Below are 56,444 nucleotides of genomic sequence, written 5' to 3' on the forward strand. Positions count from 1 at the left end.
GAGATGGCGCAGACGGGTCGCGCCAGCAAGAAGGTCGAACAGTTCACCGGTTTCGAACAGGTTTTGCAGTTCACCTTCGGTATGGACTGCATGTCCCTGCTTCGGTGCGTTTTTGCGTATCGCCTGCCAGATATTGCCAGAGTCGGGACGCGTCAGAACAAAAGCGCCGCCGGCGATCGCTTCGTGTGTTGTGAAGGAAAAGGTCTCGAAGCAGAGCGACCAGTTGACGACGATATCGATCTCCTCGACGACGACCGCCTCCACCATCGCCGCCTGCCTGCCGGGGCCAACCTCGACCAATACGTGACGAACGGGGGCTGTTATAGGCAGCCCCTCATCGGCCCCCAACTGCAGAAACTCGTAGCGCCCATCTTCTATGAAACGGTCTGCAAGATCTGCGAAGACCTGCCAGCCCTTATGAAAGGTTCGTGTCCCTAGATGCGCGATACGAAGCCTCTTGCGCGTCGGTCGAGTTATTGGTGGCGCCGGCAATGGAACGATTGATGCCGGTGCAATGACCGCGGAAAACTCCACGTTCGCCTTCATACGGCGTTTCCAGAAATCAAGAGCGACCTCGGATGGAGCAATTACGGTCGGCGACACAGATCCGAAGAATTTTTCGAGACGCGCCAAGTGCAGAGGTCTGTTTTCGCCGTGTGCGCAAATCATGCATGAGGCAGAGGCTACCTCGGGACCTCCGCAGAAAGCTATATCGTTACGCAGGAGAGCGGAACTATCGCATAGGCTTCCAAAGTCGTGAAGCCAGAACAGGAGCTGCGGGGATTTCGAGGCTTCGTGAATGGCTTGAACGTACTCTGGAGCCAAGCCAGAGAAATGATGAACAATGATCGTTAGAAACGCGTTCTGCTGGCCGAGGATCTTGGAGACTTCGAAAATCACGTCAATCGACGCTAATCCGAGAAACACTCCGTCGAGCCGTACTGCCAAAGTCGTCAGCGACCGATACTCTGCCAACAGAGACATTGGGTTCGCAGGTGAGAGATGCAGATATCCGATCCCATGCTCTGCAAAAGCGAGTTGTTCTGCATGGATTACATTCTGTACCCCGCCACAATTTGACGCGTAATCATCATGACTGAAGCTGAGAACGAGTGGACTTCGGGCAATTCGGTTCAATACGGCATCAGCCGTGACAGTCGATTCCTCCATTGAATGTAGAGCGGACTCGTTCGTCCGTGCCCAAGCAGATGCCAAAGTATAACGCCACGGTGGTGGGGCGATTTCCCGTTCCGCAGGTTTCTCGCTGGCCGGCGTCCGGGCAAGTAGGATGGACGCTTTCCCACTCTTTGGCCGCGGCACACGAAGCGGCCTCTCGTAGGCAGCGAGATGCTCCTCGATAACTTGGATCGAGGTTGGCGATCCATGTGGGATGAGTGCACGCCAATTTACCGCTTGGGGAATACGCTGGGGGTTGAGCAGAACCAGCTCTCTTTTAACAAACGGAAAGCCACTGCGCTGGACCAAAATGCCCGCGAAATAGTGCGTTGGATTGAGCGGAAGGTCGAGCAATTGTCGACGTAAGGCTAACTGCCAGCCTATGCCCGTAGGCGGAGCTCTGTTGCCCGGCAAGGCAGCAAACAAAGCGGCGACATCCTCTTCGGACTCAAGCAGCTTATTCTCTATTTCTTCATAACCCCATAGCGCCGCCACTCTGTGGCCCAGCGCCCGCATATGCACGCTCAGTGCAATTTCGAAGCGCTTAATCACATGCCACTTCGTGATACTGAGCGGCGTGGTCCGCAGAAACGATACAGTGTCGGCCACAGCTGCACGGCCGCGCGCCAAAAGAAAATACGACTGAAGATGCGGCTCGTATTCGATGCTGTCGGTCATGCCGAACAGCCCTTCTCCGCCCGCACGCATTTTTGCTAACGTCTGGTCGAGGGGGCAAAGCGGGCCGAGAACGGAATCATTTACGAGCAATAACTCAGTGGCCTGATCGGCGATCTCGGGGACGAGGCTCAGCGCATCGACCCAACTGCCAAAATCGAGGCCGAAATTGCGCCGATGAATGGCAGTCTCCACAATGTCTTCAATAACTTCGAAATCGGTATCGTCAAACGTCGGCGAAGCAGACACGAAGACGATTCTAAATCCTAGCCGGCGATACTCACGCAGCTGGCCTACGACCATTTCGCTAATCCCCGAATAGCGGGAGAAGTGAGCATAGAGGGCCACCGAACCGCCGTCGCAGTGAGTTGCCCCGTGGAAGACGCGCCGGCATCTGCCTCTTGCCCCGGAACGTCGTTCATTGACGTCGATCAATGCCAGCTTCCAGGCCTCCACCTTGCGCGAGAACCGCAACGCAGCCTTTTCAAACGAAGAGAACAGTCGTCTCAGGCGTTTTTTCCGCCCTTGAGGACGCCTGAGACGAAACGGCCGATCACCTACGTCAGTTAGGGTAAGGGGCCATTCCGCCGCGTTTTCGTTCTCATTCTGGGGGTTGCCGATTTCGTTCATCAATCTCGACCAAGATGCTTTGTGACACCAACGCCTATGCGTCTGGCACGGATTTCAGTCCGCCAACAAAATTCCAGTACAGGTATGACGGGTTTGGAGGCAACCACTACGAGCAGCTAAATCTCGCTGCGGGCAAAGCCGTGATAGGCAATGGGGAGGTACTCCGTCGGGGACTCGAGTTGGTGAGCATCGCAGACCGACAGAGACTACATTGAAAAGGCACCCACGCGTTGTGCGACTATTGTCCATCGAAAATTGTCAAACAGCATTGGAACAGGACCCCGATAGGGCGCTATAGATCCTGTTTTCTAAGCGTCAGTGTTGATTTCCATTTAGATGTGACCGTTTAGGCGTGGCTTATTCCATCGGGAATTGACCCATGTTTTTCACTGTCTCTCGCCATGTGCGTGGGGACCTGAAGTGATCGACATGTGGCCTGCTGCCGGTTCTGTGGACGGTCAGGCAAGCTAATCCCACCTTCCGCTCGAATTCGGCCGGGCTAACGTGGCCTATGGTCGAGTGCCTGCGCATGGTGTGGTAGAACCTCTCGATTGCGCCCGATGGCTGCACCGCAAGCGTACATACCGTCACGATCGCTTATCTGTATAATTTCTTCTGGGACTTCAGCGCCTTAATGGCTGTGTCAGCAAGCATGAGGGCCTCCAAACCGTCTCGAAAACCGGGGGAGGCTCTGATTATACGTCAGGCGAAAACAGGCGATGCTGGAAGCACGATTTCCGGAATCAGCCTGTTAACATCGATAAATATACCGTCATCAGCTCTCTAATTCTTGACGGTATAGAGAATTTCGCAATGATAGATGGTGATAGATGACGCGCAAGTTATCCCGTCAATTCAATGCCTTATGTCATACTTTAGCGTAGAAACGGATACTGCCGAGGGCCAAAATCATTCCCACTCGATCGTGCCAGGGGGCTTCGAGGTGACGTCGTAGACAACGCGGTTGATGCCGCGGACCTCGTTTATGATGCGCGTGGCGGCGGCGCCCAGGAAGGCCATGTCGTAGTGATAGAAATCGGCCGTCATGCCATCGACCGACGTGACGGCGCGTAGCGCGCAGACGAACTCATAGGTGCGTCCGTCGCCCATCACGCCGACGGTCTGTACCGGCAACAGCACGGCGAAAGCCTGCCAGATGGCGTCGTACAGCCCCGCCTTGCGGATCTCGTCGAGATAGATGGCGTCCGCCTCGCGCAGGATGTCGAGCTTTTCGCGGGTGATGCCGCCGGGGCAGCGTATGGCAAGGCCAGGGCCTGGAAACGGATGGCGGCCGATGAAGCTTTCGGGCAGGCCGAGTTCCTTGCCGAGCGCCCTCACCTCGTCCTTGAACAGTTCGCGCAGCGGCTCGACCAGTTGCATGTTCATGCGCTCCGGCAGGCCGCCGACATTGTGGTGCGACTTGATGGTCACCGACGGGCCGCCGGTGAAGGAGACGCTCTCGATGACATCGGGATAGAGCGTGCCCTGCGCCAGGAATTCGGCGCCGCCAAGTTTCCTGGCCTCCTCCTCGAACACTTCGATGAACAGCCGGCCGATGGTCTTGCGCTTTTTCTCGGGGTCGGATTCACCCTCGAGGGCGCCGATGAAACGGTCCGACGCGTTGACCAGGATGAGAGGCAGATTGTAGTGCTCGCGGAACATCGCCACGACACCCGCGGCCTCGTCCTTACGCATCAGGCCGTGGTCGACAAGGATGCAGGTGAGCTGGTCACCGACCGCTTCATGGATCAACAGCGCGGCGACCGACGAGTCCACCCCGCCCGACAGCGCGCAGATGACCTTGCCCTTGCCGACCTGCTTGCGGATGGCCTCGACCGCGTGCTCGCGGTAGGCGCGCATCGTCCAGTCGCCCTCGATGCCGGCGATGTTGTGGACGAAATTCCGCAGCAGCCTGGCGCCATCCGGCGTATGCACCACCTCGGGATGGAACATGATGCCGTACATCCGGCGTTCCACATTGCCGAAAATGGCGAAAGGGGAGCTTTCTGACTTGCCGAAGACCTCGAAGCCCGGCGGCAAGGCGATCACGCGATCGCCATGGCTCATCCACACCTGATGCCGCTGGCCGGTCGCCCAAAGGCCATCGAACAGCGGGTTGTCCTTTTCGATCTCGACGAAGGCGCGGCCGAATTCGCGATGGTTGGAGCTTTCGGCAATGCCCCCCATCTGCACGCACATGGCCATCTGTCCGTAGCAGATGCCGAGCACCGGGACGCCCGCGTCGAAAACGACCTGAGGTGCGCGCGGGCTGCCTATGTCGGACGTCGAGGCCGGCCCGCCGGACAGGATCACTGCTTTCGGATTGATGCGTTTGAACGCCGCTTCGGCCGACTGGAACGGCACGATCTCGGAAAACACACCCGCCTCGCGAATGCGCCGGGCGATAAGCTGCGTGAACTGACTGCCGAAATCGACGATGAGGACGGTATCGGGATGATTGGCTGATTTCATGGCGAGCGTTTAGAGAAAGAAATGAGTCTGTGCAATGGGTTAGGGCTCAGGCCGGCGTCGGTTCTTTTTGGGCCGAATCCGACCGAAGCAGCCCCGACGCAATCGCCTGTTCGAGGTGCACGACGGCATCCGCCAGCTTCTCGTCGATGACATGCAGATATTCCGTCCAGTCGCCGACGTGCCTGAGATCCGCGGCGCCATCCGAAATGCCGCGCAGCCCTATCAGGGGAATGTCGAACAATTGGCACGCGCGCAGGCAGGCGAAGGTCTCCATGTCGACCATGTCGGCGGCGATAGCGTCATAGGCGGCACCCGTTATGATCCCTCCGCCGCTCGACAGTGTCGCTTCCCTCAAAACGGGTATCCTGAGCGGAAGGGGCACCGTCACCGGCAGGTCGAGAAAGGGCGTCGCGCCTTTCTCGAAGCCCAGCGGCGAAGCGTCGATGTCGCGGTAGCTCACCGAGACGGCCTGGTAGATTTCCGTCTGCTCCAATGTGCGGCTCCCGGCCGAGCCCAGTGAGACGACAAGGTCGGGCAAAGCCTTCTCGGTTTTCAGCCAGGACAGCTCGGCGCCCAGCCGGACACCGGCTTCGACCGGACCGACGCCCGTCATCAAGGGCGTGAACAGACGCTGCAGATGCGGGCCGTATTCGGCCTGCGCCGCCATGACGAAGAGGACGTCCTTGCCGCCTATTCGTGACACTTTCCCGGTCATGACTAGCTCTTCCCCGCTTACACTAGATTGTTGATACCGGCACGGTGATACCGCCCCGCCGGGGGCCCGCTGCCTGCGGCAGCTGCCGGCCCTTCGCTATGGCTCCGGGCGTTCGTCGCTCGAAAAGCCCATTTTCGTCCGCTGCGCGGACCGCTCCTCACCCCTCGATCCCATCGCGGCCTGTTATGGTCATCATCGTCCCGGTCATCGTGGCTATGAGCTTGGCCTCGCCGTCGGCGGCGAAGGCATAGGCCTGTCCGTCGGCGACGATAATCGTACGGCCGGGCTTGGTCACCGAACCCCGGAACAGGAATCGCTCGCCCCGGCCCGGCGCCAGGAGATTGACCTTGAACTCGATGGTCAGCACGCCGGAATTTTCCGGCATCAGCGAGAAGGCGGCGTAACCGCAGGCCGAGTCGAGAGCCATCGAAATGACGCCGGCATGCAGGAAGCCATGCTGCTGGGTCAGGGCCGCGGAATAGGGCATCTCGATCTCGATGATGCCGGGGGTCACCAGAGTCAGTTCGGCGCTGATCGTGGCCATCGCCTGCTGGCGCGCGAAGGAGGACCTGACGCGGTCTTCATAGTCCCGGGCGGGAACGATCTTCGCTGCTGCCATGGCCATTGCTTCCCTTAACGCGCACAAACTTATCGCAGAGCCACCGTCGCCAGGCAATGCTTTTGCTGCACTGCAACAAGACGATGTCGCTAACGCTAGTTCAACAACAAAAGCGAGGCATTGAGCAGCGTGGCGAAGGCAACCCAGGCCGCATAGGGCACGAACAGCCAGCCGGAAAGCCGGTCGCGGTTCCACACATGGACGATGAACATAACGATGCTGGCGAGAAGCAGCACGACGACAACCAGCGCGGGTCCGATCATTCTCGCGCCGAAGAAGGTCGGCGACCAGAGGAAATTCAAGACAAGCTGGACGCCCCAGATCTTCATCGATGTGCCTGTCGGTTCCCGCAGCCACGTCCGCCAGCCGGCCACTGCGACCAGCACATAAAGCAATGTCCAGGCGGGCCCGAAAACCCAGTTTGGCGGATTGAAGGACGGCTTGGCCAGCGATGCATACCAAGCGCCTGGCAGCGTCGCGTAACCGATCAGCAGGCCTCCGCCCAGGACGAGGAGGAAAAACAGCAGAAGCGACGGATACCTATGCAAAATGTTCCCCGTGATTGGCGACCGGGCGCCGCCCATTCGAAACTGGGGCGCTCGAGCCGCAGGTCAACGGCGGCGTCACGCTTCACGCCGCATGGCGCAGATATAAAAACCGTCGGTGCCGCTCAACGCCGGCGACAGCGAGACATCCCCCGCCGCGCCGATGCGCACCGCGGCCTCCTGGCCTGGAAAACGGCTGTCCCACAGCTGGCGGTGATCGAGGGGCGTATAAACTCCATGACGGTCCCGAAACGCCGCGATCTGTTGGCCATTCTCCTCAGGGAATACCGAGCAGGTGATGTAGACCAGCAGGCCGCCGGGTTTGACGTAGGTCCTGGCCGCATCGAGGATCGCCGACTGCTCGGCCTTGCGGGTGTCGACCTGGCGTTGCGTCAGCCGCCATTTTGCATCGGGCCGGCGCCGCCAGGTGCCGCTGCCGGTGCAAGGTGCATCGACAAGCACGATGTCCATATGGTTGGCCAGGGGGGAAAGTTCGGCCGGGCGGGCGACGATCTGGACATTGCGGTTCTCGGAGCGGCGGAGACGGTCGAAGATCGGCGCCAGCCGCGCCTTTTCAGCATCGTGAGCAAAGACCTGGCCGGTATTTCCCATCGCGGCCGACAACGCCAGCGTCTTGCCGCCGGCACCAGCACAGAAGTCCAGCACCTGCATGCCGGCTTCGGCCCCGGCCAGCGCCGCCGCGATCTGCGAGCCCTCGTCCTGGACCTCGAACCAGCCCTTCTGGAACGCCGGCTCGGCCTGCACGTTCGGATGCCTGCCATCGCCGTCGATCGGCGGGATGCGGATGCCGGTGGGCGCAATGGCAGCGGCTTTCGCGCCGGTCCCAGACAGTTCCGCCAGCACCTTGTCGCGATTGGCCTGCAGCGTGTTGACCCTGAGGTCGAGCGGCGGGCGTGTCGCCAGCGCGGCGCCTTCGGCGACCCAGGCTACGCCGAAGGCTTGTTCGAGAAGCGGCGCGCACCAGTCGGGCACATCTGCCCGGACCGCGTCCGGCGCGTCGGCAAGCCGGCGCCCGGCGATCGCCTGGAGTTCGCTCTCGGTCAATAGCGGCGGCGCGAACTTATCGCCGTCGAGCGCGGCATTGAGGGATTGGGCCGTCTGGCCCCATTCGAGCAGCAGCGCGCCGAAGCCGATGGCGCGCGGCGTGTCCTCGCCGAGCAGCCAGCCGGCGGACCGCTTGTGGCGCAACGCGTCATAGACGATGTTGCCGATCGCCGCGCGGTCGCCGCCGCCGGCGAAGCGATGCGCCAGGCCCCAGTCCTTCAGTGCATCGGCGACCGGCCGGTGGCGCCGGCCGATGTCCTCCAGCACCTCGATGGCCGCAGCCAGTCTTCCGCCCAGTCTCATGGTCTTGATCCGTAACGTAGAAAACTATTCCGGCCCTGCTCTAGAGCGCGCAACCGGCGCGCACAAGCGCGCCGGCCGGGACAAGCGCTCCGCTTTGCAACTTTTGCGGTTGCGAATACTGTTTCGGCGATGATTCGCGGCACGAAAACAAGAGCCCGGATCGATACGAGGAGAGGGCAAAAAGGTAATGAAGACTTATCTGGCGGAAGTTCTAGGCACATTCCTGTTGGTGTTCATCGGGACGGCGTCGGTGGTGACCGGCGGCTTCGGCGGCGCGCTGCCGCTCGGCCAGGAAGGCATTGGCCTGGCGTTCGGCATCGGCCTGATCGCGGCTGCTTATGCGATTGGCCCCATCTCGGGCGCGCATCTCAACCCAGCCGTCACGCTGGGCGTCTTCCTCGCGGGCAGGCTGAAGGCCAAGGATGTCGTCCCCTACTGGATCGCGCAGATCATCGGCGCCATCCTCGCCTCGCTGGCGCTGTGGATCATCGTCTCCGGCAAGGCCAGCGACCCCATCACCAACTTCGGCGCCAATGGCTGGGACGTGACGAAATGGGGCCTGGGCTCGGCGTTCCTGTGGGAGCTGATCGGCACCTTCACCTTCGTCACGGTGATCCTCGGCGTCACCGCTGAGAAGCACTCGACGGCGTTCGCCGGCCTGGTGATCGGCCTCACACTGGCAGGATTGCATTTCGCCATGATCCCGGTGACCGGAACCTCGCTCAATCCGGCGCGCTCGATTGGCCCTGCGCTGTTTTCCGGAAGTGCTGCGATCAGCCAACTCTGGCTCTTCATCGTCGCGCCACTGATCGGCGGCGCCATTGCCGGCGTGGTGGCCAAGGCGCGGGTGTTCGAGAAGGATTGAGGTTTCGAAGACCGGCTAGGAAAGGCGCGGGCTGTGGTCCGCGCCTTTTTCGTTGGCCATTGCGGTAGGAGAAAGGCTCAAGCCGTGCTCTGCGCCACCAGTCCAAGTTCCTCAACCATCGCCTCGCGCATCAGGAACTTCTGCGGCTTGCCGGTAACCGTCATTGGCAGTTCGGTGCGGAAGCGGATGTGGCGAGGTATCTTGTAGTGGGCGATCTGGCCGGCGCAGAAGGCCTTGATCTCCTGCTCGGTTGCGATCTGGCCAGGCTTGAGCACGATCCAGGCGCATAGTTCCTCGCCATATTTGGCATCGGGAATGCCGAACACCTGCACCTCCCTGACCTTGGGATGGCGGTAGAGGAACTCCTCGACCTCGCGCGGATAGACGTTCTCGCCGCCACGGATGACCATGTCCTTGACGCGGCCGACGATGTTGCAATAACCCTCGGCGTCGATGATTGCGAGGTCGCCGGTGTGCATCCAGTCGTCCGTGTCGATCGCCTCGCGGGTTTTTTCCAAATCGTCCCAGTAGCCCTTCATCACGGAATAGCCGCGCGTGCAGAGCTCGCCCGGAACGCCGACCGCGACCGTGGCGCCATCGACATCGACCGCTTTGACCTCGACATGGGGGTGGACGCGCCCGACGGTCGAGACGCGCTTTTCCAACGGATCATCGACGCCACTTTGAAAGGAGACCGGACTGGTCTCGGTCATGCCATAGGCGATGGTCACGTCCGACATGTGCATCAGCGATACCACCTTCTTCATCACCTCGATCGGGCATGGCGAGCCGGCCATGATGCCGGTGCGCAGGCTTGACAGATCGAAGGACTGGAAGTCCGGGTGGTCGAGCATGCCGACGAACATGGTCGGCACCCCATAGAGGCAAGTGCAACGCTCCTGAGCGACAGCGTTAAGCGTGGCGCCGGGGTCGAATCCCTCTCCCGGGAAAACCATTGTGGCTCCTTTCGAGACGCAGCCCATCGTGCCCATCGACATGCCGAAGCAGTGATAGAGCGGCACCGGAATGCAGAGCCGGTCGTCGACGCCCAGCTTGATCGCCGAGGTGACGAAATTGCCATTGTTGACGATGTTGGAATGGGTCAGCGTCGCCCCCTTGGGCGCGCCGGTGGTGCCGGAGGTGAACTGGATGTTGATCGCATCGCCCGGCTTCAGCGCTTCGGAGATACGGTCCAGGCTGTCATGTTCGTCGCGGCCGGCCATGGCCAGAACGTCGCCAAAATTGAACATGCCGGGCGAGCTCTCCTCGCCCATGCGGATGACGATCCTGAGCGCGGGCAATCGCTTGGCCTTCAGCTTGCCCGGCATCGCCGTGGCGATCTCCGGCGCCAGCGTCGCGATCATGCCGAGATAGTCGGAAGTCTTGAAGCTGGCTGCGGTGACCAAGGCCTTGCAGCCGACCTTGTTCATGGCATAGTCGAGCTCGGTCAGCCGATAGGCCGGGTTGATGTTGACCAGGATCAGGCCGATGCGGGCGGTGGCGAACTGCGTCACCAGCCATTCCCAGCGGTTGGGCGACCAGATGCCGACGCGGTCGCCCTTCTCCAGGCCGAGTGCCAGGAAGCCGGCGGCCAGCGCATCCACAGTGTCCGACAGTTCGCTCCAGGTGAAGCGCTTGCCTTGGCCGATGAAAACGGCAGCGTCCTGCGTGGCGTATTTGCTGGCGGTTTCGGAGAACAGCTCGGGGATCGTCTTGTCGAGCAGCGGTACGGCGCGCTCCCCGGAGACATGCGCCTTGCCGTCGACCGGGGCGACGAAAACGCCGCCGGCGCGCACGCCACGTCCGCGCAGATTGCTGGCGTTCTTCAACTCGTCGAGATTGACCGGCATCGTTCTGTGCTCCCGGGACGGATATGGACTCTATCAGCCCGGCGCAGCAGTGGAAATCCTGACGGCGACGGCCGGAGGCGAGGGTGACAGGTCCTGAAGGCTGCCTATCCGGCCACTGCGGCCATCTTGCTGGCAATGTCGCGCAACAGAGCCTCATCAGCGGCAGCACGCGCCTTCTTCGATGCCACCAGGCAAGCCTGCGATTTCAGCACGACGCCGTCGCCCAGCACTTTGAGATGATTGGCGCGCAATGTCGCGCCCGAACTGGTGATGTCGACGATGACATCGGCCAGCCCCGCCGCCGGCGCGCCTTCGGTGGCGCCCAGGCTCTCGACGATGCGATAGACCTGGATGCCATGCTTCTGCGAGAAGAACTGCTGCGTCAGCCGCCAGTATTTTGTGGCGATGCGCAGCCGTCTGCCATGGCGCTGGCGGAAATCGGCCGCGACGTCGTCGAGATCGGCCATGGTGTCGACATCGAGCCAGATGTCGGGCACCGCCACCACGACGTCAGCATGGCCGAAACCGAGGCGGGCAAGGATTTCAGCGCGGCTCTCCCAATCGGCGCGGCTTTCGCGCAACAGGTCCTCGCCGGTGATGCCAAGGTCGACAGTGCCCTGGCCGATCTCGCCGGCAATCTCGGACGCCGACAGGAACGCCACCTCGACAGTCTCCAGGCCCTCGACACGGGCCTGGTATCTTCGCTCGTTACCGGGCAGGCTGACGGCGAGGCCGGCCTTGGCCAGCACCTCCAGCGCCTGCTCCTTCAGACGGCCTTTCGATGGAATGGCGAGGGTAATCATGACGCGGTCTCCCGCAACGTCTCGATGCGGTCGAGCCAGACGGAAAAACCGACGCCGGGTATCGGCGCCTTGGCGCCGAGCAGGGTCAATAGCCGATCATAGCGGCCGCCGCCCGCCAAGGGCCGGTCGCCACCCTGCACCGCGATCTCGAAGACGAGACCCGTGTAATAATCGAGCGGTCGGCCGAAGGCGGCATCGTAGCGGATTTTCTCCGCCGGCAAGCCATGCCTCTCGATCGCTTCAGCGCGGGCGGCGAACCTCTCCAGCGCAGCATCAAGCGAAAGACCGGCACCGTCGGCGAATATTTCCAGCGCCTGGGGCGCGCCGCCAAGCGGCACGTCGATCGCTAGAAAGCCCTTCAATGCCGCGAAGGCCTCGTTCGACAGCCGCACGCTGCGCAGTTCGGCCTTCTCGATCAGCCGCCGCGCAATGTCGGACGGCGCACGCCCAGTCGACCCCGAAAGACCGGCCTCCTCCATGCCGCCGGCTATGTGCGCGGTCAGGCGTTCCAGATCGCCATCGAGGACAAGGGCTGCGACCGGACCGGAGAGTTGGCCGTTGCGCGGCGGGTTGGCGAGATCGGCGAGTGCCGCCTCCAGCATCGGCGCGGAACCGAAGGCCCGCGCAAGACGCATGCGCCATCCGCGCGGCAGACCGAGTGCCGCCAGCACCGCCTCGAAAATGGTCTGGTCGCCGAGTGTAACCGCCAGGTCCTGCCCGGGCAGCACCAACGAGAGCAATGCGTGCGCGTCTGCCACCGAGCGGGCATCGGCCTGCGCGGTGTCGCGGTCGCCGAGATCCTCGATGCCGGCCTGGAAGAACTCGTTGCCGCCGTCGCGGCGCTGGCGGAAGACCTCGCCCAAATAGGAATAGCGGCGCGGCGTGCCGGCCTGCGAGCTGATGTGGTCGAGACAGACGGGGATGGTGAATTCCGGACGCAGGCACAGCGTCTGCCCCGTCTCGCTTTCGGTGAGGAAGATGCGGCGACGCAAATCCTCGCCGGCCATGTCGAGGAACGGGTCGGCCGGCTGCAGGATGGCAACCTCGACTGCATGCGTGTCGCGGGCGGCGAAGAGCTTGGTGATGTCGGCTGCGATGGCGGGAAATCGGATGGTCATGGATAGGTTGGGCGCGAGGCACCCCCCTCTGTCCTGCCGGACATCACCCCCGCAAGGGGGGAGATTGGATGCCGGGAATGCTTTCGCCAACCTGCCACGTCGCAGAAAGAGCACCACGCCTGAAGCTGCTGATCTCCCCCCTTGCGGGGGAGATGGCCGGCAGGCCAGAGGGGGGTGTTCAAGCGCTATCCTTCGCGCGATCGGACGCCTGCGCCGCCAATATCTTACTCACCGTCGCCACCAGTTCACTCTCCGCCACCGTCACCTGTGCCGGCCGCGCGGCGCGCCATTCGGCATTGTCTGATATTTCGGCCGACATGCGCGCGCCTTCGATCAGGTCCTTGATCTGCAACTCGCCCCTGGCGCGTTCGTCGCCGCCCTGGATGATAGCGATCGGGCAGCCGCGGCGGTCAGCATATTTCAACTGCGCCTTCATGCCGGCGCCGCCGAGATACATTTCGGAGCGAATGCCGGCGGCGCGCAGCTCCGCCACCATCTTCTGATAGCGGCCCAGGCTGTCGGTGTCCTTGTCCATCACCAGCAAAACAACGGGCGCGATCACATCGGCGCTGCCGAGCTTCCCAAGGTTCTTCAGCGCGGTCATCAGCCTCGATACGCCAATAGAAAACCCTGTCGCGGGCACGGGTTCGCCGCGAAAGCGCGAGACGAGACCGTCATAACGGCCGCCGCCACCGACCGAGCCGAAACGCACGATCTGGCCGTCCTCATTGGGGATTTCGGCCAGCAACTCGGCCTCGAAGACGGGGCCTGTGTAGTATTCGAGGCCGCGCACCACCGATCGGTCCATCGCGATGCGGTCGTCGCCATAGCCAGCCGCCCTCACCAGGGCTTCGATCGTCGCCAGTTCGCCGACGCCCTCCTGATAGGTCACGTTCGAACTGACCATGGCATCCTGACCAGCCTGTATCGTTCTTGCCGTCGCGAGCAGAACCGCCTCGGCTTGCCCGTTGTTCAATCCGGCGCCCTTGGCGAAGTCCCCCTCGCCTTCCTTGCCGCCATCCCATCGGCCCGGCCCCAGCAAGAGCTTGACGCCTTCCGGCCCGAGCTTGTCCAGCTTGTCGATCGCCCGCAGTACTGTGAGCCTGCGCCCGGCATTCTCGTCCCCGCCGAGGCCGATGGCTTCCAGCACACCGTCCAGCACCTTGCGGTTGTTGACGCGGATGACGTAGTCGCCTCGCTTGATGCCAAGCGCCTCCATCACATCAGCCATCATCATTGCCATCTCCGCATCGGCCGCGACGCCCGGCGTACCGATCGTATCGGCATCGAACTGCATGAACTGGCGGAAGCGGCCCGGGCCCGGCTTTTCGTTGCGGAACACCCAGCCGGAGCGATAACTGCGATAAGGCTTCGGCAGCCGCTCGTAATTCTCGGCGACGAAACGCGCCGTCGGCGCGGTCAGATCATAGCGCAGCGAAAGCCACTGGTCGTCGTCATCCTGGAAGGAGAACACGCCTTCGTTGGGTCGGTCCTGGTCGGGGAGGAACTTGCCCAGCGCGTCGGTGTATTCGATCAGCGGCTGGTCGGCGGGTTCGAAACCATAGAGCTCATAGACCGAGCGGATCGTCGCCATCATCTTCTCGACGGCGCGGATGTCCTCGGCGCTTCGGTCGGCAAAACCGCGCGGCAGCCGCGCTTTCGTCTTTTCCGATTTTTCGGCCATGGGCTCGGTCTTTTTGCTGGATAAACAGGACTGGTCTCGGGTGCGCGTGTCCTAACCGATGCGGCTTGGTGCGGCAAGGCCGGCAAGGCCCGCGGTGCGTGAAGGCTCCGGAAACAAAACACACCCAGCATGAAACAATCCGGCCTTATACGCGGCATTATGCCGACACAATCCAGATCGATAAGCGCGGGCAACTGAAGGGGTTCGGGATATGACCAACGCTGTACGATTCCGTGTCATCGACGGCGGCGCCGGCGATGGCTCCGCGCATCTGCTGCCGGCCAACCACCATGCCCGCAAAATGGCTGGCCAGGCGACGGCCGGTCAGGTCGCGGGTCCGTTCGACATGCCAGCCGATGACGGCAAGGGAGCTTCGCTGCGCGATGCGTTGATGACCGGCCTGCTTGTTATCTACCCCGCCATGGCCACGGTGGCCGCGATCGTCGCAGGGCTATTCCTGGCCAGCGCCAACGGGACCTGAGCTATTTCGGCCGCTTGAATGCCTTGCGGTCCTTCTCGACCTGCTTGCGGCAGACACAGCCCTCGAGATGGTCGTTGACCAGACCCATAGCCTGCATGAAGGCATAGACAGTGGTCGGGCCGACGAAGCTCCAGCCCCGCTTCTTCAGATCCTTTGAGATGCGCACCGAGACCGCCGTGGTCGGATTGGCGCGCAGATGAGCGAGATCGACGATCCTCGGCCGCTCGTCCCTGGACGGTTCGAACTTCCAGAACCAGGCGGCCAGTGAACCGAATTCGTCGGCCATTTCGCGGGCGCGCTTTGCATTGTTGATGGTCGAGACGATCTTGCCGCGATGGCGGATGATTCCGGCATTGCCGAGCAGGCGTTCGACATCCTTGTCGGTGAAGGCGGAAACCTTGTCGAAGTCGAAGCCGGCGAAGGCCTCACGAAAGTTCTCGCGCTTGCGCAGGATTGTCAGCCAGGACAGGCCTGACTGAAAGCCCTCGAGGCAGATCTTTTCGAACAGCCTGCGGTCGTCGGCGACAGGCCTGCCCCATTCATGGTCATGATAATGCAGATAGTCGGGCAGGTTGCCGTGCCAAAAGCAGCGCACGACGCCATCAGGACCGGCAAGCAGGCCGGTGTTTTCTTTACTCATCCCTAAAATTTCCATCCGTTAAACACACTCAGGCACGGCCTTTACCCCTGCTTTACCAGATTCCTGAACCCGGCGGTAACCACACCAAAAGCTTTCCTGACAGCATAGCATTTTACGCATTTCGATTCATGTTTCGGTTGCCGCTTCGCGCCAATGATCGCGAAAACCGGGAGCGGTTCCACCCGGTTGTTGCAGACGATCAAGGTGCGTTCCGATGAAGTCAGTTCTCTATTCCTTGCTCGGCGCCGTGGCGATGCTCGCCGCCGGCGTCACGTCCTCTGAAGCCGGCGACCGCTATGGCGACAGGCCACCGGTGATGGTAAGCCCCGATCTTTCCGCGCCCTGGGTGCTGCAGCTTGGCCGCGCCCCCGGCCTCGTGAGGCAAAACCGCCAAGTAGTCCGGCAGCGCCTGCCCTATGCGCAGCCCGATGGCGTGCAGACCGCGGCCGTGCAGGCGCCGTCCAGGCGTATGGTCATGCGCGCCAAGATCAATCCCGTCTACCTGCCGCAGGAAGTCGCCTATGACGGCCCGCAGAAGCCGGGCACGATCGTTATCGATACGACGCAGAATTTCCTCTTCCTGGTCGAGAAGAACGGTAAGGCGCGGCGCTATGGCGTCGGCACCGGCAAACCGGGCTTTGAATGGTCGGGCACGCACAAGATCACGAACAAGCGGGTCTGGCCGGACTGGCGCCCGCCAGCCGCGATGATCAAGCGGGAAGCCGCCAAGGGTCGCTATTTGCCCACCTACCTGGCCGGCGGCATGGAAAACCCCCTCGGCGCCCGCGCGCTCTATCTCGGCACGACCGAATACCGCATCCATGGCACCAACCAGCCCTGGACGATCGGTGGCGCGGTGTCCTCAGGCTGTATCCGCATGCGCAACGAGGACGTGGTCGACCTCTATGAGCGGGTCGATGTCGGGACCACCGTGGAGGTGATATAGAATCTGCGAACCAGCCGGCGAGGAAGCGCAAGACTTCTCAGAATCGGAAGGGACAACGGGCGGCGGGCCGTATGGGGATGCGGTCGGTCCAGGAGGGCAGCGTGGGAAACCGCGCTGCCCTTTCTGTTTTGACAGGTACCGACGGGTTTGACCGAACTGCGGCCGCGGGGCGCCAGACTGCCCGGTCGGCACGTCGCGCAAGAGGCATGATGGTTCGCTTTCGCGCTGCCCTTCCCGGCATTATTTTGCTATGTCCGCCGCATAACCATAAAAGAGTTTGTCCATGTCCCTGTCCGAAGACAGCCGCTATCTCAAGGGCGGGCCGGTTGCCCAGCGCATCATCACTGCCGTGCGCGAGGATGCCGCGATTGCCAAGGCCGAGGGCTTTGCCCCCAAGCTCGTCTCCATCACGGTCGGCGACACTGATGCGGTCGATGTCTATGTGCGCAACCAGCGCGCCAAGGCGCAACTGGCCGGCATCGACTTCGAGGAACGGCGCTTTCCCGCCACCATCACATCGGGTGAACTGGAAGCGGCGATCCATGGCCTGAACGCCGATCCGCGCGTCACCGGCATCATCATCCAGCGGCCGGTTCCACCGCATATTCCAGTCAGGATGCTGCAGGCCGCGGTCCATCCGCTCAAGGATGTCGAAGGCATGCACCCGGCCTCGATCGGCAACATCGTCTACAACCAGCTCGACCTCGCGCCCTGCACGGCCGCCGCCTCGGTCGAACTTCTGAAGGAAACCGGCCTCGACCTCAAGGGACTGGAAGTAGTCATCGTCGGCCATTCGGAAATCGTCGGCAAGCCGATCGCGTTCCTGCTGATGAGCGAGGGCGCGACGGTCACGGTCTGCCACCACATGACGCGCTCGGTCGCCGCACATGCGCGGCGCGCCGACGCGTTGTTCGTCGCCGTGGGCAAGCCCCGGCTGATCAAGGCCGACATGGTGAAGCCCGGTGCCGCCGTCATCGATATCGGCATCAATTCGGAAATCGGCCCGGATGGGACGAGCCGTATCGTCGGCGACGTCGACACCGAAAGCGTGCGCGAGGTAGCTTCCTGGATCACGCCGGTGCCGGGCGGCGTCGGCCCGATCACGGTGGCGATCCTGCTGCGCAACACGATGGTGGCGCTCAGTCGCCAGCGGGCGCTTTATGAGGCGACTTACGGCACGGCGGATCGGCTGGCTGCGGAGTAGCCGCCGCCAAGTTCACTCTGCCGCCACCAGCCCCTGCTCCGAAACGCCTTGCGGCTTTGGCCCGCCATAAGCCCAGTCAAGCAGCTTTATCGTGTGCACCACCGGCAGTTTGGCGGCGGAGGCAATCTGGGTAATGCAGCCGATGTTGCCGGTGGCGACGACCGAGGCGCCCGTGGCCTCGATGTTTTTCACCTTGCGGTCGCGCAGCCTGGCGGAAATCTCCGGCTGCAGAATGTTGTAGGTGCCGGCTGACCCACAGCAGAGATGCCCCTCGCGCGGCTCGCGCACGATGAAGCCGGCTCTGGCCAACAATTCCTTCGGCTGGCGGGTGATCTTCTGGCCGTGTTGCATGGAGCAGGCCGCGTGATAGGCGACGATCGTGCCCGGCCTGCGCACCGGCTCGGGTAGCTCGAAGGCGGCCAGATATTCGGTGATGTCCTTGGCCAGCGCCGAGACGCGCGCGGCCTTGTCGGCATAGGCGGGATCGAGCCGGAGCATGAAGCCGTAATCCTTGATCGTCGTGCCGCAGCCGGACGCGGTGATGATGATCGCATCGAGCCCACCCTGGTCGATGGCGCGCGTCCAGGCATCGACATTCCGCCTCGCAGACGCAAGCGCGGCCTCTTCGCGCCCCATGTGATGAACCAATGCGCCGCAGCAGCCCTCGCCCGGCGGAACCACGACCTCGACGCCGAGGCGGGTAAGCAGCGAAATCGTCGTGTCGTTGATGGCCGGATCAAGCACCGATTGCGCGCAGCCGGTGAGGATGGCAACGCGCGCCTTTTTTGCCCCCCGCGCGGTATGGACACCAGGCAAAGCCGTCGGCGAGGCGTGGGGAATCGAGGCCGGCGCAAGCTTGAGCATCGCACTCAGCGGCTTCAGCGCCGGGATCTTTTCGAACAAGCCAATGAACGGCTTGCCCAGCCTGGCCAGTGCGAGCGCGGCGCGGAAGCGCGCGGGATAGGGCAGCACGAAAGCCAGCATGGCGCGTGTCATCCGGTCGATCAGCGGCCTCCTGTAGGTGTCCTCGATATGGGCTCGCGCATGGTCGACCAGATGCATGTAGTTGACGCCCGACGGGCAGGTTGTCATGCAAGCCAGGCACGACAGGCAGCGGTCGATATGGGTAACGATCTCCTTGTCGGCCGGACGGCCATTCTCCAGCATGTCCTTGATCAGATAGATGCGGCCGCGCGGCGAATCCAGCTCGTTGCCCAACGTCACATAGGTCGGACAGGTGGCGGTGCAGAAGCCGCAATGGACGCATTTGCGCAGGATCTTTTCCGACTCCGCGACATGCGGATCGGCGAGTTGGGCTAGAGAGAAACTGGTCTGCATCGCTGACGCTCTGTTTAGACGCAATTACGAACGGAAAACCGCTTCACACTTTTCCTGGAATTGCTCTAGGCCATGCGGCCGGGATTGAGGATGTTCTTCGGGTCGAATTCCTGCTTAAGCCGCTGGCTGAGCGCGGCGAGCGCCGGCGTCTGCGGTTCGAATACGGGCAGCGCGGCGCAATGGGCGGGAGCGGCACGCACGAGCGTGGCATGGCCGCCGCCATGTTTGCGCAGCAGGCCGCGCAGCAAGGCGTCTTGTGGGTCGCCCTCTTCCATGCGCAACCACACCAGCCCGCCCTGCCAGTCGTAGAAGGCGCTGACAGCGGCCTGCATGCGTAACGCCAGGACCATGTGGTGACCTTGGGACGGAGTCATCGACACGCGCCAGACCGGCTTCTCGCTGAAGTCGGCGAACGGCCTGACATCACGCACATCGCGCCAGATCACTTGCGAGACCTCGCCGGCGATCTCCTGCAACGGCCCGGCGCCGCCCAGCAGCTTCTTCAGCGCCGTGATACGATAGGCGACGGAGGGGCCGAAACCCTCGACGCGAAGCAGCGTAGCCGCATCGCTGCCCAGCGCACCGTCGGCGACACGCGCGGCGATGCGCTCCGGCAAATGGGCGGCGCTCGAAACTTCGGCGCTGGAACCGACCGCGACGGCCATGGCGGCGACGGCTGCATCGTCGAGCAAGCCCCGGATGGCGAGGGTCACCTCGGTCTCGGCCGCCGGCAACACCTTGAAGGTGACATCGGTAAACACGGCGAGCGTGCCCCAGCTGTTGGCCATCAGCTTCGACATGTCGTAGCCGGTGACGTTCTTCACCACGCGGCCGCCGGACTTGAACGCCTCGCCGCGCCCGGACACCACATTGATGCCCAGAATATGGTCGCGCGCCGCACCCGCCTTCAGCCGGCGCGGGCCTGACAGGTTCGCGGCAAGCACACCGCCGATGGTGCCTTTGCCCGGTTCGCCACCGAGCAGCGGGCCATAGTCCATCGGCTCGAAGGCCAGTTGCTGGCCGTTTTCCGCCAGCAACTTCTCGATTTCGGCCAAGGGCGTGCCGGCCTTCGCTGAGAGAACCAGCTCGGCCGGCTCATAGAGCGTGACGTGGGTGAGCTTCGACATGTCCAGCGTATGCTCCGTCTGCAGCGGACGGCCGATGCCGCGCTTGGAACCATGGCCCAGGATTTCCAGCGGCGATTGCTGCTCTACGGCCCAGGCGACGGTGGACAGGGTTTCGTCCGAGGTGGTCGGAGTGAAGGTGGTCATGGTCTCGCGCCTTTCCTCGCCCCCGCAAAGCGGGAGAGAGGTGGCTCGGGCGAAGCCCGAGACGGAGCGGGGGCAGTCATAGAGCGCGACCTCCCGGACGCTTTGGCTGCGAAAACAAACCTCAAATCTGTGGCGACGACGTCTTCCGCCAGTCGGCCCTCCAGTGCCGCAAGAATGGTTTCGCAGACACTCCGAGGGATCTTGAGAACATCGACATTCCAGAAACGCAAAACCGAAAACCCTTCGGCACGCATGAACTCATCTCGTAGTCTGTCATAGGAGCTTCCGACATGCTGGCTTCCATCCAGCTCCACCACGAGCTTCTCGCTCCGGCAAGCAAAGTCCGCGAAATACGGCCCGATCGGCATCTGCCGAACGAATTTGTAGCCGCCGAGCTGTTTTGCCTTCAGCTCACTCCATAGGATTGCCTCCGCCTGATTATCACCCTGGCGAAGCGCGCGAGCGCGGGCGATTTTTAAGGGCGAGCGACGGCTCGGCACATCGGCCGCAGGCCCCTTCTCCGTCTCGGGCTTTGCCCGAGCCACCTCTCCCCCGCTTTGCGGGGGCGAGGAACCCTGCTTCTGGGACTTCATCGCACTCAAAACCTCGGAATGTCCGGAAATGGCAGTTTGCCGCCAGAAATGTGCATGCGCCCGAGCTCCGCGCAGCGCCGCAGCTGTGGGAAGACCTTGCCGGGGTTGAGCAGATGGTTGGGGTCGAAGGCGCATTTGACGCGCATCTGCTGGTCGAGGTCGATCTGATTGAACATCTCAGGCATCAGGTCGCGCTTTTCCACGCCCACGCCGTGCTCGCCGGTGAGCACGCCGCCGACCTTGACGCAAAGCCGCAATATGTCGGCGCCGAAGCTTTCCGCCTTGTCGAGTTCGCCCGGCACATTGGCATCGTAGAGGATCAGCGGATGCAGATTGCCGTCGCCGGCATGGAAGACGTTGGCGACGCCGAGGCCGTATTTCTCCGACAGTTCGCGCATGCCGGCGAGCACGCGCGGGAGTTCCTTGCGCGGGATCGTGCCGTCCATGCAGTAATAGTCGGGCGAGATCCGGCCGACCGCCGGGAACGCGGCCTTGCGGCCGGCCCAGAAGCTCAATCGCTCCTGCTCGGACTGCGAGATGCGGCAGGTCGTGGAGCCGTTCTTGTAGGCGATCGCCTCGACGACGCCGATGAGATGATCGACCTCGACGCCGGGCCCGTCGAGTTCGACGATCAGCAGCGCCTCCAAATCCAGCGGATAGCCGGCGTGAACGAAATCCTCAGCAGCGTGGATCGCCGGCCGGTCCATCATTTCCATGCCGCCGGGGATGATGCCGGCGCCGATGATGTCGGCGACGCATTGACCGCCCTGTTCACTGGTCGGGAAACCGATCAGCAGCGCGCGGGCCGTCTCCGGCTTCCTGAGGATGCGCACGGTGACCTCGGTGACCACACCGAGCAAGCCTTCCGAGCCTGTCATCACGCCAAGCAGGTCATAGCCCTCCGCATCGAGGTGGCTGCCGCCGAGCCGCACGACCTCGCCATTCATCAGCACCATTTCGATGCCGAGCACATTGTTGGCGGTCAGGCCGTATTTCAGGCAGTGCACGCCGCCGGAGTTCTCAGCCACATTGCCGCCGATCGAGCAGGCGATCTGGGAGGATGGGTCGGGGGCGTAATAAAAGCCCTCCTGCTCGACGGCGGTGGTGATGCCGAGATTGGTAACGCCCGGCTGGGCAACGACGACGCGATTGGAAAAATCGATCTCGAGTATACGATTGAAGCGGCTCATGACCAGCAGCACCGCGTCCTCGAGCGGCAGCGCGCCGCCGGATAGCGATGTTCCGGAGCCGCGCGGCACGACGCGGATGTTGCGGTCATTGCAGTATTTCAGCACACGCGAGACCTGCGCCACGGTCTGCGGCAGCACCACAACCAGCGGCAATTGCCGATAGGCGGTCAGGCCATCGCTTTCGAAGGCCCGCATGGAGTTGGCGGCGTCGACAACCCCCTCCCCCGGCACGATGATGCGCATGTCGGCGACGATCTCGTCGCGCCGCCGCATGGTGGCGTCGTCTGGTTTCGGCATGGCCAGGCCGGACATAAGCAGCCTCATTCGCTCGACTGGTCAAAATCTTTTACCAGTGAGAAGCGTTGTTTGCAAACGCTGCGGCTGCAGCGTTCGGAACACCCGGTCTTACACAAGTTTCCGCAGCGTCAATCTGCCGCTGCCTCATTCTCTCATGGGAGTCGCGAGAGCTCTATTCCCCCGGATGCTTCGCCGGCTCCGAATGTGCGCGACGCACGCGGCGCACGCCCCACCAGACGAGCAGGATGGCGACCGGAACGGAGGCAGCAGTGACAAGCTCTGGCGCGAAGGCGTGGCCGAAAATGGAGGCGCCCTTGGCGAGATAGCCGATGAGGCCAACGACATAGTAGGAAACTGCGGCTACCGACAGGCCTTCGACGGTCTGCTGCAGGCGCAATTGCAGGCGGGCGCGATTGTTCATCGAGGCGAGCAGATCACGGTTCTGCTTCTCGACCTCGACATCGACCCAGGTGCGCAGCAGCGTCGTGGCGCGGGTCAGCTTGCGCGACAGGTTGGCCTGCCGCTCTTCGACCGAGCGGCAGGTGCGCATTGCCGGCGCGACGCGCCGCTGCAGGAAGCCGCCCCACGTATCGTAGCCGGGGACGGCCTCTTCCTCGAGCGCCTCCAGCCGCTCGCCGACAATGCCGTCATAGGCGCGGCTGGCGCCGAAGCGGTAGAGGCTCGAGGCCGCGTCGGCTTCCAGCTCGGCCGCGAGCTCGGTCAGGTCGGCTAGCAGCGTCTGGCTGTCGCGGGTTTCGGCGACCTTCATTTCCAGCGTGGTCTGCGCCAGCCTGTCCTCGATGCGGCGCGCGCGGCCCGACAGCGTCAATGCCAGCGGCAGGCCCAGCATGGCCAAGGTGCGGTAGGTTTCGATATCGAGCAGGCGTTGCGATAGCGCTCCGGTCCGCGCCGCTGTCAGGCCGCGATCGAGCACGAGCACACGGGTCATGCCGTCGCCGTCCTGGCGGAAGTCGGTGACGATGGCCGCATTGCCGCGCTCGACCAGGGAATAGCACAGGCTGGCCGGGTCGAAACCGGCGATCAGCCGCTCGCTCAGCTCTGTCCATTCGCGAATCTCGAGCCGGATGCCCGAAATTACAGTTCCCGGCGGCGAAAACCCGTTGCCGAACGGAGAGCCTTCCTGCGGCCTGCCGGTTTCGGACAGCGGTCCCTCCCATAGATAGGTCGAGAATTCCGTGTGCCGCTCCCAGCGCAGCGAGCCCTTGCCCCACTTCATGGCATGGTGACGAGCCTGGCGATCCGGCGCGGCGATGCCAAGCCGCCGCGACAGTTCGGACAGCACTGCGTGATCAACGGCGGAGCCGCCCTCGGTCATGAAGGCAAGTTGAATGAGCACGCGCGGCTTTTCGATCAGGGGATGGGGCCGCGCATGGACCTCGCCCAGCGCGCCGGGGCGGCCCTCATGCGCGGGAAAACCCATGACGCTGCCCAGAGCGCGCGGCTGAAAATCGAGATTGGACGCATCGTCCGACACGGCTTGCCCCCCGCAGCCTTGAACCCTCTTGCGCGTGGTCTAGTGGCAATATCCCAAGGACGCAAACAGCAACTGTTCCGCCAAACATCGCATCTCGAAGGGCGTCGACGCCGGCGCGGTTCGAGCATTGGATAAATTATTTGACCAGTTTGCAAAGCGAGCCTAATCCTGGACCACACCGTTGCGCTTGCCGGGCACCCTATTGAGCGACATCTTCTCCAGGATCGAGCATTCGCGCACCGCCGACGAGGTGGTGCAGCAGATCGAGAGCCTCATCCTCGAAGGTGTGCTGCGCACAGGCGACCGATTGCCGGGCGAACGCGAACTGGCGCGCCAGTTCGAGGTGTCGCGACCGATCCTGCGCGACGCGCTGAAGGCGCTGGAAGGCCGCGGCCTGCTGACGACCAGGGCAGGCGGCGGCACCCATGTCGCCGACATCATCGGACAATTGTTCACCAAGCCGGTGGCAGACCTGATCTCGACACATCGCAAAGCCGTGGCCGACTACCTGGAATATCGCCGCGAGATCGAAGGCGTTGCGGCCGAATATGCGGCGCGGCGCGCAACGCCGGAAGATCTGGCGCTGCTCGGCCGGATCATGGCCCGCATGGACGAAGCCCACAGGACGGGAGATTTCGACGATGAAGCCGAGATCGACGTCGAATTCCATCATGCGATCTGCGAGTGCGCGCATAATATTCTGCTGCTGCACACGCTGCGCTCCTGCTACCGGCTGCTGTCGGAAGGCGTGTTCCAGAACCGGCTCCTGGTATTCACCGTTCCCGGCGCCCGCGACGCACTCCTGGCGCAGCACCGGGCGATCCATGCCTCGGTACAGGCCGGCGATCCGGCCGCGGCCCGGAAAGCGGCAATGGACCATATGATCTATGTCGAGCGCTCGATGGCTGAAGCCGAGCGCAGCGGCGACTGGCAGCGCGTGTCCCGGCTTAGGTTCAAGCAGCGTGTCGACGCCGCCGATACCGAACCCGCGCGCAAACGCTCCTAGACTCGAACGGGAACACCATGAGCGACATTCTCACCATCGCCGACCTCAAGGATCTGGCCCGCCGTCGTGTGCCCAAGATGTTCTTCGACTACGCCGATTCCGGCTCCTGGACCGAGGGCACCTATCGGGCCAACGAGGAAGACTTCCAGAAGATCAAGTTTCGCCAGCGCGTGCTGGTCGACATGGACAATCGCTCGCTGGAATCCACGATGATCGGGGAGAAAGTCTCGATGCCGGTGGCCTTGGCGCCAACCGGCATGACCGGCATGCAGCACGCCGATGGCGAGATGCTTGCAGCGCAGGCGGCCGAGGAATTCGGAGTGCCGTTCACACTGTCGACCATGAGCATATGCTCGATCGAGGATGTCGCGTCAGCAACCACCAAGCCGTTCTGGTTCCAGCTCTACGTCCTGCGCGACAAGGGGTTCGTGCTCGACCTGATCGACAGGGCTAAAGCTGCGAAATGCTCGGCTCTCGTGCTGACGCTCGACCTGCAGATCCTTGGCCAGCGCCATAAGGACATCCGCAACGGGCTTTCGGCGCCACCCAGGCTGACACTGCCCAACATTCTCGACATGGCGATCCGCCCGCGCTGGTGCGCCGCCATGGCGGGAACGAAACGGCGGACGTTCCGCAACATTGTCGGCCATGCAAAGGGTGTAGCCGATATGGCCACCCTGGCTTCGTGGACGAAGGAGCAGTTCGATCAGCATCTTTCATGGAAGGATATCGACTGGATCAGGGAGCGCTGGGGCGGCAAGCTGATCCTGAAAGGGATCCTCGACAGGGAAGACGCGCTGATGGCCGCCGAGACCGGCGCCGAGGCGATCATCGTCTCCAACCATGGCGGGCGCCAGCTCGATGGCGCGTCGTCATCGATCATGGCGCTGGAGGAGATCGCCGATGCGGTCGGCGACACAATCGAAGTGCATATGGATGGCGGCATCCGTTCGGGCCAGGACGTGCTGAAAGCACTGTGCCTGGGCGCCAAGGGCACCTATATCGGGCGGCCCTTTCTTTACGGCTTGGGCGCGCTGGGCAAGGAAGGGGTTACCAAGGCGTTGGAAATCATCCGAAAGGAGATGGACATAACGCTGGCACTGTGCGGAAAGCGGCTGGTCACCGACATGGGCAAGGACCAACTCCGACGTTAATGTCGACGGCCCGAGCATGGAGAAGACGCAAGCATTGGTATCCCCAGGCATCCACTTTCTCGACGCACGTGGCCCGGCCGGCATGCGCCTCTACGCAATTGGTGACGTACATGGCAGGCTCGATCTGTTGGCCGCCATGCATGGCAGAATCCGGGATGAAATCGAACGCGACCCGCCGGAAGACTGGCGCGTCATCCATCTTGGAGATTATGTCGACCGCGGCCCCGATTCCAAAGGCGTCATCGATTTTCTCATCGAAGCACGGCAGCGCGACCCCCGCCATCTGATGCTCGCCGGCAATCACGATGTGGGCTTTCTCGATTTTCTGAGAGCGCCCGATCCCGATGGGCTTTTCATGCGCTTTGGGGGCGTGCAGACGGCGCAGTCCTATGGCGTGCCGTTCAACGAAGGACCCAATGCCTGGTTCGGCAAGGCCGAGACCCTGTTTCGAAGAGCGCACGCGGCTTTGGTCAATGCCGTACCGCAGAGCCATGTCGACTTTCTGCGGTCGCTAAATTTTTCCGTGTCGCTAGGCGACTTCTTCTTTTGCCACGCGGGCATCAAGCCCGGCACGGCACTGGACAAGCAAAGTCCGCAGGATCTGATCTGGATACGCGACGTCTTCCACGATCACACGGGCCTCTATCCGAAGATCGTGGTGCATGGCCATACGCCCGTGCCCGAGGCACAGGTGCTGCCCAACCGCGTCAACGTCGACACGCTTGCCTGGCAATCAGGCATGCTGAGCGCGCTCGTCGTCGACGGGTCGGACAAGCGCATCCTGACAATGACAGTGAAGGCGATGTAATCCTGATCGTCTCGCGCCGGAAGGCACGAAGGACTTCCGGATTTCAGCGCAGCGAGGCGGTGACGCCGTATCCGTCGACGGCATTATGGTTGTTGGCCGCGTCGGCGGCATAGATGCCCAGACCGCACAGCACGATGGCGGACAGCATGGCGAAGGACAGAAGCGCTGCTTTCACGGAATTCATCTCTTGTTTGAGCCTTCTGCATCTGTGCATCAGACGGTTACGAATGCGTTGAAACAGAGAATTCGCTTCAAAGTTTCGGCGGTTTCGCGCTTCTAGGCATATTCTGTTTCGGCGGTGTGTCGCTCGGGTCACACAACCGGTTCATCACCGTTGCGTAGAGCGTGCGCCTTCTAGGCCAGGCTGCGGACACAAGCCAAGTTCAAAGCAGCTGTCCCAAGGGGTTTCGCCGCCGCGTGCCAATTATGTCACGCATTACCAACCGGCGTCGGACGGATCAGATCGTGGCTACCCAGGCGCGTGCAATGGCCAGGCCGGCAGCATCGGCTTCCGGCCCGTTGCGGGCCATCTCGACATCGAGATTGCCGGCCCAGTACGGATGGCGCTCGGCGATGGTCGTGGCAAAGGAGGCGCTCCAGTCCTTCACCATCGGGCTGTCAGCCTCGAAATGGAACTGGAAGCCGTAAACGGCCCGACCGATGCGAAACGCCTGGTTCTCGGCGACATCGTTGCCGGCAAGCCGCACGGCGTTATCAGGCAGCACGAAGGTATCGTCGTGCCATTGGAAGATCGGGAATTTTTCCGGCAGATCAGCCAGAACCGGATCGGTCTTCGCATCCGCCATCAGCGTCACGCCCTGCCAGCCGAATTCATTGGCGCCGCCGATGCGGTTCTCGCCGCCGAAAGCACGGGCAACAAGCTGGCTGCCCAGGCAGATTCCGAGCACGGCCCGATCCTTTTCAGCGAAATCGCGGGTCAGTTCGAGAAGGGACGGGAAATAGGGATAGTCGTCGTCGGCCAGGGCATTCTGGCCGCCACCCAGCACGATCATGGCATCGTGACCCGCCGCGTCCTCCGGCAGTTTATCGCCCTTGTATGGCAGGCGCAGATCGAGGTCGGCGCCCGCTTCCGCCAGCGCCGTGCCGACTTGGCCAAGACCGGTATTGTCGTAGTTCTGGACCACCAGCACCCGCATCTCGAAACCCTGCTGACATGAAAAAGCTGCGGCGATCGTTATCATGCTGGTCGCGTTGCAGCCAAGACGCCTATTCTGGAGACAGCTATGCCACTGCGGAACCGTGTCGATCCGTTCGGCGTCATCCATGCCGTGCCCGAGCGAGGCTTGTTCACCGGAAATCGCGGCATCATCCATGATCCCGAGACGAAGACGCTGTTGCGGAAACGCTGGACGCTGATAGCGTGGATCATCTGTGTGTGCGCCTTCCGCAGCGTGCGGCGCGAGCCGATGGGTCGCAACCGGAAGAGCTATGACCAACCCGACGGCAAGGCAGGCTGGACCGAGCTGTTCTTCCTGGACGAGGTCACGGCGCTGGCGGCGGGGCATCGCCCCTGCTTCTTCTGCCGGCGCGACCGGGCCAGCGATTTCGTTTGTCGTTTCGGTGAAGCCTTCGGCATTGCCGAGCCGCGTGTGCCGCAAGTCGACAAGCGGTTGCACAAGGAGCGACTGGCTTCCGGCGGCAAGCCACCGGCGCTAACCATGGAGGAGCTCGCCGGTTTACCGGACGGAGTCATGTTTGCGGCTGGCGGCAACGCCTTTGCCCTGCGTGCGGGCAAGGCCCGGCCCTGGTCTTTTGCCGGATATGGTCCACCGGTCGACATGGGCCGACTCGATGGCCACGGAATTTCGTTGCTGACGCCTGCTACGACGCTTGCTGTCCTGCGGCACGGCTTTCAACCCGTTTGGCATCCGTCCCTCCAGGCTTGACGCCAGCCATAGCCTCGCTCATTCCTCGGCAATGCGCGCCAATTACAAGATGCAACGCCTGTTCGTGCCGGACGATCTCGCGCCGAACGCGGAGTTCGAAGCCGGTCAGCAGCAGAGCCATTATCTCCTGCATGTGCTGCGGCTGGCCGAAGGCGCCGAAATCCTTGTCTTCAACGGGCGAGACGGCGAGTGGTCAGCCACCATAGCAGCGAAGACAAAAAGGTCCGTGCGGTTGAAAGTGCTGGCCTCGCAGCGCCCGCAGCCTTCACGGGCCGATCTGATCTACTGCTTCGCGCCGCTGAAGCAGGGCCGGCTGGATTATCTCGTGCAGAAGGCGGTCGAGATGGGCGCCGGCATCCTCCAACCCGTCATCACGCAGCACACGCAGGTCGCCAAGCCTTCGATCGACCGCTTGCGCGCCAATGTCGTGGAAGCCGCCGAGCAATGCGGCATCCTGGCGGTTCCGGATGTGCGCGAGGCGGAAAAATTCGAACGGCTGCTGGGCAACTGGGACAGGGAACGGCGGCTGATCTTCTGCGACGAGGACGCCTCGAGCGACAATCCCCTATCTGCCTTGCGGGCTGTGGAAGAAAGTCGGCTGGCGCTGCTGGTCGGGCCGGAGGGAGGCTTCTCCGACGATGAACGTAAAGTTCTGCGCACGCTGCCCTTTGTGACCGCCATTCCGCTCGGGCCGCGCATTCTGCGCGCAGATACAGCCGCGGTAGCCGCTCTGGCGCTTATACAGGCGACGATAGGCGATTGGTGAGCCTTGATCGGCTGAAGAGCTCGTCCGGATCATGGCCTTCAATTCCTGTTGACCTCTGGCTCAGGATTTTTCGCTTGATCGGCTGCTGACATTTCGTCCATTTACCCCCGGCGGTCGCCCGACCGCCTCTGAGGGCTGAACCATGGCGCGCGACACAACCGATTTCCGGCCGATCGAAAGCGTCGACGAACTCGTCGAACACCTCGCCGAAGGCAACAAGCCGCGCGACAAATGGCGCATCGGCACCGAGCACGAGAAATTCCCGTTCTACGTCGATGGCAACGCGCCTGTCCCCTATGGTGGCGAGCGCGGCATCCGCGCCATCCTCGAAGGCATGCAGCAGAAGCTCGGCTGGGATCCGATCATCGATGACGGCCGCATCATCGGGCTGGTCGAGCCAACCGGCCAGGGCGCGATTTCGCTTGAGCCCGGCGGCCAATTCGAATTGTCCGGCGCGCCGCTGGAGACCATCCACCAGACATGCCGCGAGGGCAATGCCCATCTGGCGCAGGTGCGTGAGATCGCCGAACCGATGGGCATCCGCTTCCTCGGTCTCGGCGGCAGCCCGAAATGGTCGCTGGCCGAGACGCCGAAAATGCCGAAGTCGCGCTATGAGATCATGACGCGCTACATGCCGAAGGTCGGCACCAAGGGCCTCGACATGATGTACCGCACCTGCACGATCCAGGTGAATCTCGATTTCGAAAGCGAATCCGACATGCGCCGCAAGATGCAGGTGTCGCTGAAGCTGCAGCCGCTGTCGACGGCGCTGTTCGCCAACTCGCCTTTCACCGAGAGCCGGCCGAACGGTCTGCAAAGCTGGCGCGGAGACATTTGGCGCGACACCGACAACCAGCGGTCGGGCTTGCTGGAATTCTGTTTTTCGCCCGAATTCGGTTTCGCGGACTATGTCGAATGGGCGCTCGACGTGCCGATGTATTTCATTATCCGCGACGGGCGCTATCACGACATGACGCATATCACCTTCCGCCAGTTCATGGCCGGCGCCGCCCGCAATGAGGTGCCCGACGGGATGGCGACGATCGGTGACTGGGCGAACCATCTGTCGACGCTGTTCCCGGACGTGCGATTGAAGCGCTTCCTTGAAATGCGCGGCGCCGACGGCGGACCATGGCGTCGCATCTGCGCGCTGCCGGCCTTCTGGGTCGGGCTGCTCTATGACGAGGCGGCGCTCGACGCCGCCGAGGCGCTGACCTCGAGCTGGACCTATGACGAAGTGCTGGCAATGCGCAATGCGGTGCCGGAACAGGGGATCTCGGCGCCCTTCCGCAACACCACGCTACGCGAAATCGCGCGGGAGGTGATGGCGATCTCGCGCATGGGACTGAAAAACCGTGGCCGCAAAAACCGTGACGGCTATGATGAGACCTCGTTCCTCAACACACTTGACGAAGTCGTCGCGCGGGGCACCACAAGCGCCGAGGAGATGCTCTCGGCCTATCATACGCGCTGGGGCGGCTCGATCGAGCCGGTGTTCATGGAATACGCCTATTAACCTCGCGCCGGTCTTTGATCGATACGTCGTTCTGCCAAAACCGATGTGACTTTCGGGCGACATGCATTAGCTTCTCCGAGGAGGATTTCCGGAGGAGAGACCAATGCCTTCCTTGTTCGATATGCTGGCGCAGGCCCAGAACGGCAATGGCCTGCAGGCCCTGGCCGAGCAGTATGGGCTTTCAATGCAGCAGACTCAGGCTGCCGTGGCGGCGCTGCTGCCGGCCTTCTCGCAAGGGTTGCAACGCAATACCGCCGATCCCTATGGCCTTGGCGCTTTCATGACTGCGATGGCGAGCGGACAGCACGCCAAGTATTTTGACGACGCGGCCCGCGCCTTCTCCCCGCAAGGCATAGACGAGGGCAATGGGATTCTAGGGCATTTGTTCGGCTCAAAAGATCTGTCGCGCGCCGTGGCCAGCCAGGCGGCGCAGGCGAGCGGGGTCAGCCAGCAGATCCTGCAGCAAATGCTGCCGGCCATCGCCTCGATGGTCATGGGCGGGCTGTTCAAGCAGACGACAAGTCAAATGCAATCCACCGGCGGCTTTGCCGGCGGCGGCAATCCGCTTGGCGAGATCATCGGGCAGATGATGCGGCAAGGCGGCCTGCAAACTGCGCAACAGCAACAGGCACCGCAGAACCCGATGGACAATCCGTTTGGGAGGGTTTTGCAAGACATGTTCGGCGGCGGCGCACAATCGTCAAGCCCGCCGCGGCAGACGCAGAACCCCTACGGGGACAATCCCTTCGGCAAGGTTCTACAGGACATGTTCGGCGGCGCGACACAGCCGGCGCAGCCTCAACAGACGCAAAGCCCCTATGGCGACAATCCGCTGGGCAAGTTTTTCGACGATATGCTGAGGCCGGGGGGCGGCTTCGGCATGTCTGACGCGCAGTCTGAGCCGTCGTCGGCGTCCCAGCCGCAAAGCAGTCCGAGTGACAAGCCCTCAAATCCCTTCGACGCTCTTTTCGGAGAGATGTTCGAGACCGGCGCCCAGCAGCGCGACGACTATATGAAGGGCGTGGAGACGCTCTTCGATCAGTTCACGCGCGACAAGCGCTAGCCGGCCAATCGAGGGCGGTCTGGGGAACCGAAAAGAAAAGCCCGGTCCTTGGAGGACCGGGCAGGATGCAGGCGGCCGGCGGGGAACCGGCAGGGAGTGTGGGGTGCCTGCATAACGGTCGGTCGGTCGTGCCCTCGAGAAGAGTCACGTGACCGGAATTGCGCGATCAGGCGACCCTGCGGGCGATGTCCTGGATCGTCTCCACACGGTCGCTGGCGATTTGCCTCAGGACAACCGTCGGATCACGGCCGAAAGGCACGTCGACGGCGACATGAAGATCGCCACGCGTCAGACCGATATCGGCGAGTTCGGCATCCGACATCTCGCCAAGCCGATAGAACGCACGGCGGTTTTTCCACGCACGGTAGATGTTGAAGACCGTGTTTGCCACGCGCACCGCAACAGCCGGATGCGAGCTGATGCGCGAGGTCTGGGTGGCGAAATCAAACGTGGCCATGTCGGTCTCCTTCAGGCTTTAGTCGGACAAGACCCGGCGACCGGCGCTGGAGAAAGCGGCCGTTCCGGTCTCGATACACACGCCATCATGTGGATGGCAGGAATTTGCCATCCCGCAATTGATTAATCCAACGAATGTTTCTAATCCTAGACATCAACATCAATGATGGATCATGTCGATGCAATCGCCGCTGGATCTCGATCAACTGCAGACCTTCATCACGATCGCGGATACGGGCAGCTTCACCCGGGCGGCCGAGGAGGTGCATCGCACGCAGTCGGCGGTATCGATGCAGATGCGTCGGCTGGAGGAGCGGATCGGCAAGCCGCTGTTCCAGAAGGACGGGCGCATCAACCGGCTGACCGAGGAAGGCGACAAGCTGCTGTCCTACGCGCGGCGACTGCTCTACCTCAACCGTGAGACGCTGGCAGCCTTCGACGACCGGCGGCTCGAAGGCACGATCCGCATCGGCACGCCTGATGACTATGCCGACCGTTTCCTGCCGGAGATCATGGCGCGCTTCACGCGCTCCAATCCGCGGGTCGAGCTGACCGTTGTCTGCGAACCGACACCTGGGCTGGTCGAACATATCAAGCGCGGCAATCTCGATCTGGCGCTGGTGACGCACAATGATACGCGCGGCCAGTCGGAAGTGGTGCGGCGCGAGCCGCTGCTTTGGGTGACCTCGGCCAACCATGCGACGCATGAACAGCCGACGCTGCCGATGGCCTTTGGCCGGCCGAACTGCATCTGGCGGCGCGCCGCCGTGGACGTGCTTGACCAGCAGAACCGAGACTACCGCATCCTGTTCACCAGTTTTTCGGCCACCGTCATCACCGCCGCGGTGCTGTCGGGCCTGGCGATCTCGGTGCTGCCGGAATGCGCGCTCAGGCCCGGCATGCGGGTGCTGGGCGAAGCCGACGGCTTTGGCACCCTGCCGGATTGCCGCATCGGCATCATGCGCGGCCAGACTTCGCGGCCGGAAATCGTCGATGCGCTTGCCCGTCATATTTCGGAAAGCCTCGACAATATTTCCGTACCCATGAGCGAGGAGGCTGGAAGCTTCGACTTCGCCGCCCTGGCCTTTTCCAAGATGAAGCGCACGAAGCCGCACCAGATTTTGCCCGGTTGGTAGAGCGCCGCGCCGGCGTCACCGGCGCTCAGCCCGACGGCAAGCGTAAGGCTTGTCCACGGGCATAGGTCTTGACGCAAGCCGGCATGAGCGCGCCAATCGCAGCATGAGCCAAGCAGCAACCGAATCACGCACCAACGCCGCCGAGTATACGGTGAGCGAGATCTCCGGCGCCCTCAAGCGCACGGTCGAGGATGTTTTCGGCAATGTGCGAGTGCGCGGCGAGATTTCGGGTTATCGCGGACAGCATTCTTCCGGCCATGCCTATTTCGCGCTGAAGGACGACCGCGCCCGGCTCGACGCCGTGGTGTGGAAGGGCACGATGAGCCGGCTGAAATTCCGCCCCGAGGAAGGGATGGAGGTGATCGCGACCGGCAAGCTCACCACCTATCCGGGAAAGTCTAACTACCAGATCGTCATCGACAATCTGGAGCCCGCCGGCGCCGGCGCGCTGATGGCGCTGCTGGAAGAGCGTAAGCGGCGGCTGCAGGCAGATGGGCTTTTCGATGCCGGCCGCAAGCGCAAGCTGCCATTCATGCCGTGCGTCATCGGCGTCGTCACTTCGCCGACGGGATCCGTGATCCGCGACATCATCCATCGCATCAAGGACCGTTTTCCATTGCATGTGCTGGTCTGGCCGGTGCGCGTGCAGGGCGAGACGTCGGGCGTGGAAGTGACCAATGCCGTTACAGGTTTTAACGCACTGAAATGGGACAGCCCTATTCGGCGCCCCGACGTGCTGATCGTAGCGCGCGGCGGCGGCAGCCTCGAGGATCTGTGGGGCTTCAACGACGAGGCGTTGGCGCGCGCCGTCGCGGCCTCCGGCATTCCGGTTATCTCGGCAGTGGGGCACGAGACGGACTGGACGCTGATCGATCTCGCAGCCGATGTGCGAGCGCCGACACCGACGGGGGCCGCCGAAATCGCGGTGCCGGTAAGGGCCGATCTCGAGGCCACGCTCGCCAGTCTCGGCGCGCGGCTCAAGGCAGCGGTGTTGCGGAATTTCGAGCGCAAGCGGCAGGCGGCTCGCGCGGCGGCCCGCGCCCTCCCCTCGCCCGATCAATTGCTGGCGTTGCCGCGCCGGCGCCTCGATGAAGCGGCAAGCCGGCTCAGCCGAGGCTTGACCGTTTCCACCGAACGGAAGCGGGCACGGTTCTATGCCATCAAGCTAACACCGACCATGCTGTCGCAGCGGATCGCCGAGGCGCGGCGCACCAACGAGCGCAATCTGCTGCGCGCGCAAGGAGCGTTGCGCGCATTGGCGCGAACCCGGAGGGCGGAGTTCAATCGTGCGGCTGACCAGCTGCCCAAATGTGCCAAAGCGTCGCTGCGCCGGCACCGGCAGCAACTGGCCTTGCTGGAAGGACGCATCACGATTGAGCCGACGGCACGGCGGCAACGCGTGCAGCGGGACCTGCTGGCGGCTTTGACGAGACGCGGCACGCAAGCGGTGGTGCTGAGGCTGGAACGTTCGCGCGTGCGCGTTGCCCAGGCTGACAGGCTGATGGCGACATTGTCGCACAAGGCGGTCCTGGCGCGCGGCTTCGCCCTGGTGAAGGGTGCCGACGGGGCAGTAATCAAACAAGCGGCAGAGGTGACGTCGGGAATGGCGCTGTCGCTCGAGTTCGCCGACGGCACCGCCGATGCGGTGGCGACCAGCGGCGCGGCGCGGCCGAAACCGGCTGTCAGGCAAGTCAAGGCGAGAGAGCCGGGCACCCAGGGATCGCTGTTTTGAGACCATGACCGGCAACAAGCAGCATTTGACAACGCCGTCGGGCAAACCGCGTGCACGAAGCTATGGCATCGGCTTCGATGGCAAGCCCGGTCCATGCAATGCGATCACCGACGTGCCAGGCGTCTTGGTGGGTTACTCGACGTTGATTTCGGGCGATGGTCCGCTCGTCGTGGGCACGGGTCCGGTGCGCACCGGCGTGACGGCGATTCTGCCCAGGCCCCGCGCCGACCTAGCAACGCCGGTGTTCGCCGGCGTCTTCAGCCAGAACGGCAATGGTGAACTCACCGGCTCGCACATGATCGAGGAGACCGGGGCTTTCAACTTTCCCGTCACCATCACCAACACCCATTCCTGCGGTGTCTCACGCGATGGCACGCTGCGCTGGATGCAACGGGCATTGCCAGAGGCGCTCGACAGCGCATGGGGCCTGCCGGTGGCGGCCGAGACCTATGATGGCTTCCTCAACGACATTAACGGCCACCATTTGACCTTCGACCATGTCGCAGAAGCCCTCGACGGGGCGACCAGCGGGCCGATCGATGAAGGCAGCGTCGGCGGTGGCACCGGCATGATCACCTTCGGCTTCAAGGCGGGCTCCGGGACGGCGTCGCGCATCGTCCCATGGCAGGACCAGACCCTCACGGTCGGCGCCTTCGTGCAGTCGAATTTCGGCAAACGGCAGAATTTCACCATTCGTGGCCTGCGGGCCGGGCCCGATCTTGCCGAGCCGGCGATCCGCGAAGGCACGCCACGCGCCGAGAAGGGCTCGATCATCGCCGTAATAGCCACCGACGCGCCTTTCCTGCCGCATCAGATGAAGCGGCTGGCCCGTCGCGTGCCACTCGGCGTCGCGATGACAGGCGGCTTCGGGTATCACAGCTCCGGCGATATCTTTCTCGCCTTCACGACGGCCAATCCCGGCGCGGCACTCGCACCTGCAGGCCGTATCGCCAATGCCGCATTCATTCCCGACGCCGACATCGATCCGTTTTTCGACGCGGTAATCCAGAGCGTTGAAGAAGCGATCCTCAATGCCTTGGTGGCCAATGACGACATGATAGGGCGCGATGGCAATTTCGTCCCGGCTCTGCCGAAGACGTGGCTCAAAGAAACGTTCGGGCTGAAAGAGAAGGTCGGCTAAGACCAGAACGCGGGCCAAAAGGGCCCGCCTTTAGCCAGGATCCTCTGGCTATTCCGCGGCCTTGATGGAGGCCTGCCGATTTTCGTCGGCCTCTGCGGCTTCCTCGAGCCTGGAGGCAATCAGTTCCTGAATGTCGCCGACTTCTTCCTGGATGTCTTCAAGCGGTATGCCCACCTCCGCCGCCTTGGCGGCGCATTCCCTGGCGAGAGTCTCCGCCTGCTTCTCAAGCTTGGCCTGGGAATGCTGGCAGTGGACCTTTTCGCCGATCCATCCCCGCAAGAACTCGATCGCGTGTTCGCTCATACTACTGTTCCCTGGCGGCAAAGCCGGTTGGTAATCATAAACGTCGACATCCCACAAAGGATGCATGCCCTCATTCCAGCCGAGTCGCCGGGAACCGGCAAGCCTGTCTGGTCCAAAGTCCAAGGAGCCAAAGCAAATCGAGGGATCAAAGGCATTTCTTTTCTGGGGAGGTCGCTTTTCGTTGGCTGGACAGCTCCAGCTTCGCGCCATTGTTTCTACTTGCTTATTCCGGTCTCTGAGACGATTTCCGTCACAAATCAATGGAGCGGTGCATAGCACATTCACAGCTGCTTCTGGACATTGCCCTCAGGCAAGCGGGTCGAAGCCGCCGCTATATAGTGATATCCCCATGCAATGTCGACTCCGCTCGATCTTGCGCACAGGATGCTAAAAGCCGCACCCTTTGCCGCACGGTTCGCGGGTCCGCGTCGTACTTTTTTTTGCATTTGCCATGGAGTTACCTATGCTCGACCAGTCCAACGAACTCGCCGCCTGGGATCGCGACCACTTCTTCCATCCCTCGACGCATATGGGCATGCATGCGCGGGGCGAGAGCCCGAACCGGATCATGGCCGGCGGCGAAGGCGTCACTGTCTGGGATATCAACGGCAGGAAGAGCATCGATGCCTTCGCCGGCCTCTATTGCATCAATGTCGGCTATGGCCGGCAGAAGATCGCCGACGCCATCGCCGCCCAGGCCAGCAACCTCGCCTACTACCATGCCTATGTCGGCCACGGCACCGAGGCCTCGGTCACCTTATCCAAGATGATCATCGACCGCGCACCGCAGGGCATGTCGAGGGTCTATTTCGGCCTCTCGGGTTCGGACGCCAACGAAACCAACATCAAGCTGATCTGGTACTACAACAACGTCCTGGGCCGGCCGGAGAAGAAGAAGATCATCTCGCGCTGGCGCGGCTATCATGGCTCGGGCGTGATGACGGGGTCGCTGACCGGGCTCGAGCTGTTCCACAACGCCTTCGACCTGCCGCGCGCGCCGATCCTGCACACGGAGGCGCCGTATTATTTCCGCCGCCCCGATCGCTCGATGAGCGAGGAACAGTTCTCGCAGCATTGCGCCGACAAGCTCGAGGAGATGATCCTGGCTGAAGGCCCGGAGACGGTCGCCGCCTTCATCGGCGAGCCGATCCTCGGCACGGGCGGAATCGTGCCACCGCCCGCCTTCTACTGGGAAAAGATCCAGGCGGTGCTGAAGAAGTACGACGTGCTGCTGGTGGCAGACGAGGTGGTGACGGGCTTTGGCCGGCTGGGCGCCATGTTCGGCTCCGATCACTACGGCATCAAACCGGACCTGATCACGATCGCCAAGGGCCTGACCTCGGCCTATGCGCCGCTGTCGGGCGTCATCGTTGCCGACACGATGTGGCAGGTGCTGGTCGAGGGCTCCGACAAGCTCGGATCGCTCGGCCATGGCTGGACCTATTCGGCGCATCCGATCTGCGTTGCCGCCGGCGTCGCCAATCTCGAACTGATCGACGAGATGGACCTGGTGACGAATGCCCGCGTGACCGGCGCCTATTTCCGCGCCGAACTCGCCAAGGCAGTCGGCGGCCACACACACGTCGGTGACGTGCGCGGCGACGGCATGCTGGCGGCGGTCGAATTCGTTGCCGACAGAGACGACCGGGTGTTCTTCGACGCTTCGCTCAAGATCGGCCCACAGGTGGCGGCCGCACTCGCGGCAAGCGGCGTCATCGGCCGCGCCATGCCCCAGGGCGACATTCTCGGCTTTGCGCCGCCGCTCTGCCTGACGCGCGAGGAAGCCGACATCGTGGTGTCCAAGACCGCGGATGCGGTGAAGAGCGTGTTTGCCAGCCTGTGACCTTCGCTGGAGGCTGTTTCCCGCCTGCAACGAGTTGCAGACGGTCGATCGCCGCTGAGGTTGCATGCCCCATCGCTTGAACTATTGTGCTTGCTCGGCTTCGGGCATCCAGGCAAGCAGGATGTTGCCGCCTCGAAATATCGGAGGAGGAATATGATCGACAGGCAGGAGCGTATTCGTCCGGCCATTTGCCTTTAGCGACACGGAATTCGGCAGAATGACAAAAACGGTCGCGGCCGCATCGGGGGCCGGATTCCGGGAGGCGCCGGCCGGCTCGGAACCCGCCGTTGAGCTTGACGGGGTGACGATAGAATTCGCGCTGGCCGGTGGCAGCGTTTTCCAAGCCGTGGCTCGTGCGGACCTCAATGTCGGCAAGCAGGAATTCGTCGCCATCATAGGACCGACCGGCTGCGGAAAATCGACGCTGCTGAATGCCGCGGCAGGACTTATAACGCCCGCTTCGGGCAGCGTGCGCGTCCTGGGCGGCCCGCTTGATGGCCTCAACAGACATGCCGGCTACCTCTTCCAGCAGGATGCGCTGTTGCCATGGAAGACGGCGCTGGACAATGTCGCCATCGGGCTGGAAGTTGCCGGGGTGCCCTCCCGCGAAGCCAAAGAACGAGCGCGCGCATGGCTGGCGCGCGTCGGTCTGGCCGCCTTCGGGGACCGCTATCCGCACATGCTCTCGGGCGGCCAGAAGAAGCGTGTGGCGCTCGCGCAGGTCCTCATCCGCGACCCCCGGATCATCTTGATGGACGAACCGTTCGGGCCACTCGATGCCCAGACGCGGCTGATCATGGGGGATCTTCTGCTGAAATTGTGGTCGGCCGACCGCAAGGCCGTCATGTTCGTCACGCACGATCTGGAGGAGGCGCTCGGACTGGCCGACCGCGTTGTGGTGATGTCGGCCGGCCCGTCGGCGCGCATCATCGGCGATTTTCCAATCCCGCTGTCGCGCCCGCGCGACATTTCAGAAATCAGATTGGATGGGAGCTTCCAAGAACTGCATCGTGACATCTGGCACATGCTGAAGAAGGAGGTGCTCAAGGCCTATGGAGAGATAGCGCAGGAGACGGCCTCATGAGGCGGACCAGCCTTTTGCTGATGCAAGGCGCGGTGGCAGTCGTCATCATTGCGTTCTGGCAGATCGCGTCCACCACCGACCTGATCGGCGATCCGAACAACATTTCCTTCTTCTTCTCGACGCCACTCGCCGTCGCGGCCCAGATATGGATGTGGTTTGCCACGGGAACGATCTGGCACCATTTGGGAATCACGCTGTGGGAGTCCGTCCTCGCCTTCGTGATCGGCTCGGTGGCCGCCGTGGGGATCGGCTTCTGGTTTGCCCGCAAGCCAAGGCTCGCCGCCGTCTTCGATCCTTATGTCAAGGCAGCCAATGCGCTTCCCCGCGTGGTGCTGGCGCCGATCTTCACGCTCTGGTTTGGCCTCGGCATCTGGTCCAAGGTGGCGTTGGGCGTGACGCTGGTTTTCTTCATCGTTTTCTTCAACGTCTACCAGGGCGTGAAGGAGGTAAACACGACCATCCTGGCCAATGCGCGTATGCTTGGCATGAACGACCGGCAATTGCTTCGCCATGTCTATTGGCCGTCGGCGCTGTCCTGGATGTTTTCATCCCTGCATGTCTCGGTCGGCTTTGCCGTGGTGGGAGCCGTGGTGGGAGAATATCTCGGCGCGGCGGGCGGGCTGGGCTATCTCATCCAGCAGGCGGAAGGTGTGTTCGACGTGGCTGGCGTTTTTGCCGGCATGGTCGTTCTCGCCGCCTTTGTGCTGCTGATCGACTGGATTGTCACGCTCGCGGAAAGACGGCTTCTGGTGTGGCGGCCGGAATTTTCGAAATCGGGCCGATAGGCCGACTTGCTAACCGAAGGAGGAAATTATGAGGACTATTTCAAGATTGGCGGCCATGACCATGCTGCTGCTGACGGCGGGAGGACACGCAGGCGCCGCGGAAAAGGTTACGATTGCCATCGGCGGAGCAGCCTGCCTGTGCTACATGCCGACCGTGCTCGCCAAAGAGATCGGCGCCTATGAGAATGCCGGCATCGATGCCGAGCTCGTGGACTTCAAGGGCGGCTCACAATCCTTGACGGCCGTGCTGGGCGGCAGCGCCGATGTCGTGTCCGGCTATTTCGACCACACTGTGAGATTGGCCGCTAAGAACCAGAAGCTGCAAGCCTTCGTCATCTATGACCAGTTCCCCGGGCTCGTGCTGGCGGTGGCCCCAGGGCAGACGGGCAAGATAAATTCGGTGAAGGACCTGGCCGGCAAGAAGGTTGGCGTCTCGGCGCCCGGCTCATCGACCGATTTCTTCCTGAAGTATCTCCTCAGCAAGAACGGGATCGATCCGACCTCGGCCGCAGTCGTAGGCGTCGGGCTGGGCGCCACGGCGGTCGCGGCCATGGAGCAGGGGCAGATCGACGCGGTGGTAACGCTCGATCCCGCCGTCACCGTGCTCCAGACCAGGCACAAAGACCTGACTATCCTGGCCGACACACGGTCGCAGAAGGATACGGAAGCCATGTTCGGGGGAGATTATCCGGGCGGCGCGCTCTACACCCGGCCCGAGTGGATGGCTGCGCATCCGCAGGAGACGCAGGCCCTGACCAACGCCATACTTGCCACACTGGATTTTATCCATACTCACAGCGCCGAGGAGATCATGGCAAAGATGCCAGCGAATCTCGTTGGCAACGACAAGGAAGCATATCTGGCAGCGCTGAAGAACGCCCTGTCGATGTATTCGACCACGGGATTGATGGATCCGAAAGGCGCACAGGCTGTTTTGGACGTCTTCTCGGTCGGCTCGCCAGAGGTGGCCGGCGCAAAGATCGACATTTCCCAGACCTATACGAACAACTACGTGAACGCTGTGAAGAAAGCCAAGTGAAGGCCCGCTTCCCGCGCCCAGCGGTCTGAGCGCGGGAGAGCATGCGCTTAATCCGCGCTTTCTCATCCTGAGATCGCGCGGATAGTCTTGACTTCCGGACCCGACAATCAGTTCGTGGCCGTCATGGCGGACCACCGCCAGTTCCGAACCTCGGGCATGTCGACACCGTGCTTGCGGATGTAGCGATCGTGTTCGACCAGCTTGTCGCGGATCGCCTGCTTGGCGTAGACGGCCGCGGCGCCAAGCCTCGGCACGCGGTCGATCACGTCGGCGACGAGATGGAAGCGGTCGAGCCTGTTGCGGACCACCATGTCGAACGTCGTCGTGGTCGAACCCTCTTCCTCATATCCACGTACGTGCATGTTGTCATGGTTGGTGCGCTTGTAGGCCAGTCGGTGGATAAGCCAGGGATAGCCGTGATAGGCGAAGATCACCGGCTTGTCCTTGGTGAACAAGGCATCGAAATCGCTGTCGTTAAGGCCATGTGGATGCTGGGAACGGGGTTGCAGCGTCATCAGGTCGACGACGTTGACGACTCGCACTTTCAGGTCCGGAATGTACCCCCGAAGCAGATCGACGGCGGCAAGCGTCTCCACCGTGGGGACGTCGCCGGCGCAGGCCATCACGACGTCCGGTTCGCCGCCGCGATCGTTGCTGGCCCACTCCCATATGCCGATGCCCTGCGTGCAGTGCTTGATGGCGGCGTCCATGTCGAGCCATTGCGGCGCCGGCGCCTTGCCGGCGACGATGACGTTGATCCGGTCCCAGCTTCGAAGGCAGTGGTCGGTGACGTAAAGCAGCGTGTTGGCATCCGGCGGCAGATAGACCCGCACCGTGTCGGCCTTCTTGTTGACGACGTGGTCGATGAAGCCCGGATCCTGATGGCTGAAGCCGTTGTGATCCTGCTGCCAGACATGGGATGTGAGCAGGTAGTTCAGCGATGCGATCGGTTGCCGCCACGGCACGTCGCGCGAGGTCTTCAACCATTTCGCATGCTGGTTGAACATCGAATCGATGATGTGGATGAACGCCTCGTAGCAGGAAAACAAGCCGTGGCGGCCCGTGAGCAGATAGCCTTCAAGCCAGCCCTGGCAAAGGTGTTCGCTCAGCACCTCCATGACTCGCCCTGATGGCGACAGATGATCGTCCTCCGCCATGGCGCTCGCGTCCCAGGCGCGGTTGGTGACGTCGAAAAGAGCCTGGAGGCGGTTCGAGGCCGTCTCATCGGGGCCGAAAACGCGAAAATTGCGGGTCGCGTCGTTAGCCTGCATGACGTCGCGCAAAAACGCGCCCATCACCCGTGTCGCCTCGGCGTTGACGTCGCCGGGGGCTGCCACCGCGACCGCGTAGCTGGTGTAGTCGGGCAAGCGAAGCGGGCGCTTCAGCGCACCGCCATTGGCATGCCGGTTGGCGCTCATACGGCTGTCGCCTGCCGGCGCCAGGGCGGCGATTTCAGCGTGCAGCCGCCCGGCCTCGTCGAAAAGTTCGAGCGGCTTGTAACTGCGCAGCCAGTCCTCGAGCAGTTGCAGATGGCCTGGCTTGGTCATATCGCTGAACGGAACCTGGTGCGAACGCCACGACCCTTCGCTCTTGAGACCGTCGACCGTCTTCGGCCCGGTCCACCCTTTCGGGCTGCGCAGCACGATCATCGGCCAGCGCGGCCGCTCGGTAACGCCGGCTTGGCGCGCCTCCCGCTGGATGTGTCTTATCCTGTCGAAGGCCGTGTCCATGGCCGCTGCCATTTTCTGGTGCATGGGCTCGGGTTCGTCGCCTTCGACGAAGATCGGATCATAGCCGTAGCCGCGAAGCAGCGACTCGAGCTCTTGCGGCGAGATGCGCGCCAGCACCGTCGGATTGGCGATCTTGAAGCCGTTCAGGTGCAGGATCGGCAGGACCGCGCCGTCGGCTGCCGGATTGAGGAACTTGTTGCTGTGCCAGGACGCCGCCAGCGGCCCGGTCTCGGCCTCGCCGTCGCCGACCACGCAGGCGACCACCACGCCAGGATTGTCCAGAACGGCGCCATGGGCGTGCGCGAGCGAATAGCCAAGCTCACCACCCTCATGGATCGAGCCGGGGGTCTCCGGGGCGGCATGGCTGGGGATGCCGCCGGGAAACGAGAACTGCCGTACGAGGCGGCGAAGGCCGTCCTCGTCGCACGAGATATCGGGATAGAGCTCGCTATAGGTTCCTTCGAGATAGGTGTTGGCGACCACACCGGGCGCGCCGTGGCCGGGACCGGCAATGAAAAGGACATCGAGGTCTCTCGCCTTGATGACGCGGTTGAGGTGGACATAGATGAAATTGAGGCCGGGCGTCGTTCCCCAATGGCCGAGCAGGCGCGGCTTGACGTGTTCGGGTTTGAGAGGCTCGCGCAGCAGCGGATTGTCGAGCAGATAGACCTGTCCGACCGACAGGTAATTCGCCGCCCGCCACCAGGCATGCATCAGACGGAGCGCGTCCGGGTCCAGAGGCGTCGGCGATTTCGCGAAATCCGGTGATGTCGTGGATGTCATTGCGATGCTCCTGATGGCGAATGTCGAAATGGTGGGGTCACGCGTGGATGCCTGTCACATCACCAGTGGCCGCTGTCATCTGCTTGGTTTTGCTGGCTGAAAGATCGAGCAAGCTTCCTCGGCTATCACTTGTTCTTCGTCCGTCGCGATGACGAGCACAGCGACCTTGGCGTCCGGCGGCTCGATCCGCGTCTCGTTTGCCGTGTTCGCCACCGGATCGATCACGACGCCGAGCCATGAGAGATGAGCGCACACAGCTTCACGGATCTGGGGTTGATGTTCGCCGATTCCGGCGGTGAAGACGATCCCGTCGAGGCCGCCCAGCGTGTTGGCGATGGCTGCCGTCTCTCGGGCTATGCGGAAAGCGAACAGGTCCAGCGCCTCGCGCGCCGACGTTGCTTCGTTGTCGATCAGGTCGCGGCTGTCGGCGCTGATGCCGGAAACGCCGAGCAGACCGGAGCGATGGTAGAGCATGTCTTCGACCGCCTCGATCGACAGGCCGCGCTGCTTCATGAGGTGGATCAGGACACCCGGATCGAGCGCCCCGCAACGCGTCGCCATTGGAATGCCGTCCAGCGTAGAGAAGCTCATGCTGGTGTCGCGGCTGATCCCGCCTTCAAGTCCGCACAGGCTGGCGCCGCTGCCGAGATGCGCTACGACGATCCGGCGGCCGGCAATATCCGGCGCGGCCTCGCGCATACGCGCGGCTATGTATTTATAGGAGAGACCATGGAAACCGTAGCGCTTTATGCCCTCGTCGAAGAGCGAGCGCGGCAGGGCAAAGCGACGCACGAGATCGCTCTGGCTGCGGTGGAAGGCGGTGTCGAAGGAGGCGATCTGCGGAAGGCCGGGTCGCAGGTGCCGGACCGCCTTTATCAGGCGGACACTTTGCGGCTGGTGCAGCGGAGCCAGGGGCACCAGACCCTCGATCGCGACGAGCGTCTCGTCGGAAATCTCCTGCGGACCCGCGAACAGGTCACCGCCATGAACCACCCGATGTCCAACGGCGGCGAGCGCGCTCACGGAGAAGTGGTGAGCCAGCCAGGCGAGGGTTTCCTCTATGACTTCGTGCAGATCGTCGGAAACAGCCGCCTTCAGCTGGGTCTTGGCGCTTGCATAGCCTTCAGTGACCTCGAGCAGCAGCGGCTGACGGCGCAGGTCGATCACGCCCGCGCCAAGCCGGCGCGGTGTCTCGCCAGTGATTGCGAAGAAGCCGAGCTTGATGGTCGAGGAGCCAGGATTGAAGGTCAGGAGAACAGGGTCGCTCATGGCGCGGGCCACTCGCTGTTGCGCCCGCGCAGTGCAACCCTGCGCAGACTGACAGAGGCCAGATTTGGTTGCCAAGTGGCCATGTCGCCGCAATCCTCTTTGCGTGTCGATTGCGGCCCAGGATACTGAACCACCCTGTCGTCAGTAAGACAGGAATCGATTAATGCCATTGTCTTCGATCAGCGTTCGCGTCATCCCGCCAAATGCCCATTTGCGCAGCCGACTGTGTCCGTATGCGCCGGAAACCACAACATCAGCTCGGATTGATCGTGCGAATTCGAGCAGCGCGGCACGTCGGCGGCTGCCACGCCGGTCAGACGCGCTCTGAAACGATTTGCGAGATCGACGCCGAATTTGATTATCGGCGCCGGGTCGGCGTCGATGCCAAGCTTTACGATGATTTTCCTGTATGACATTGCGATGCCTTTTGGGACGCCGTTGGACGCGATAATGGAAAGCACCCCCCCTGCCGGCAACGCTTTGATACCGGTCAAGACGACACATTTTTCGCCATCCGGCGTGGCTGGCCGGCTCCCCCTTGACCGCGATCAATGCTGGGTTACGAGCTCTATCCAAAGGATGATCACGCGCGATCCAAGATCAGCAAGCATGGACGACAGGCAAGCTGTCCGACGGCATCGTGGAGCACTGGTTGGCGCCAGCGGGGAGTATCCCGGCTGGGCTGCGGCGCCTGGAACGCCGGACTGCCTGACACCGTCGGCTGAGGCGCGTTCTATGGTGCCGCTGAATCGAGCGCCGGTTGGTTCTGGACGGCGTGGCCCGGCCGATGTCGCTCGGCCGACGGCCACTACAGATGCTATGAACAGGAGAGCTTACCAATGCAGATCCGCACGCTCACACCCTTCGAATGCACCCAATTGCTGGCGGCCAACCGCGTCGCGCGCCTGGCCTGCGCCAGAGACGGGCAGCCTTACGTCGTGCCGATCCACTATGCCTATGCCGCCGATTATCTCTATGGATTTTCCATGCCGGGCAAGAAGATCGAATGGATGCGGGCCAATCCCCTGGTGTCCGTTCAGGTCGAGGAGCAGGGCGAAGGGCGTGGCTGGCGAAGCGTTGTCGTGGATGGTCGCTACGAAGAACTGCCGGACCGCATCGGCTACAAGCGCGAGCGGGACCATGCATGGTCCCTACTTAGCAAGCACTCCGACTGGTGGGAGCCTGGCGCGCTCAAGCCCGTCACTCCCGTGGTGGCGAACAGCACGCCGCATATTTTTTTCCGGATCCTCGTCACCTCGGTCTCCGGCCGCGAGGCAAAGGATTGATCAAAGAGTGACCAAGATGCGGGTGATGCCGCATTCGCGCGACACCGGCGCTCGGCCGGTTGAGTTCAGGCCGGGAATCGTGATTAGGCTCAGATGGCTCCTGGTAGCATCGGCTGCGATTACGAAGCGCATTGCGTGACGACGGCGGATCATGTTGAGTGCAAAAAAATCGCCAAGTGCCGATATTCGCGCTTTGAAAATTGGTGAGCACGTCATGCCGGCAAGGGACATCACCGGATCACAGGGCCGTTTCCTGCAGCTGCTTCTCTCCCGGAAATTCGAGGGCCTGAACGGCTATGTGCTGGCGGTCCTGGCCGTGGCGACAGCCTTCGCCATACGGTTCGCGCTGCAAGGCTTTCTGGACGAAACGGCTGTTTTTATCCTGTTCGTTCCAGCCATCCTCGTCGCATCAATAGCAGGAGGCATCGGACCGGGCATCGTCGCTGTCCTGCTTTCGTTTCCAGCCGCCTTCTACCTGGTCGCGCTGCACCCGGCGGGCGCCGGCAGCGGCTTCGAGCTCGCCGTCTTCGCGATCACGGGTGTGGTCATCGCCTTCCTGGGTGAATTGCTCCATCACGCAAGACGGCAGATCGACAAGGCCCAAGGCGCGCTCGAATCGCGGGACGCGCATCTCCGCTCGATCTTGGACACGGCGCTCGACGCCACGGTGGTCATAGAGAAGGACGGCACGATCGTCTCTTTCAACTCCGCCGCGATCCGGCAATTCGGATATGCCGAGCAGGAAGCCGTCGGGCGCAATGTGCGCATCCTCATGCCTGAGCCCTATCACCACGAGCACGACGGCTATATCCACCGATATCTCACGACAGGTGAAAAGCGCATCATCGGCGTCGACAGAGTCGTGGTGGGGCGGCGAAAGGATGGGTCGACCTTTCCCATGAAACTGGCGGTCGGGGAGATGCAGACCGGTGGCAAAACCTTCTTCACCGGTTTCATCCGCGATCTGACGGAGCGCGAGGAGTCGGCCGCCCGCTTCGAAGAAATCCAAGGCGAACTGGCAAGGATGGCGCGGCTCAACGAGCTCGGTGAGATGGCATCCACGCTGGCCCACGAACTGAACCAGCCGCTGTCCGCGATCGCGAACTACGTCCAGGGCTGCAGCCGCCTGCTTCGCGACCTGGACGATACCCTTGCCTCCAGGATGCGCGAGGCCCTCGACGAGGCGGCACGGCAAGCCTTGCGGGCTGGGCAGATCATCCGTCACCTGCGCGAATTCGTGACACGCGGCGAAACAGAGAAGGCGCCGGAAGACATCCGCAAGCTGATCGAGGAAGCGGGCACGCTGGCGCTTGTCGGCTCTCGTGAACGCGGCATCCGCTCGGTCTATGATTTCGCGCCGGCCGCGAAGTCGGTCATGGCCGACCGAGTCCAGGTCCAGCAGGTCCTGATCAACCTAATGCGCAACGCGATGGAAGCCATGCGTGACAGCGAAAGGCGCGAACTCGTCGTTAGCACCGCGCTCGATGGAGACGGGGCCGTGGTCATCGAGGTTGCCGACACCGGTCCCGGCATTTCCGAGGACATCGCGGCGCAATTGTTCAAGCCTTTCGTCACCACCAAGCCAGGCGGGATGGGTGTCGGCCTGTCCATCTCCAAGCGCATTGTCGAGGCGCATGGCGGCAAGATATCGGTGGCCAGGAACGACAATGGCGGCGCCACCTTCCGTTTCACGCTGCCGACAATCGAGGATGACGTCCGCAATGGCGATCGCTGATTATACAGTCCATATCGTCGACGACGAGGAAGCGGTCAGGAAGTCTCTGGCGTTCCTGCTGAGCATGAATGGATTCGCTGTTCGGATGCACAATTCGGCGACCGATTTTCTGGCATTCGCTCCGAGCATCAGCAATGGCTGCCTGGTCACCGATCTGCGCATGCCCGACATGAGCGGCGTAGAACTGCTGCGCGCACTTCAGGCAGCGCACGCGATGCTGCCGGCGATCGTCATCACCGGCCATGGCGACGTGCCGATGGCGGTGGAAGCCATGCGGGCCGGTGCACTCGACTTCATCGAAAAGCCGTTCGAGGACCAGGTGCTGATCGACGCCATAGAACGCGCGGCCACACAAATCGAGGAAACCCACTCTGCCTCAGACGACACCGCGGCCATCCAGGCGCGGATCAGGGACCTGACGGATCGTGAGCAACAGGTGCTCGCAGGGGTCGTTGCCGGCCATGCCAACAAAACGATCGCCTACGATCTCAACATCAGTCCGCGTACGGTCGAGGTCCATCGTGCCAACGTCATGGCGAAGATGCATGCAAAAAGCCTGCCTGAGCTGGTGCGGATGGCCTTGGCGGTGAAGTTCAGCCCCGCCTGAGACCATGCCAGCCTTCGCTCTGATTTGATGCAGCGCAAGGCGGCCCTCCACCAGGTTTCCTTATATTCACGGCTCGCGGCTGCTAGGAACCTGCCTGGCCGCCATCTGGAGGATCTGGTCCTTTGACCGTCGGCAGCATGGTTCTTGTCATCGCCCCCAATCCGGGTTTCCGGAAGTCCCTCGAATTCGCGCTCGAGGCCGAAGGCTATGTCGTGGATTCGCAGGCGCAGCTTGCAAAGGCAGTCGCGTCTCCATTAGCATCATCGATACGCTGCGCCGTCGTCGATGAAGACGCCGTGCCGGATTGGGCGAGTGGGCGGCACGCGCTCGCGCGGTTTCCCGGACCGATCATCCTGCTTGTGGACCGCCCATGGACGTCGCCCGAACCCGAAGGCGTGCTGATCTTGGTCAAACCGCTGCTCGGCAACGCGCTGATCAGGGCGGTCGATCATGTGATCGAAAACAGTACTTTGGCGCACTGAGTATCTACGTTCAGGAACGCCCGAGCTTGCCGGGCTGCGAATACGGCCACGTTCTGTGAGCAGGGGATGTTCAGCGACTGTCAGCCCGCAATGTCCGCAGGGTGATCGAATACCGGTGTTCGGCAAGCGGCGGAATGCTGTGTTCCCATTCGGAGCGCGACGGTCCAGTCATGAGATAGGCCGACCTGGGCTCGACGAGGATCGTCCTTCGGTCCCACTTCGTGCCGTTCTTGCGACGCAGCCGGAAATCGCACGACGCCAGCAGCGAGACGCCGGCCACCTCGTCGAAATGCGGCTTGTCGCGGTGCCAGCCGATACCGGCCCCGGGGCGATATTCATTGATCAGCACCTGCGCGAACGCTTCGGCCGGCCGGCCAGCAAAGGCCGCGACCTTGTCGCGCAAAGGCAGCAGAAATCCGGGGATCGGAGGCGCCTCCACGACCTGGCGCCGATCATAGTCGTAGCGCAGGCCAAAACCAACGACCCGGCGATTTGCGAGATGGCCGTGAAAATCGAAAGCCTGGAAAGGCAGGCCTTCAAGGTGCCGGGTGAGTTCGCTCTCTTCGTTCGGGGTGATCAACTCAGCCTGGTAGAGGAACCCCTCAGGCAGGTCGCTGCCGGCACCAAAGAGATCGGGCTGAAGCGCAGGGGCGCGGTCGGATGTTTTCAGTTTTGTCGGCGACATCGTGCCTAAATGGTGAGGGTCGGCTGACAAGGCAATGTCGACGACGTGCCCGGCCGATCTCGCGCGCCGGGCTGATGCCAGGATGCAGCAGGGCACAATGGCCCCGGAACTCCGGGCCCGCCGGCGGGTTTAACCGATGTCAGTCGGGTGCAAGACATGCCATCGACCGTAATACGAAATACCAAATACGACCCGGCCACCCGGGTTCTTTCGGTGTGGTTCGTGCCGAGCGGCTATCGCTATGATTATGAGGATGTCGCCCCGGAAACCTACGCCGCCTTCAGGCAGGCGTTGTCAAAGGGACGCTTCTTCAATGATTTCATTCGCGATCGTCACGCCTATCGGCGCACGGTAAATTCGGCCTGAAATCGTCACCTTATTTCACGGCTCTTATACCCGTGATGACGGGATATAATGGGTCAACGAGGTCGAGGCGCTCACGATCGATCTCTTCGAACGCAAGGCCCTGCAGGAAGGCCGTGGCGGCAAGCACATTGCCGAACTGCTCTACCTGAACGCCTGACGAGCCGAAGCTTTCCTCGAAAAGGCGACGCGCCGCGCTCTGGGTCATTGCCCAGAACCATTTCTCCGGCCCGTCGGCCGCGTCGATGGGCGTTATGCCCGGCACCGTCGCCAGGACCACGCCGCCGGGTGCCAGCGCGCGATGGATCGTTTTGACGGCGTCTCGGACTTGGTAGACCATATGCAGCGTCTGGGTGACGATCATGCAGTCGAAACAATTGGCGGCGATCTGCTCCTCCTGCTGGAGATCGGCCCGGATGGTTGCGCTAGGGTTGTCGTGTTCCGGCGCGTCGATAATGTCCGACCGCGCCACCCGTTCGGCGCCGAAACGGCGCGTGTAGACGTCGTCTCCGATTTCCGCCACGTGGCCCCTGATATCGCTGGCATGGCGTGCCAGGAAGCTCTCGATGTAATAGCGGTCCAGCGGCGTGCCACGATCGGAGCCGAAAGCGCGGCCGAGGGGCGCGACCTCACCGAAATCTCCAAAGTCCACCTTGCCCGGCGGGCTTATCGGATCGCCTCGGCCGATCCCTTCAACGGAGTGAACGGGCGTTTGTGTGGTTATCCGCGGCATGGCGCGGCCCTCGATGGCGTGCGTTCGATCGCCGGCTCGACCGGCCCCTTCGAATCAGGGGGCGGTCGCAAGGCCGAAGCGCATTTACGGGACATCTTCAGCGCCTCTAAGGCTTGATGACCACCTTGATGCAGCCATCCTTCTTGTCGCGGAAGGTCTTGTAGGCCTCAGGCCCCTCCTCGAGACCGATGCGGTGCGTGATCAGAAATGACGGGTCGATCTTACCGCTCTCGACCAGTTTCATCAGCGGCTCAAGATATCGCTGCACATGCGTCTGACCCGTTTTCATCGTCAGGCCTTTGCCGACGAACATTCCCATCGGCACGGTGACGGCGCCAATAAAAACGCCAGGAAGCGACAATGTACCGCCCGGGCGGCATGCCATCAGCGCCTGCTGGAGTGCATAGGGGCGCTCCAGCGCCGTGAGATCCGTCTGCAAGGTCTCGATGACGCCGCCTGCGCCATGGCTTTCCATGCCGACGGCCTCGATCACGGAATCGGGCCCTTTGCCGTCCGTCATGTCCAGGATCCGCTGTTGCAGATCCTCATCATCATATCTGAGCGTTTCGGCGCCGGACGCCTCGGCAAGCGCAAGCCTTTCCGGCACGATATCGAGAGCAATGACCCGTCCTGCGCCGAGCAGGAAAGCCGACTTGATCGAGAACAGTCCAACCGGGCCGCAACCGAAGACCAGGACGGTGTCGCCCGGCTGAATGTTGCAGTTCTCGGCCGCCTGGTAACCTGTCGGGAAGATGTCGGAGAGAAACAGCACCTGCTCGTCGGACAGCCCATCGGGCACCTTGATCGGGCCGACATCGGCATAGGGGACGCGCAGGAACTCGGCCTGACCGCCGGAAAAGCCGCCATACATGTGCGAGTACCCGAACAGGGCGGCTGTCGGATACCCCATCATCTTTGCCTGCTCGGCGCCAGCCGGATTGGACCGCTCGCAAAGCGAGAACAATTGCCATTTGCACATCCGGCACTCGCCGCAGGAAATGGTGAAGGGGACGACGACGCGCTCGCCGATCCGGAACTTGGAATGCCCCTTGCCGACTTCGACGACCTCGCCCATCGTCTCGTGGCCGAGTACGTCGTGCTTGTGCATCTCAGGGACGAACCCACCCATCAGATGGAGATCGGAGCCGCAGATCGCGCAGGCCGTGACCTTGATGATGATGTCGCGGTCGTCCTCGATCGTCGGATCGTCGACCCGTTCGCACCGGATATCTCCCTTGCCGTGCCAGGTCAGCGCTTTCATTCGTCACTCTCCAATGGGTTTCGCGACGCTAACCTGTCGTCTGGCGAAACGTTCCGAACCATTGCGGCGCCTGTGCTTTCTTTTGCAGAGCTGGCCAAGCCTTGTTCGCCAGCCGAATTGGCCGTCGCCGAGGTCAACCGATCTGCGTCTATTGGAACGTCGTCGCCGCGGGCGAGTTGTAGAACCGCAATTCATTCGCTGGAGCACGTTCATATGGCAAATCATCGAGAGCAAGAGACAGATCTTACCCAGGCCGAGGCGACCGACCGCATCTGGGAACTCGCCAAGGAAATCGACATCTGCATGTTCGTGACCTGGGACGGCGAATACAATCGCGCTCGCCCGCTGTCTGCCCGGGTCTATCGAGAAGAAAATGCCATCTACTTCCTCGTGAATGAAGACAGCGCCAAGAACAAACAGCTATCCGAATATCCCAAGGTCACGTTGGCCTGGAGTGACAGCAGCCACTACAAATATGTGACCATCTCCGGGGCGGCCGCCGTGTCAAACGACAGGGCCAAGATCGCGCAGCTGTGGGAGAAGACCGACTCCGCCTGGTGGGACAATGCGGAGGATCCGGAGATCCGCCTGATTACCGTGACGCCCGACGAAGGCGAGTTGTGGGACAGCCCCGGACTGGTTGTCGCCACGGCGAAGATGGTGTTCGCCGCCGTCACCGGCGCCAAGCCGAGCGTTGGCGAAAACGCAAAGGTGGACCTCTGAAGGCCAAGGCCATTCAACCTAACTCCCGGAGGCTTTCCATGTCCGATCCCGTTACCAAATACACCAGCGAACCGTTCAAGGAGCAGCGCCAGGAATGGCCGGCGCTGCAACGCGAGATGGATCCGGTTCCCGACTGCGGCGAGACGAGCTATCGGGGCTCCAACCGGCTGGCTGGGCGAAAGGCGCTGGTCACCGGCGGCGATTCCGGAATCGGACGCGCTGCCGTGATCGCCTTCGCGCGCGAGGGCGCAGATGTGGCGATCAATTACTTTCCCAGTGAGGAGCCGGACGCTCAGGACGTTGCCGACCTGATCCGCGCCGAGGGCCGGAAAGCCATCCTGATCCCCGGCGACCTTACGGACCAGGATTTCTGTGTCGACCTTGTGCAGCGTGCACATCGTGAACTTGGTGGCATCGATATCCTCGTCAACAATGCCGCCTATCAACAGTCCCAGCCGTCGATCACCGACATTAGTTTCGAGCAATTCGACCGCACTTTGAAAACCAATCTCTATGCGATGTTCTGGATCACCAAGACGGCTATTCCGCTGATGAAGGCCGGGGCGGCCATCATCAATACGGCGTCGGTCAATTCCGTCAGCCCGGGTGAGGAATTGCTGGATTATGCCACCACCAAGGCTGGCATTGCGATCTTTACCAAGGGCCTGGCGAAACAACTGGCCAAACAGGGCATCCGCGTCAATGCCGTCGCACCAGGCCCGGTCTGGACGCCACTGCAAGTGGCCGGCGGCCAATTGCCTGGAAAACTAGGCGAGTTCGGTCAAGACACCCCGCTCGGTCGCGCGGGCCAGCCGGCGGAGTTGGCGGCGCTATTCGTCCTGCTGGCTTCGGGCGAAATCACTTACACTGATGGAAGCATTTTTGGGGCTAATGGCGGCACTGGCGTGATCTAGCAAATCCGGACGCGCTAGCTGCAAGCTATCCGTCAAGAGTTCGGTTCGGCCGGTGCGGGAACAAAGCTTCATCGACGTTGGGGAAATCAAACTATGGCAAGAATTCTGACAGATGGCGTCTCGATACGCGACGATGCCGGCAACCCTGTCCAGGTTATCATCGAGCTTACAGAGATCGAACCCGAGGCTGACGCCGCGGCATTGTTGGCCCGGGCCTGGACACAACTCGGTCAAGCCATAAGCGCCAACAAGCCACCGGCTTCGCCGGAGCCCAGCCGTGACGAGCCAAAGGTGGAGCAAGAGCAAGATGACTCCGCTGAGAAACATGCTCCAGGGACCGGTGCATGGTGGTCCGAGTAGAGGTTGGACATCCTTTTAACGTCCAACTTCAGTTTGCCAGAAGCGATATCGGCAGCTTGCTCAATATGGCAGCGACAGGCTGTTCCTCCGAGCGGACCAGTTTCATCCCTGTAAAACGATCGGTCAGGTCTGATTGCCCTGCAACTTCAGGCAAATGGATCGTTGTATCGCCCCAGAACACCGGATCGCACCACTCGAACTGTGTCGGGCAAGTTCTCAACACCAGGCGTGGCACCACTATGACCGCGATCTCATCGGCCTGCGCGCGCATAAACGCAAAGACATGGTCTTTCCGCTCTCCCGACGCCTGCAACGGAACGTAAGAGCCACGCGCAAACAGAGCCTCATGCCTTGCGCGGAAGGCAAGGCATCGGGCGATCACGGCCTGCTTGACGGGCGCATTTTGGATACTGGCGTCGGCCAGTGAAGGCGGAAGCGACGCCAGCGTTTGGCCGAGAGCCTGGAAATCGATATCGCGACGATTGTCGGGATCGACAAGGCTTTGGTCCAGGCCCTCGGCACCCTGATAGAAGTCGGGAATGCCAGGGGCGGTCATCTTAATCAGGGTCTGCGCAAGGCCGTTGACCGCGCCGGCACGGATAAAGGGCTGCAGCGTCGCGGAGAAGTCGTCGAGAAAATCGCGGTTTGCCGGCGACAGCAGCCCTGCGGCGTAGGACTTCGCGGCACTTTCATAGGGTTCGTTCACATCGGCCCAGTCAGTCCGCAGCTTCGCTTCGCGCAACGCTTTCTCGACATAGCCCTCGAAGCGTTTGGACAGCACTTCGAGAGCAGCGGTGCCCATTGGCTCCGTCCCTGCCGGCCAGGTCCCCGCCAGAGCCTGGTAGATCATCCATTCGGTGTCGGGGTCAGGCGCCGGTCCGTCGGCCAGATATTCGACATTGGACGAATGCATTTGCCGCCACCGCTCGACCGCGTCGCCCCACACTGTTGGCGCCTCGCTCAGCGCATAGAGGCGTGCCCTTCCATCCTCGCCGCGCTTGGTATCGTGTGTCGACGTGGCAAGCAGGCCAGCGGGGCGGAAGCTGTCGGGGGACGAGAACATGCCGTGGATCTCGTCAAGCGAAGCCGAGCGGCCAGACGGATCACCGCCCACTTCATTCAAGCCGATCAACCTGTTGTGGCGATAAAAGACGGTATCCTCAACCGCCTTTGCCATGACCGGCCCGGTCAGTTGCTGGAATCGTTTCCTGAACTCCCACGCCTGCGCGACCATCGTCGGCGGTACGTCTCCGGACAACAGCTGCAGCAATAGTCTCAACGCCTCGGCGTCAACCCCCTGCCCCGAAGCTTGAATTTCGTCGGCGATGCGAAAAAGCAGCTCTCGATCGCGAGGCGGCATGCCGGCTTCGGTGCCGTAGGTCCTGTAGATCGGAAATGCCGCAATCAACTCGGTCAGAGCCGCATTGGTCGCATTGAGATCGGGCACGACCGCCGCGAGGTTCCTTGCCGAGGCCGACGCCAAACCAGCAAGGGCCGACAGCTCCGTCTCGAAGTTCCGCGTCACCATCAGCCGTTTGGCCGCCCTGGCCTCCGTGGCAAAGCTATCGTCGGCGAGAGCCGCCCGACCTGTCCGCGCGGCATAGACCCGGTCCAGTTCAGCTGATCGCCGATGGTCGACGAACAGGTGGCCCATTGCGCCGATGAATTCGTAACCTGTCGTGCCCTCAATCGGCCAGTTCGCCGGCAGCGTCTCGCCACGGGCCAGGATTTTTTCGACGACCAGAAAGGTGTCCGATCCTATCTCCTGCCTCAGCCGCTGGAGATAGGCTTGTGGATCC

Annotated in this window: 52 protein-coding genes (2 of these 52 cut by a window edge); 25 read left to right on the top strand and 27 right to left on the bottom strand. The window is 62.5% G+C overall.

The features are described 5' to 3' along the window. The 6 genes from LB513_RS01490 to LB513_RS01515 form a co-directional block, all read right to left on the bottom strand. A protein-coding gene (locus LB513_RS01490; RefSeq protein WP_224661675.1) for a rhamnan synthesis F family protein crosses the window boundary here: on the bottom strand, positions 1–2,481 show its 5' portion. Its footprint begins 84 nt before the window's first position; the window shows 2,481 of its 2,565 coding nt (coding positions 1–2,481); it begins with the start codon at positions 2,479–2,481; its stop codon lies beyond the left edge, outside the window. 909 nt (positions 2,482–3,390) lie between these two features. Next, entirely contained in the window at positions 3,391–4,953 is a 1,563-nt protein-coding gene (guaA, locus tag LB513_RS01495) for a glutamine-hydrolyzing GMP synthase (protein WP_224661676.1), read from the bottom strand. Positions 4,954–4,999: 46 nt separating this feature from the next. Continuing rightward, entirely contained in the window at positions 5,000–5,668 is a 669-nt protein-coding gene (locus LB513_RS01500; protein ID WP_224661677.1) for a 5'-methylthioadenosine/S-adenosylhomocysteine nucleosidase, read from the bottom strand. Between the two features lie 157 nt (positions 5,669–5,825). Next, positions 5,826–6,293, bottom strand: coding sequence for a PaaI family thioesterase (locus LB513_RS01505; protein ID WP_224661678.1), 468 nt, complete (start codon positions 6,291–6,293; stop codon positions 5,826–5,828). Between the two features lie 89 nt (positions 6,294–6,382). Further along, entirely contained in the window at positions 6,383–6,835 is a 453-nt protein-coding gene (locus LB513_RS01510; protein WP_224661679.1) for a TspO/MBR family protein, read from the bottom strand. 75 nt (positions 6,836–6,910) lie between these two features. Further along, the gene (locus tag LB513_RS01515; RefSeq protein ID WP_224661680.1) at positions 6,911–8,200 is read right to left on the bottom strand and encodes an RsmB/NOP family class I SAM-dependent RNA methyltransferase; all 1,290 of its coding nucleotides are present in this window, start codon (positions 8,198–8,200) and stop codon (positions 6,911–6,913) included. A 187-nt stretch (positions 8,201–8,387) separates the two neighbouring features. Between LB513_RS01515 and LB513_RS01520 the strand changes: the two genes are divergently transcribed. After that, complete coding sequence (locus LB513_RS01520) at positions 8,388–9,065, top strand: MIP/aquaporin family protein (RefSeq protein WP_224661681.1); 678 nt, start codon at positions 8,388–8,390, stop codon at positions 9,063–9,065. Positions 9,066–9,142: 77 nt separating this feature from the next. Here the strand turns inward: LB513_RS01520 and LB513_RS01525 are convergent, their stop codons facing one another. From LB513_RS01525 to hisS, 4 genes are all read right to left on the bottom strand, one after another. After that, positions 9,143–10,915 carry an AMP-binding protein gene (locus LB513_RS01525; RefSeq protein WP_224661682.1) on the bottom strand — a complete coding sequence of 591 codons (1,773 nt, stop codon included), beginning with the start codon at positions 10,913–10,915 and terminating at the stop codon, positions 9,143–9,145. Between the two features lie 104 nt (positions 10,916–11,019). Then, positions 11,020–11,718, bottom strand: a complete 699-nt coding sequence (gene hisG / locus LB513_RS01530; RefSeq protein WP_224661683.1) for an ATP phosphoribosyltransferase — start codon at positions 11,716–11,718, stop codon at positions 11,020–11,022. Further along, complete coding sequence (locus LB513_RS01535) at positions 11,715–12,836, bottom strand: ATP phosphoribosyltransferase regulatory subunit (protein ID WP_224661684.1); 1,122 nt, start codon at positions 12,834–12,836, stop codon at positions 11,715–11,717. The genes hisG and LB513_RS01535 overlap by 4 nt, the downstream gene beginning before the upstream one ends. A 178-nt stretch (positions 12,837–13,014) precedes the next feature. Continuing rightward, a complete protein-coding gene (gene hisS / locus LB513_RS01540; protein ID WP_224661685.1) occupies positions 13,015–14,520 on the bottom strand; it encodes a histidine--tRNA ligase in 1,506 nt (501 codons plus the stop codon). A 211-nt stretch (positions 14,521–14,731) separates the two neighbouring features. Between hisS and LB513_RS01545 the strand changes: the two genes are divergently transcribed. Further along, complete coding sequence (locus tag LB513_RS01545; RefSeq protein ID WP_224661686.1) at positions 14,732–15,001, top strand: hypothetical protein; 270 nt, start codon at positions 14,732–14,734, stop codon at positions 14,999–15,001. A gap of 1 nt (position 15,002) precedes the next feature. Here the strand turns inward: LB513_RS01545 and LB513_RS01550 are convergent, their stop codons facing one another. Continuing rightward, positions 15,003–15,641 (bottom strand): DNA-3-methyladenine glycosylase I, encoded by a 639-nt coding sequence (locus tag LB513_RS01550; RefSeq protein WP_224661687.1) that lies wholly within the window; start codon positions 15,639–15,641, stop codon positions 15,003–15,005. A gap of 214 nt (positions 15,642–15,855) precedes the next feature. Between LB513_RS01550 and LB513_RS01555 the strand changes: the two genes are divergently transcribed. Both LB513_RS01555 and LB513_RS01560 read left to right on the top strand, forming a co-directional pair. Continuing rightward, on the top strand, positions 15,856–16,587 hold the full coding sequence (locus LB513_RS01555) for a L,D-transpeptidase (RefSeq protein ID WP_224661688.1): 732 nt from the start codon (positions 15,856–15,858) through the stop codon (positions 16,585–16,587). 283 nt (positions 16,588–16,870) lie between these two features. Continuing rightward, positions 16,871–17,791, top strand: coding sequence for a bifunctional 5,10-methylenetetrahydrofolate dehydrogenase/5,10-methenyltetrahydrofolate cyclohydrolase (locus LB513_RS01560; RefSeq protein ID WP_224661689.1), 921 nt, complete (start codon positions 16,871–16,873; stop codon positions 17,789–17,791). A 12-nt stretch (positions 17,792–17,803) separates the two neighbouring features. On the opposite strand, the gene glcF is transcribed toward LB513_RS01560, so the two are convergent. The 5 genes from glcF to LB513_RS01585 form a co-directional block, all read right to left on the bottom strand. Beyond that, the gene (gene glcF / locus LB513_RS01565; protein WP_224661690.1) at positions 17,804–19,129 is read right to left on the bottom strand and encodes a glycolate oxidase subunit GlcF; all 1,326 of its coding nucleotides are present in this window, start codon (positions 19,127–19,129) and stop codon (positions 17,804–17,806) included. Positions 19,130–19,194: 65 nt separating this feature from the next. Beyond that, the gene (glcE, locus tag LB513_RS01570; protein WP_224661691.1) at positions 19,195–20,400 is read right to left on the bottom strand and encodes a glycolate oxidase subunit GlcE; all 1,206 of its coding nucleotides are present in this window, start codon (positions 20,398–20,400) and stop codon (positions 19,195–19,197) included. Beyond that, positions 20,397–20,993 carry an endonuclease domain-containing protein gene (locus LB513_RS01575; RefSeq protein ID WP_411962667.1) on the bottom strand — a complete coding sequence of 199 codons (597 nt, stop codon included), beginning with the start codon at positions 20,991–20,993 and terminating at the stop codon, positions 20,397–20,399. Before LB513_RS01575 ends, glcE begins: the two co-directional genes overlap by 4 nt. 5 nt (positions 20,994–20,998) lie before the next feature. Beyond that, positions 20,999–22,495 carry an FAD-linked oxidase C-terminal domain-containing protein gene (locus LB513_RS01580; protein WP_224661692.1) on the bottom strand — a complete coding sequence of 499 codons (1,497 nt, stop codon included), beginning with the start codon at positions 22,493–22,495 and terminating at the stop codon, positions 20,999–21,001. Between the two features lie 157 nt (positions 22,496–22,652). Beyond that, positions 22,653–23,975, bottom strand: a complete 1,323-nt coding sequence (locus LB513_RS01585) for a DUF3422 family protein (RefSeq protein ID WP_224661693.1) — start codon at positions 23,973–23,975, stop codon at positions 22,653–22,655. Between the two features lie 202 nt (positions 23,976–24,177). Here LB513_RS01585 and LB513_RS01590 point away from each other — a divergent pair, with 202 nt between their 5' ends. From LB513_RS01590 to LB513_RS01600, 3 genes are read left to right on the top strand one after another with little or no spacing between them, the layout of a single operon-like run. Then, a complete protein-coding gene (locus tag LB513_RS01590) occupies positions 24,178–24,981 on the top strand; it encodes an FCD domain-containing protein (RefSeq protein ID WP_224661694.1) in 804 nt (267 codons plus the stop codon). A 17-nt stretch (positions 24,982–24,998) separates the two neighbouring features. Further along, positions 24,999–26,135, top strand: a complete 1,137-nt coding sequence (locus tag LB513_RS01595; RefSeq protein WP_224661695.1) for an alpha-hydroxy acid oxidase — start codon at positions 24,999–25,001, stop codon at positions 26,133–26,135. Between the two features lie 34 nt (positions 26,136–26,169). Then, on the top strand, positions 26,170–26,943 hold the full coding sequence (locus LB513_RS01600; protein WP_224661925.1) for a metallophosphoesterase: 774 nt from the start codon (positions 26,170–26,172) through the stop codon (positions 26,941–26,943). A gap of 43 nt (positions 26,944–26,986) precedes the next feature. Here LB513_RS01600 and LB513_RS25145 read toward each other — a convergent pair whose 3' ends face one another. Continuing rightward, the gene (locus tag LB513_RS25145; protein ID WP_013893872.1) at positions 26,987–27,118 is read right to left on the bottom strand and encodes a hypothetical protein; all 132 of its coding nucleotides are present in this window, start codon (positions 27,116–27,118) and stop codon (positions 26,987–26,989) included. Between the two features lie 283 nt (positions 27,119–27,401). Further along, complete coding sequence (locus LB513_RS01605; RefSeq protein ID WP_224661926.1) at positions 27,402–28,100, bottom strand: type 1 glutamine amidotransferase; 699 nt, start codon at positions 28,098–28,100, stop codon at positions 27,402–27,404. An 87-nt stretch (positions 28,101–28,187) separates the two neighbouring features. Between LB513_RS01605 and LB513_RS01610 the strand changes: the two genes are divergently transcribed. The 4 genes from LB513_RS01610 (at position 28,188) to LB513_RS01625 (ending at position 32,195) form a co-directional block, all read left to right on the top strand. Beyond that, positions 28,188–28,850, top strand: a complete 663-nt coding sequence (locus LB513_RS01610; RefSeq protein ID WP_224661696.1) for a hypothetical protein — start codon at positions 28,188–28,190, stop codon at positions 28,848–28,850. A 31-nt stretch (positions 28,851–28,881) separates the two neighbouring features. Next, positions 28,882–29,616 carry a 16S rRNA (uracil(1498)-N(3))-methyltransferase gene (locus LB513_RS01615; RefSeq protein WP_224661697.1) on the top strand — a complete coding sequence of 245 codons (735 nt, stop codon included), beginning with the start codon at positions 28,882–28,884 and terminating at the stop codon, positions 29,614–29,616. A gap of 142 nt (positions 29,617–29,758) precedes the next feature. Further along, positions 29,759–31,132: a glutamate--cysteine ligase gene (locus tag LB513_RS01620; RefSeq protein WP_224661698.1), complete on the top strand. Its 1,374-nt coding sequence runs from the start codon at positions 29,759–29,761 to the stop codon at positions 31,130–31,132. Positions 31,133–31,235: 103 nt separating this feature from the next. Then, entirely contained in the window at positions 31,236–32,195 is a 960-nt protein-coding gene (locus LB513_RS01625) for a DUF937 domain-containing protein (RefSeq protein WP_224661699.1), read from the top strand. A 166-nt stretch (positions 32,196–32,361) separates the two neighbouring features. Here LB513_RS01625 and LB513_RS01630 read toward each other — a convergent pair whose 3' ends face one another. After that, a complete protein-coding gene (locus tag LB513_RS01630) occupies positions 32,362–32,652 on the bottom strand; it encodes a DUF1127 domain-containing protein (protein WP_224661700.1) in 291 nt (96 codons plus the stop codon). A gap of 178 nt (positions 32,653–32,830) precedes the next feature. Between LB513_RS01630 and LB513_RS01635 the strand changes: the two genes are divergently transcribed. The 3 genes from LB513_RS01635 to LB513_RS01645 all read left to right on the top strand — a co-directional run bounded on the left by LB513_RS01635 (position 32,831) and on the right by LB513_RS01645 (position 36,660). Beyond that, entirely contained in the window at positions 32,831–33,787 is a 957-nt protein-coding gene (locus tag LB513_RS01635) for a LysR substrate-binding domain-containing protein (RefSeq protein WP_224661701.1), read from the top strand. A 103-nt stretch (positions 33,788–33,890) separates the two neighbouring features. Beyond that, on the top strand, positions 33,891–35,519 hold the full coding sequence (gene xseA, locus LB513_RS01640; RefSeq protein ID WP_224661702.1) for an exodeoxyribonuclease VII large subunit: 1,629 nt from the start codon (positions 33,891–33,893) through the stop codon (positions 35,517–35,519). A gap of 4 nt (positions 35,520–35,523) precedes the next feature. Then, the gene (locus LB513_RS01645; protein ID WP_224661703.1) at positions 35,524–36,660 is read left to right on the top strand and encodes a P1 family peptidase; all 1,137 of its coding nucleotides are present in this window, start codon (positions 35,524–35,526) and stop codon (positions 36,658–36,660) included. 48 nt (positions 36,661–36,708) lie between these two features. Here the strand turns inward: LB513_RS01645 and LB513_RS01650 are convergent, their stop codons facing one another. Next, positions 36,709–36,963 (bottom strand): hypothetical protein, encoded by a 255-nt coding sequence (locus tag LB513_RS01650; protein ID WP_224661704.1) that lies wholly within the window; start codon positions 36,961–36,963, stop codon positions 36,709–36,711. 463 nt (positions 36,964–37,426) lie between these two features. Between LB513_RS01650 and LB513_RS01655 the strand changes: the two genes are divergently transcribed. The 4 genes from LB513_RS01655 to LB513_RS01670 all read left to right on the top strand — a co-directional run bounded on the left by LB513_RS01655 (position 37,427) and on the right by LB513_RS01670 (position 41,714). Next, the gene (locus tag LB513_RS01655) at positions 37,427–38,806 is read left to right on the top strand and encodes an aspartate aminotransferase family protein (RefSeq protein WP_224661705.1); all 1,380 of its coding nucleotides are present in this window, start codon (positions 37,427–37,429) and stop codon (positions 38,804–38,806) included. Between the two features lie 217 nt (positions 38,807–39,023). After that, the gene (locus LB513_RS01660; protein ID WP_224661706.1) at positions 39,024–39,890 is read left to right on the top strand and encodes an ABC transporter ATP-binding protein; all 867 of its coding nucleotides are present in this window, start codon (positions 39,024–39,026) and stop codon (positions 39,888–39,890) included. Continuing rightward, the gene (locus tag LB513_RS01665) at positions 39,887–40,675 is read left to right on the top strand and encodes an ABC transporter permease (protein ID WP_224661707.1); all 789 of its coding nucleotides are present in this window, start codon (positions 39,887–39,889) and stop codon (positions 40,673–40,675) included. Before LB513_RS01660 ends, LB513_RS01665 begins: the two co-directional genes overlap by 4 nt. 28 nt (positions 40,676–40,703) lie before the next feature. Beyond that, on the top strand, positions 40,704–41,714 hold the full coding sequence (locus tag LB513_RS01670) for an ABC transporter substrate-binding protein (protein ID WP_411962668.1): 1,011 nt from the start codon (positions 40,704–40,706) through the stop codon (positions 41,712–41,714). A 107-nt stretch (positions 41,715–41,821) separates the two neighbouring features. Here the strand turns inward: LB513_RS01670 and LB513_RS01675 are convergent, their stop codons facing one another. The 3 genes from LB513_RS01675 to LB513_RS25280 all read right to left on the bottom strand — a co-directional run bounded on the left by LB513_RS01675 (position 41,822) and on the right by LB513_RS25280 (position 45,990). Then, positions 41,822–44,227: a phosphoketolase family protein gene (locus tag LB513_RS01675; RefSeq protein ID WP_224661708.1), complete on the bottom strand. Its 2,406-nt coding sequence runs from the start codon at positions 44,225–44,227 to the stop codon at positions 41,822–41,824. Between the two features lie 75 nt (positions 44,228–44,302). Next, positions 44,303–45,496 (bottom strand): acetate/propionate family kinase, encoded by a 1,194-nt coding sequence (locus LB513_RS01680; protein WP_224661709.1) that lies wholly within the window; start codon positions 45,494–45,496, stop codon positions 44,303–44,305. A 191-nt stretch (positions 45,497–45,687) separates the two neighbouring features. After that, positions 45,688–45,990 carry a hypothetical protein gene (locus LB513_RS25280; RefSeq protein ID WP_411962669.1) on the bottom strand — a complete coding sequence of 101 codons (303 nt, stop codon included), beginning with the start codon at positions 45,988–45,990 and terminating at the stop codon, positions 45,688–45,690. 345 nt (positions 45,991–46,335) lie between these two features. Between LB513_RS25280 and LB513_RS01690 the strand changes: the two genes are divergently transcribed. From LB513_RS01690 to LB513_RS01710, 4 genes are all read left to right on the top strand, one after another. Further along, a complete protein-coding gene (locus tag LB513_RS01690) occupies positions 46,336–46,782 on the top strand; it encodes a pyridoxamine 5'-phosphate oxidase family protein (RefSeq protein WP_263481901.1) in 447 nt (148 codons plus the stop codon). 214 nt (positions 46,783–46,996) lie between these two features. Beyond that, positions 46,997–48,517, top strand: a complete 1,521-nt coding sequence (locus tag LB513_RS01700) for a PAS domain-containing sensor histidine kinase (protein WP_224661710.1) — start codon at positions 46,997–46,999, stop codon at positions 48,515–48,517. Next, positions 48,510–49,124 (top strand): response regulator FixJ, encoded by a 615-nt coding sequence (fixJ, locus tag LB513_RS01705; protein WP_224661928.1) that lies wholly within the window; start codon positions 48,510–48,512, stop codon positions 49,122–49,124. The genes LB513_RS01700 and fixJ overlap by 8 nt, the downstream gene beginning before the upstream one ends. Before the next feature lie 122 nt (positions 49,125–49,246). Beyond that, complete coding sequence (locus LB513_RS01710; RefSeq protein ID WP_224661711.1) at positions 49,247–49,606, top strand: DNA-binding response regulator; 360 nt, start codon at positions 49,247–49,249, stop codon at positions 49,604–49,606. 70 nt (positions 49,607–49,676) lie between these two features. Here the strand turns inward: LB513_RS01710 and LB513_RS01715 are convergent, their stop codons facing one another. Beyond that, positions 49,677–50,291 carry an alpha-ketoglutarate-dependent dioxygenase AlkB gene (locus LB513_RS01715; protein WP_224661712.1) on the bottom strand — a complete coding sequence of 205 codons (615 nt, stop codon included), beginning with the start codon at positions 50,289–50,291 and terminating at the stop codon, positions 49,677–49,679. Between the two features lie 156 nt (positions 50,292–50,447). Here LB513_RS01715 and LB513_RS01720 point away from each other — a divergent pair, with 156 nt between their 5' ends. Then, positions 50,448–50,657: a KTSC domain-containing protein gene (locus LB513_RS01720; RefSeq protein ID WP_224661713.1), complete on the top strand. Its 210-nt coding sequence runs from the start codon at positions 50,448–50,450 to the stop codon at positions 50,655–50,657. A gap of 10 nt (positions 50,658–50,667) precedes the next feature. Here the strand turns inward: LB513_RS01720 and LB513_RS01725 are convergent, their stop codons facing one another. Together LB513_RS01725 and LB513_RS01730 are read right to left on the bottom strand one after the other, a co-directional pair. Beyond that, entirely contained in the window at positions 50,668–51,387 is a 720-nt protein-coding gene (locus LB513_RS01725; RefSeq protein ID WP_224661714.1) for a methyltransferase domain-containing protein, read from the bottom strand. A 106-nt stretch (positions 51,388–51,493) separates the two neighbouring features. After that, entirely contained in the window at positions 51,494–52,648 is a 1,155-nt protein-coding gene (locus LB513_RS01730; RefSeq protein WP_224661715.1) for a zinc-dependent alcohol dehydrogenase, read from the bottom strand. A 213-nt stretch (positions 52,649–52,861) separates the two neighbouring features. Here LB513_RS01730 and LB513_RS01735 point away from each other — a divergent pair, with 213 nt between their 5' ends. Together LB513_RS01735 and LB513_RS01740 are read left to right on the top strand one after the other, a co-directional pair. Beyond that, positions 52,862–53,371 carry a pyridoxamine 5'-phosphate oxidase family protein gene (locus LB513_RS01735; protein WP_224661716.1) on the top strand — a complete coding sequence of 170 codons (510 nt, stop codon included), beginning with the start codon at positions 52,862–52,864 and terminating at the stop codon, positions 53,369–53,371. A gap of 38 nt (positions 53,372–53,409) precedes the next feature. Then, positions 53,410–54,285 carry an SDR family oxidoreductase gene (locus tag LB513_RS01740; protein ID WP_224661717.1) on the top strand — a complete coding sequence of 292 codons (876 nt, stop codon included), beginning with the start codon at positions 53,410–53,412 and terminating at the stop codon, positions 54,283–54,285. Between the two features lie 388 nt (positions 54,286–54,673). Here the strand turns inward: LB513_RS01740 and treY are convergent, their stop codons facing one another. Then, positions 54,674–56,444, bottom strand: the 3' portion of a protein-coding gene (treY, locus tag LB513_RS01745) for a malto-oligosyltrehalose synthase (RefSeq protein WP_224661718.1). 908 nt of this gene lie beyond the right edge of the window; only the last 1,771 of its 2,679 coding nucleotides appear in the window; the start codon falls outside the window, past its right edge; its stop codon occupies positions 54,674–54,676.

This window comes from Mesorhizobium sp. ES1-1, assembly GCF_020164785.1.
In the GTDB taxonomy this organism is placed as follows: Bacteria; Pseudomonadota; Alphaproteobacteria; order Rhizobiales; family Rhizobiaceae; genus Mesorhizobium.

What these genes read in the sequence shown, in the direction of transcription:
- LB513_RS01615 (WP_224661697.1), top strand. Translation starts at nt 28,882, where the DNA reads ATGCGCGCCAATTACAAGATGCAACGCCTGTTCGTGCCGGACGATCTC.
- LB513_RS01725 (WP_224661714.1), bottom strand. Translation starts at nt 51,387, where the DNA reads ATGCCGCGGATAACCACACAAACGCCCGTTCACTCCGTTGAAGGGATC.
- LB513_RS01690 (WP_263481901.1), top strand. Translation starts at nt 46,336, where the DNA reads ATGCAGATCCGCACGCTCACACCCTTCGAATGCACCCAATTGCTGGCG.
- LB513_RS01675 (WP_224661708.1), bottom strand. Translation starts at nt 44,227, where the DNA reads ATGACATCCACGACATCACCGGATTTCGCGAAATCGCCGACGCCTCTG.
- LB513_RS01545 (WP_224661686.1), top strand. Translation starts at nt 14,732, where the DNA reads ATGACCAACGCTGTACGATTCCGTGTCATCGACGGCGGCGCCGGCGAT.
- LB513_RS01670 (WP_411962668.1), top strand. Translation starts at nt 40,704, where the DNA reads ATGAGGACTATTTCAAGATTGGCGGCCATGACCATGCTGCTGCTGACG.
- LB513_RS01595 (WP_224661695.1), top strand. Translation starts at nt 24,999, where the DNA reads ATGAGCGACATTCTCACCATCGCCGACCTCAAGGATCTGGCCCGCCGT.
- xseA (WP_224661702.1), top strand. Translation starts at nt 33,891, where the DNA reads ATGAGCCAAGCAGCAACCGAATCACGCACCAACGCCGCCGAGTATACG.
- LB513_RS01515 (WP_224661680.1), bottom strand. Translation starts at nt 8,200, where the DNA reads ATGAGACTGGGCGGAAGACTGGCTGCGGCCATCGAGGTGCTGGAGGAC.
- LB513_RS01560 (WP_224661689.1), top strand. Translation starts at nt 16,871, where the DNA reads ATGTCCCTGTCCGAAGACAGCCGCTATCTCAAGGGCGGGCCGGTTGCC.
- LB513_RS01555 (WP_224661688.1), top strand. Translation starts at nt 15,856, where the DNA reads ATGAAGTCAGTTCTCTATTCCTTGCTCGGCGCCGTGGCGATGCTCGCC.
- LB513_RS01535 (WP_224661684.1), bottom strand. Translation starts at nt 12,836, where the DNA reads ATGACCATCCGATTTCCCGCCATCGCAGCCGACATCACCAAGCTCTTC.
- LB513_RS01645 (WP_224661703.1), top strand. Translation starts at nt 35,524, where the DNA reads ATGACCGGCAACAAGCAGCATTTGACAACGCCGTCGGGCAAACCGCGT.
- LB513_RS01715 (WP_224661712.1), bottom strand. Translation starts at nt 50,291, where the DNA reads ATGTCGCCGACAAAACTGAAAACATCCGACCGCGCCCCTGCGCTTCAG.
- LB513_RS01650 (WP_224661704.1), bottom strand. Translation starts at nt 36,963, where the DNA reads ATGAGCGAACACGCGATCGAGTTCTTGCGGGGATGGATCGGCGAAAAG.
- glcF (WP_224661690.1), bottom strand. Translation starts at nt 19,129, where the DNA reads ATGCAGACCAGTTTCTCTCTAGCCCAACTCGCCGATCCGCATGTCGCG.
- LB513_RS01630 (WP_224661700.1), bottom strand. Translation starts at nt 32,652, where the DNA reads ATGGCCACGTTTGATTTCGCCACCCAGACCTCGCGCATCAGCTCGCAT.
- LB513_RS01500 (WP_224661677.1), bottom strand. Translation starts at nt 5,668, where the DNA reads ATGACCGGGAAAGTGTCACGAATAGGCGGCAAGGACGTCCTCTTCGTC.
- LB513_RS01620 (WP_224661698.1), top strand. Translation starts at nt 29,759, where the DNA reads ATGGCGCGCGACACAACCGATTTCCGGCCGATCGAAAGCGTCGACGAA.
- LB513_RS01550 (WP_224661687.1), bottom strand. Translation starts at nt 15,641, where the DNA reads ATGAGTAAAGAAAACACCGGCCTGCTTGCCGGTCCTGATGGCGTCGTG.
- LB513_RS01655 (WP_224661705.1), top strand. Translation starts at nt 37,427, where the DNA reads ATGCTCGACCAGTCCAACGAACTCGCCGCCTGGGATCGCGACCACTTC.
- LB513_RS01680 (WP_224661709.1), bottom strand. Translation starts at nt 45,496, where the DNA reads ATGAGCGACCCTGTTCTCCTGACCTTCAATCCTGGCTCCTCGACCATC.
- LB513_RS01605 (WP_224661926.1), bottom strand. Translation starts at nt 28,100, where the DNA reads ATGCGGGTGCTGGTGGTCCAGAACTACGACAATACCGGTCTTGGCCAA.
- LB513_RS01740 (WP_224661717.1), top strand. Translation starts at nt 53,410, where the DNA reads ATGTCCGATCCCGTTACCAAATACACCAGCGAACCGTTCAAGGAGCAG.
- guaA (WP_224661676.1), bottom strand. Translation starts at nt 4,953, where the DNA reads ATGAAATCAGCCAATCATCCCGATACCGTCCTCATCGTCGATTTCGGC.
- LB513_RS01720 (WP_224661713.1), top strand. Translation starts at nt 50,448, where the DNA reads ATGCCATCGACCGTAATACGAAATACCAAATACGACCCGGCCACCCGG.
- LB513_RS01575 (WP_411962667.1), bottom strand. Translation starts at nt 20,993, where the DNA reads ATGAAGTCCCAGAAGCAGGGTTCCTCGCCCCCGCAAAGCGGGGGAGAG.
- LB513_RS01580 (WP_224661692.1), bottom strand. Translation starts at nt 22,495, where the DNA reads ATGTCCGGCCTGGCCATGCCGAAACCAGACGACGCCACCATGCGGCGG.
- LB513_RS01625 (WP_224661699.1), top strand. Translation starts at nt 31,236, where the DNA reads ATGCCTTCCTTGTTCGATATGCTGGCGCAGGCCCAGAACGGCAATGGC.
- LB513_RS01610 (WP_224661696.1), top strand. Translation starts at nt 28,188, where the DNA reads ATGCCACTGCGGAACCGTGTCGATCCGTTCGGCGTCATCCATGCCGTG.
- LB513_RS01700 (WP_224661710.1), top strand. Translation starts at nt 46,997, where the DNA reads ATGCCGGCAAGGGACATCACCGGATCACAGGGCCGTTTCCTGCAGCTG.
- hisS (WP_224661685.1), bottom strand. Translation starts at nt 14,520, where the DNA reads ATGGCCGAAAAATCGGAAAAGACGAAAGCGCGGCTGCCGCGCGGTTTT.
- LB513_RS01730 (WP_224661715.1), bottom strand. Translation starts at nt 52,648, where the DNA reads ATGAAAGCGCTGACCTGGCACGGCAAGGGAGATATCCGGTGCGAACGG.
- LB513_RS01505 (WP_224661678.1), bottom strand. Translation starts at nt 6,293, where the DNA reads ATGGCCATGGCAGCAGCGAAGATCGTTCCCGCCCGGGACTATGAAGAC.
- LB513_RS01735 (WP_224661716.1), top strand. Translation starts at nt 52,862, where the DNA reads ATGGCAAATCATCGAGAGCAAGAGACAGATCTTACCCAGGCCGAGGCG.
- LB513_RS01635 (WP_224661701.1), top strand. Translation starts at nt 32,831, where the DNA reads ATGCAATCGCCGCTGGATCTCGATCAACTGCAGACCTTCATCACGATC.
- LB513_RS01525 (WP_224661682.1), bottom strand. Translation starts at nt 10,915, where the DNA reads ATGCCGGTCAATCTCGACGAGTTGAAGAACGCCAGCAATCTGCGCGGA.
- LB513_RS01660 (WP_224661706.1), top strand. Translation starts at nt 39,024, where the DNA reads ATGACAAAAACGGTCGCGGCCGCATCGGGGGCCGGATTCCGGGAGGCG.
- hisG (WP_224661683.1), bottom strand. Translation starts at nt 11,718, where the DNA reads ATGATTACCCTCGCCATTCCATCGAAAGGCCGTCTGAAGGAGCAGGCG.
- LB513_RS01520 (WP_224661681.1), top strand. Translation starts at nt 8,388, where the DNA reads ATGAAGACTTATCTGGCGGAAGTTCTAGGCACATTCCTGTTGGTGTTC.
- LB513_RS01665 (WP_224661707.1), top strand. Translation starts at nt 39,887, where the DNA reads ATGAGGCGGACCAGCCTTTTGCTGATGCAAGGCGCGGTGGCAGTCGTC.
- glcE (WP_224661691.1), bottom strand. Translation starts at nt 20,400, where the DNA reads ATGACCACCTTCACTCCGACCACCTCGGACGAAACCCTGTCCACCGTC.